The organism is Candidatus Neomicrothrix sp., from assembly GCF_035329545.1.
GTDB lineage: Bacteria > Actinomycetota > Acidimicrobiia > Acidimicrobiales > Microtrichaceae > Microthrix > Microthrix subdominans.
Genome location: NZ_DAOLGP010000006.1, coordinates 1 through 56269 on the forward strand (window position 1 = coordinate 1; position 56269 = coordinate 56269).

Sequence of the window (56269 nt, forward strand, 5' to 3'; positions counted from 1 at the left end):
CGAACCTAAATCGCGAGCCTCAACCCCGACGCGAAAGACACCAGCCACCTAGAGCCTGGGACAGCTGCGCACCACCCTGAACGCGTTCCTCGGCGTCCTGAAGGATGCCAGCGAAACGCTTGTTGGAGCAGTCCTCGCGCAAAGTCGCCAACGCTTCCAGCACCGGCACACCGGCCCGGGTAAAGGTGGCCATCTGGCGGGAGAAGTTCATCACCTCGGTGAGCGGCACGCGGCTCTTGGTGATCTCGATCTCGGAGAAGCTCTTGCGTTCCTTGATCTTGCGAACGCGCATGCCATCGACGGCGAGCTGGTTGCGTGCTGCCGAAACGGACGAGGCCTCGACCTCGCCCTTGACGGACTCGCCGTCCAGCGTTTCGGCCTCGTAGCGGAATTTGGAAACGGTGGCCGTCACAGCGACAACTCCATCAGATTTTGCGCGGAACCGGTGCCGTTGGCGTCGGCATCGTTCAATGAAGTTTCAGACTCCTCATTGTCCGCTGCGGCGGTTGGTGCGTGCACCGAACGCAGCACCTCTTCCACTGTGGTGATCCCTTCAGCCACGAGGCCAAGCGCTTCGCGCTGCATGGTGGACATGCCCTCGGCTACCGCCTGACGGCGGATCTGGCTGTGAGTGGCCTTTTCAACGACGAGGGCCCGGATGGCGTCGGAAACCACCAGCAGTTCGTAGACGCCGATCCGGCCCTGGTAGCCGGTGTGATTGCACAGGTTGCAGCCGGCACCCTTGGACCATTCGGTGGGTGGCTCAATGCCCTCGCGCTCCACCAGTGCGATCTCGCTTGCGGTCGGTGTCATCGTCTCTCGACAGTTGTCGCACGTGCGTCGAAGCAGTCGCTGCCCCACGATGCCGTTGATGGCTGAAGCCACCAGGAAAGGCTCGATGCCCATGTCGGTGAACCGATGCAGCGCTGATGCGGCGTCGACTGCGTGCAACGACGAGAGCACGAAGTGGCCGGTGAGCGCTGCCTGAGTAGCCAGCCGGGCGGTTTCCACGTCACGGATCTCGCCAACGAGGATGACGTCCGGGTCCTGACGGAGGATGCCGCGCAGACCACCGGCGAACGTGATGCCAGCCGACTCGGAGATCTGCATCTGGTTGACACCCGGGAACTCGTACTCGACGGGATCTTCCAGCGTGACGACATTGCGGCGGTCGTCGTTGATCTCGGTGAGGGTGGCGTAGAGGGTGGTCGTCTTACCCGAACCAGTTGGTCCAGTGCACAACATCATCCCCAGCGGAGCTCTCACGATCTCGAGGTAGGGCTTCTCAACCGCTTCGGAGAAGCCAAGGTCGGTCAATCCGATGAGCGAGCGGGTCTTGTCGAGAAGTCGCATCACGACTTTCTCGCCATGCAGGGTGGCTACAACCGACGTACGGATATCGATGGGGCGGCCGTCGACCTCGATCGAGAACTGCCCGTCCTGAGGGCGGCGCCGCTCCACGATGTTGAGCTGCGCCAGCACTTTGATGCGGCTGGTCATGGGCGAACCGAGCGATGCGGGGACCCGGAGGGCTTCCGAGAGTGCACCATCGATACGGAACCGAACGCGAATCTCCTCGCCCATCGGTTCGATGTGGACGTCCGAGGCCCGGGATCTCACTGCCTCGTTGAGCACGCGGCTGACCAGCTGAACCACCGGTGCGTTTTCGTCGACTGTCAGGCTGGTGAGACCAGTGGAGTTCTTCTGCGTGGTGAGCTCAAACGCCTGCACATGTCGAGCAGCGTCAGTCAGCTCGGAATAGCTGCGGGTGAGCACCCGCTCGATATCGTCGGGGACGCCAACCAAGAGGCCAATGGCACCGGCAGCGTCGGTCAGCTCCTGAATCGCAGCGCCGTTGCCGGGTTGAGCCGTGACGATCACCAACTGGTCTCCGTGAGAACGGAACGGCACGATCCCATGGCGGCGAGCGAGATCGCCAGGGACCATCGCAATGGCCTTCGGTTCAGGTTCGCTTGTGCGAAGATCGGCCACTTCAAGACCGAACTGCTTGGCCAAGGCATCGGCGACGTCGTCCTCGGATAGGTGGCCCTGCAAACGCAACAGCTCGCCCAACGGCTTCGGATCGTCGCGTTGCGCTGCCAACGCATCCGTCAGCTGGTCAGGGGTGACCAACTCCATCTCCAGCAGTATCTCGCCGAACAAGGTTCGCTCTGTATCAACCCAGGCCTTAACGTCGGTGGAGAGTTCGACGTGGGAGCTTGCCGGAGCGTCATGCCGAGATGGGGCACTTGCCGAACTTGGCTTTTCGTCTGCTTGATTGCGTGACCGTCGAAGCACGTCACCTCCCTCGGCTTGGCTTGGTTTCGCCGTCAGAATGAATGAGCGGCGAGCCCCACCTTTGAGCGGAAGGGCACCACCGTCTTGTGGGCGCTATGCCACTCTCCAGCCCGGACTATAGAACAAACGTGGCATGAGACAAGGGCACAACCCGACCATTCGCGATGCGAAATCTCACGCGTTTATCCACTGTAAGGTTGTTGATGAGATATCGCACCACCTACATGTGCGTTATCACACGGTTGAGTGGGCGCTTCTCAGCGTCAGCCCTTGGTGTCGACACTTGGTGACGGTTCCGACGGCACCTCGACGCTGCACGATATCGGCTACCTCAAGCGCGGCTACGAGGACATCCCCGGCAAGCTGGGCGCGCTGGGCATCAACGTCGAGGAACTGGACGCACCCGACGCCTGACGGTCCCACCCGGCACCCCTACCCTCCAGCGGTTCTCCCTCCCCGACCGAAGTCGGGAGTTCAAACGACCTCCAAACCGCGCCCTGCGCTCCCCGGTTCGGCCCTCGTGCCGAAGTGGGGAGCTGAAACGACCGCCAGACAGCGGTGTGCACTCCCGAGTTGCTGCTTTCGGTGGTCGTGCGCCGATTGGGCGACGGTCAGAGCCGGGCGTCCGCCAGGTCGACGTCGTAGAGGTGCAGTCGTCGATCTGCGGTGACCAACGTCAGCGAATCGCATTGGCATTGCGCAACGAGCATGCGGTCGAACGGGTCGCGATGGTGCGGCGGCAGGTTGGGCGCCGCTTCGGCGTGGCTCGATGAGATACCGAGCATCTCAAAGCCGTTCGCTTTCACCTCGTCGACCAACCCGTCCGGGAAGGACAGCTTGCCCAACGCCCGCTCGATGCCCAGCTCCCACGGGGTGACCACCGAAACGAGCACCTCGGGCGATGCGGAGATCTGCTCGCGCGTTTGGGTTCCCAACAGCGGGTGGTCATCCAGCCACCACCTGACGACATGACTGTCGAGCAGTAGGTGCGCCACCTACGCCACCTCGGCGGCATCGGCCGATTCGTCGAACCCGGCGACGATGTCGGGATCGGAGGAGATGGCATCCTCCTCGCTTTCGTGCAACTCGAAGCGACCGGCCCACGAGCCCGGCGTCCGGTTCGGCCGGCGCCGTTGATCGAGGTAGGTCCGAATCGCCTCGGCATAGAGCGCGCTGCGGGACGCCCCGGTGGATTCACGCAGCCGTTCCGCCGCCTGGAAGATCTCGTCGGGGATGGAGATGGCCGTCTTCATGGTGCAGAGTATAACCGGTACTACTGTGAAATGGAGACTACAGGCCCAGGCGCTCGATCAACTGAGGCGACATCGCGGCAACTACGAGGGCAGCCGCCAGCAGCGCCGGTCCGAAGGGGACCGCCAAGCTGGTGATGCCGGTTGCCGCCTCGGGTTCGTCGACGGTGGCGGCAGCATCCGTCGACCCAGTGGCCTTGGCCGCGGTCTCGGCGTTGAGATCGGCCGCAGCGGGTTGGTCAAGCCCGGCCATCACCGGGGCAGCGCGGCGGTTGCCCTGCGCCCACAACACTGCGCCGAGCAACAGCCCCATGAAGGCGGCCACGCCCATGGTGAGCACCACCGCGAACACGACCAGGATCATGCCGCCGGTGCCGACCAGCGCACCGATGTGCAGCCCGATCAGCACGGCCAGGCGCACGTCGCCGAAGCCGAGACCCCCCGGCTTGGCGAACCAGATGACGAACAGCGCCCCGCCGAGCACAGCCGCGCCCAGGAGCGCTCCCACCGCCACGGCGGTCTCGCCCAGCCCGACCGCCGAGGCGGCGATCAGCACGACCGAGATGCCCGCGGCCGGCCACACCAACTTGGTGGGCACCATCAGGGTGCGCAGGTCGATCACCCCGACGATGACGGCGACGGGCACGAACCACAGCATCGGCACGAGCGTCCAACCCCAGCCCAGCGCCCACGCCAGCCCCAGCCACAACAGCGGCACGCTCGCCTCGACTATCGGGTGGAACGCCCCGATCGTTGCGTCGCAGTTCTTGCACCGGCCCCGGAGGAACAGCCAGGCGAACACCGGCACGTTGAGGTAGGCGGGAACGTCGGTGCCGCAGGCCGAGCACCGGCTGCGACCCCCGGCCACCTCGGACCAGGGCCGCATCGTGAACCGCTCGCCAAACTCGTTGGGTCCGTCGAGCGGCACGGGCAGCCGATCGATCACCACGCAGCTGAACGACCCGATGGCCAGCCCAAACAGCGTGGCCATCACGATCAACATCACCGTTTCCATCGCACGCCGCCTAGTCCTCACGCATCTGTTGCGGACGGGGTCAAACGCTTGTCGTGCAACGAGGGCGCGTTCGAAAGCCGCTCGGACCTTACCCAAAGGCCGGCGGGCTATCGCCGAACTCCTCCGCCGACCTCAAAAGAGGCTGCCGGCGTGTTGTTGCTCCCCGTCGCACCTACAGCAACGGGCCTCATCCCAGGCCCTACGCCCCAACCACGACATCATGGCCTCCGACGGCCCAAAGTTCGGTCGCACGTGTCGACCCATCACCAATGGACCGACGACGGTGGCGCCTCCCTCTCTCAGTGCCGCGACGGCACTGAACATCGACCCTCCCCGTGTGAAGGTGTCGTCGACTAGAAGCACCCGCTCTCCAGTGACTGCACGTGTGAGGCGGAAGCGATTCAGCCGGAGGTCCGTATGGCCCCTGGAGCCATGGTCGGCGCTAGATCAGCACGTCGTCAGACTCCGTGACCTCAGCCTCAATATCGGCCACGATCTGATCAATATCGTCAATGGCCAAGACGCCGGGGCGATCGGCCATCTCGCGGGCCCAGGGTTGGGCCGAGACAAGTCGCCGCAACAGGTAGAGACGTTTGCCGTGGCGCAGCGCGTGCTCAGCCTGCTGCCTGGCACCGGAGGTTGGGCCGGCCTCGACGACAACTGTGCCAAGCGAAAACCCGGAGGTCACGATATTCCTCACGGGGAAGCTCCATCGCGTCGGCCCCGAATCCGGCCAGAACTGCGAAACGACCGCTCCCGACTTCTCGATGGACCGTGCCAAGCCTCGATTCGCTGCCGGATAGACGCGGTCGAGCCCTGACCCGAGCACAGCGATAGTGCGACCTCCAGCAGCAAGAGCGCCCCGGTGCGCAGCCGTGTCGATCCCAGTCGCCATGCCCGAGACGACCGTGATGTTCAGATGAGCCATCCTGGCGGCGATTTCATCGGCCGCAGCCAGGCCATCCTCCGATGGCTTTCGGGTTCCGACCACAGCCACCGCTCGCTCATCCGATCGTTCGATCGTACCCCGTGCGAATAGGAACGGCGGATGGTCGTGGACCATGCGCAGGTTGGTCGGGTACTCATCGTCAAGCACCGTGACGAGCCGCACATCCGACCCAGCAAGTACCCGGGTCCAGTGCTCGACACGTCGTCGATCGATCTCTTGAATCCCGGCTTGTACGTCTGCAAGGCCTTCGAAATGGTCGAGATCGAGATTCGCATCCAGAGCTTCCAGGGCGGCGGCGAGTCGAAAGGAACTAGGTCCGTTAAGCGATGGACAGACTCGCTCGGCCAAGGCAAGGATGACCTCCGGGTGTGAGATGAGGTCACTCGAATCCATGGTTCCCTCCCTGGGTCGATCGTGCCGGCGTCGCAACTTTGGCCGGCATTGTGGCCTGACACGCTTCAAGGTAGCCCCCGCTGGGGTGCCAATTATACGGTTCTGACTCATCGAACACTAGTTCGTTACTGAGTCTTGGACAATCACTTTATGAAACTCGCTGATGACTGCGCCGCCTCCAAGGCACCCCATCCGGATCTCCGCATCTCGACACCGACGGCTCGGCACTACCCTCAGCACACGCCGACCTTTACTCCAACGCAGAACAGGATGCCCATGAGCGACTCCGCCAAGCCCGACGCCTCGACGATCATCTACACCCTCACCGACGAGGCCCCGGCGCTGGCCACCCGCTCGTTGCTGCCCGTGATCGCCGCGTTCGCCGGTGCGTCGGGAGTGGACGTCGAGACCCGTGACATCTCGCTGGCCAACCGGATCCTGGCCGCGTTCAGCGACCTGCTGCCCGCCGACCAACAGCGCCACGACGATCTGGCCGAGTTGGGCGAGCTGGCCACCCGGCCCGAGGCCAACATCATCAAGCTGCCCAACATCTCGGCGTCGCTGCCCCAGCTGAAGGCGGCGATCGCCGAGCTTCAGGCCGACGGCTACGGGCTGCCCGACTACCCCGACGATGCCGCCGACGGGGACCCGGCCGGCGAGGACGCCGACGTGTTGGCCCGCTACGCCTCGGTGATGGGCTCCGCGGTCAACCCGGTGCTGCGCGAGGGCAACAGCGACCGGCGCGCCCCCGCAGCGGTGAAGAACTTCGCCCGCAACCACCCCCACTCGATGGGCGAATGGTCGGCCGACTCCCGCACCCGGGTGATCACGATGGACTCGGGCGACTTCCGCTCGACCGAACGGTCGGTCACCGTTGACAACGCTGACGATCTGACGATCCGCTTCACGCCCACCGACGGCGAGGCACGCGACCTGCGCTCCCCCGTGAAGGTGGCTGCCGGCACGATCGTCGACGGGTCGGTGATGAGCGCCGCCGCGCTCGACGCCTTCCTCGCCGATGCGATTCGCCAGGCCAAGGCCGACGGCGTCCTGCTCTCGGTGCACCTCAAGGCCACCATGATGAAGGTGTCCGACCCGATCATCTTCGGGCACGCCGTGCGGGCCTTCTTCCCCGACCTGTTCGACCACTACGGCGAGGTGCTCGCTAACGCCGGTTTCAACCCCAACAACGGGTTGGCCACCCTCGACGCCGCGCTGGAGGAGCTGCCCGCCGACACCCGCACCTCGGTCGAAGCCGCCCTCGCTGCCGGCTACGCGTCCGGACCCGAACTGGCGATGGTCAACAGCGACAACGGCATCACCAACCTGCACGTCCCCTCCGACGTGATCATCGACGCGTCGATGCCGGCGATGCTGCGGACCTCCGGGCAGATGTGGGGCCCCGACGGCAACCCGGCCGACACGCTGGCCGTCATCCCCGACCACAGCTACGCCGGTGTCTACGCCGAGGTGATCGAGTTCTCCAAGGCCCACGGCGCCTTCGATCCGACCACGATGGGCTCGGTGCCCAACGTCGGCCTGATGGCCCAGAAGGCCGAGGAGTACGGCAGCCACGACAAGACCTTCGAGCTGGACGCCGACGGCGTCGTCGAGGTGCTCACCAGCGCCGGCGACGTGCTGATCACCCACGAGGTGGGCGCCGGCGACATCTGGCGCATGTGCCTGGCCGCCGACGCCCCGGTGCGTGACTGGATCGGTCTGGCGGTGCGCCGCGCCCGCTCCACCGGTGCCCCGGCCGTGTTCTGGCTGGACGAGACCCGGGCCCACGACGCCCAGCTGATCGCCAAGGTGAACACCTACCTCGCCGACGAAAACACCGACGGGCTCGACATCCACATCATGGCGCCCGAGGAGGCCACCCGCTTCTCGCTCGAGCGCATCGTCAAGGGCGAGGACACGATCTCGGTCACCGGCAACGTGCTGCGCGACTATCTCACCGACCTGTTCCCCATCCTCGAGGTGGGCACGTCGGCCAAGATGCTGTCGATCGTGCCGCTGATGGCTGGTGGCGGCCTGTTCGAGACCGGCGCCGGCGGTTCGGCACCCAAGCACGTGCAACAGTTCATCGCCGAGAACCACCTGCGCTGGGACAGCCTGGGCGAGTTTCTCGCCCTCGGCGCCTCGCTGGAGCACCTGGGCGATACGGCCGACAACGCCCGGGCCCGCCTGCTGAGCACCACGTTGGACACGGCCACCGCCCGCGTGCTCGAGGAGGGCCGCTCGCCGTCTCGCAAGGTGAACGAACTCGACAACCGCGGCAGCCACTTCTATCTGGCCCTGTACTGGGCCGAGGCGCTGGCCGCCCAGGACACCGACGCCGAGCTGGCCACCACCTTCGCTCCCCTGGCCCAGCGGTTGAGCGAGGCCGAGGCGACGATCGTCGAGGAGCTCAACTCGGTGCAGGGCGCCCCGGTCGACCTGGGTGGCTACTACTGGCCCAAGCCGGACGCGGCCACCGCCGCCATGCGGCCCAGCGCTACGTTGAACAGCATCCTCGAGGGCTTCGCCGCCGGATAGGCCGGCGGCCTCGGGGACGACACCACCTCGGGGGGACCGGCCATGGCGTCACTCAGCTCCAACAACCGCGGGGCCTACGACCGTCAATCCACAGATATCGCCATCATCGGCGGTGGCATCGCCGGGGTGTCGGCCGCCTACTGGCTGGCCCGTCACCCCAGCGCACCGTCGGTCACCGTGCTGGAGGCCGAGGAGACCCTCGCCCATCACACCACCGGCCGCTCGGCCGCCCAGCTGATCCCCAACCTGGGCGCCGAACCGCTTCGCCCGCTGACGCTCGCCTCGGTGCCGTTCTTTCATGCCCCGCCCGAGGGCTTTGCCGAGTTTCCGTTGGTCACGCCTCGGGCGGTGATCACCGTGGCGCCGCCCGGCGACGAGGTCGCTCTCGACGAACAACTCTCCGCCGCCCGGGCGGTGGACCCGGGCGCTCGCGAGATCGACATCGACGAGGCATGCGCGCTGTTTCCCGGGCTGCGACCGGAAGCGTGTGGTCGGGCGATGCTCGAGCCCTCCGGCGACGACATCGACGTGGCGGCACTGCACCAGGCGTTCACCGTCGGCGCCCGGCGCGCCGGGGCGACGATCGAACGCTCCTGGCGCCTCGAGACGGCCGAACGATCTGTTCTCGAGGGTGACGCGTCCTCGAACGGGACGTTCGAGCGACAGGCCGGTGGGGGCTGGGCCGACCGCTGGCTGCTGGGCGCCGACGACGGGCGGACGCTGACCGCCCGCCTGGTGGTGAACGCAGCCGGCGCCTGGGGCGACGTCGTCGCCGGCATCTGTGGGGTGGCCGGCGTCGGCCTACAACCGCGCCGCCGCACGGCATTCATGACGCCCAGCACGTTCGATGGGTCGTCGGCGTGGCCGATGGTGGTCGACGTGGCCCACCGCTGGTACGCCAAGCCCGACGGCACCCAATTTCTGTGCTCGCCCGCGGATGAAACCCTGTCGCCGCCCTGCGATTCCAAGCCGGAGGAGCTCGACGTCGCCCTCGCCATCGACCTGATCAACCAGGCGACCACCCTGGGCATTCGCACGGTCAGCTCCGCCTGGGCCGGGCTGCGAACCTTCGCTCCGGACGAGTCGATGGTGATCGGCCCCGACCCCGAGGTGCCCAGCTTCGTGTGGTGCGTCGGCCAGGGCGGCACCGGCATCCAAACCGCGCCGGCGGCCGGACGTCTGCTGGCCGACCTGACGCTCGACGGGGCTCCGTCGCCGTTCTTCGACCCCCGTCCCGAGACGAACCTGGCCGTCCTCGACCTGGCCGCACTGACCCCGGAGCGACTGGTCCGTAGGCCGGTCGTGACCGCTTGAGCCCAACCTCGCATGCGAAGCCACCCCTCCACATGCGGATGCCAGACTGGTGGGCATGGCCGACAGCACGCAGGACAGCCCCACCACGCGCACCCCGCACAACCCGTTCGTCGAACGATCCCCCGAGGATGAGCAACTGCACCGCAAGCAGCGCCTGGCCATGGCGTTCCGCATCTTCGGTCGCCTGGGCTTCGACGAGGGCGTCGCCGGGCACATCACCGCCCGCGACCCACTGCGCGAGGACTGCTTTTGGGTCAACCCCTTCGGTATGTCGTTCAAGCAGATCCGGGTGGCCGACCTGATCCTGGTCGACCACGACGGCCGGGTCGTCGAGGGCCACTGGCCGGTCAACCAGGCGGCCTTCGCCATCCACTCCCAGGTGCACGCCGCCCGTCCCGATGTGATCGCCGCCGCCCACTCCCACTCGGTACACGGCAAGGCGTTCTCCAGCCTGCACCGGCCGCTGCGGCCCCTCACCCAGGATGCCTGCATCTTCTTCGAGGACCACGTGTTCGACCCCGACTACGGCGGGGTGGCCAACGACATCGAGGAGGGCAAGCGCATCGCCACCGCCCTCGGCGGCAACAAGGCGGCGATCCTGGCCAACCACGGACCGCTCACCGTCGGCGAGTCGGTCGACGAGGCCACGTTCTGGTTCGTCACCCTGGAACGCACCTGCCAGGCCGAACTCCTGGCGATGGCCGCCGGCGAGCCTGTCCCGATCCCCGACGAGGTCGCACGCGGCGTCAAGGACCAGGTCGGCTCGTCGCTGGCCGGCTGGTTCTCCGCCCAACCGTTGTTCGACTGGATCGCCGCCGAGCAGCCCGACTGCCTCGAGGGATCCTGACCGGTCCGAGGACGATCAACCACGGCTCGGGACGACCGGCCGTTCAGCCGACGGTCCCGTGATGAAGAACGCCGTCGCCTAACCGATCGAGATGCCGCAGGTCTTCTTGGCGTAGGCCTCCACGCGGTCGCCGGCCCGTTCGTACTCCTCGTCCTCGAGCAGGGCCGGGTCCTCATCGTTGGCCTCCTCCTCACCGCTCGCCTGGTCGGACATGCGCTTGGCGCCCTCCAACAGGGTCGCCGCATCGGCGCCGACCTCGCTCGGTGCGACTGCGGCAAAGTCCTCGAGGGCGGCGAGCAGTGCGTCGAACGATTCGGTCGGATCCGTCGTCTCGCTTTCGTCGATGGCCGTCGCCACCGCCCTGAGCGAGTCGCAGACCTCATCGGTGGAGGCCTGGTTGTCTCCCCCGCAGGCACCGAGAGAGATGACGGTGACGAGAGCCGCTATCGAGACGACGCCAGGCTTCGTGATCCGCATCGCATCAACCTAGACAAGCCGCTCCACGGCCTGGCCACCGCTCCGGGGAGTGCGCCCCGGAGACCAGAATCCGTTGCCAAATGAATCGAACAGGTGTACGATTACTCTATGCTTTCTGGGGGCCACTTCCTCGCTTCGCACGACCTGACGACCGAAGGGTCACCTGCGCTGACCGAGCTGATCGACCTCGAGGCACAGCGTCGGCGGATCGATCACCGACAGGCGGTACTGCTCACCGAGGTGGCCGCGTCGGGTGTCTGCGACATCGAACACGGCCACACCACCCCGATGTGGCTGGCCGACCGCACCCAGCAGAGCCCGCACGCCTGCCGAAGCCGGATGAACACCGCAGCCCGCCTGCACCGTCGCTACCCACAACTCGCAGAGGCCCTCAAGACCGGTCGGGTCGGCTGGCAACACGTCAAGGTGATCGACTCGGCAGGAAACGATCGCAACTGGCAGGACCTGGCCGACCTGCTGCCGGGGCTGATCGACCTGGCCCAGGTGGCCACCTTCGAGCGCTGGGCCCGCGAGGTCCGCGGCATCGCTCAACGTTTGGATCAGGACGGCGGCTACGACCCGGCCTCCGATCCGGCCAACAACCACCTCCACCTGGTGCCCACCACCGACGGCATCACGTACGTCTCCGGGCAACTGGTCGGAGAGTTGGCCCTCACGATCAAGAAACTGATCGACGGAGAAACCGAACGCGTGCTGAAGCGCTACCGCGCCGACGCCGAAGCCACTGGCGGCGAAACACCGGTCCCCAGCCGGGCGCAAGCATGCGCCGAAGCGCTCGGCGAGCTTGTGGATCGGGGCTCGGGTGTGCCCGAAGGATCCGGCAAACTCCCCGAGCCCGAAATCGTCGTGATCCTCAACGACACTGGCGACACCGAGGACGGCGGCGAACTCACCGACGACGACGGCAACCACCTCTCACCGCACATCCTCCGGTTCATCATCGCCGCCGCCATGATTCGACCGCTGGAAGTGTCTGGCTCCGGCGACCCGCTCCGCATGGGCCGCACCCTCCGCTACGCCAACCGCCACCAACGCCGCGCCCTCCTCGCCCGCGACGGTGGCTGCATCTTCCCCGGCTGCGACCGGCCAGCCAGCTGGTGCGACGTCCACCACGTCGACGAATGGGACGCCAACGGCCCAACCGACATCGACAACATCGGCCTCTTGTGCCGACACCACCACCGGGTCACCCACCGACCCGGCTGGACGATGACCCCAACCGCACTACCCAGCGACCCCAACACCACCCACAGCAACGGAGTCAGATTTCGATGGCGAACGCCCACCGGCCGCCTCATCGACTCCCAACGACACCACCAGCGCAGTCATCCGTCCGCTGCGTGAACCCGTGATCGCCCGGTCAGCCCGGAAACTCATCGCCGGGGAGCGTTACGCGGCATCGGGTTCGCCAAAGCGAGCGATGCTGACACCTCGGCGAGCCAGGGCATCGAGCATCGTGAGCGGCGGTGCGAGCTGGCCGGCGGTGACTGCACCCGTCGGTGGTTGGTCCAACTGCTCACCGCAGGTGGCGATCAGCGCGGCGGCCGCACCATCGAGGCGGTCGACCACGCCCAACACCACCGCAGCGGTCGTGGTCCCTCGTCGGCCTCGCGCTTCAACGACCGCTGCACCCGTTCCCGACGGCTTCTGCGCACTGGGAAGCGGCGGGAGCCCGATCGCAACGGACATGCGTTCCCGTCGGGTCATCGAAATGCGAGCGGTGAGCCGCTCCAACTGCGGATGGGCTGCGTGCAGGGTCTGCACCTCGGCCAGATCCGCCCGATAGGTGTCGCGCCCACCGACCGGCTCCGGGAAGAACCACAGCTCCCGCCCCGAACCCGCTGACCGCTCCACCCAGGCGCCGTCGCGCCACACGCGACCGGCGCGTCGAAGCGCCTGCGCACGAGCCTCCGCGCAGGCCGGTCCCCCAACCCCGTGCCGAGCCACGTGCAGTTCGGTGGCCTCCTCCAACAGCGTGGCGGCATGGGCGGCCATTACGTCGGTCAGCCCGGGCGACAGTGCCGCACCGACCACAACCGGCGTACTGGAAAGCTCGCCATCGAGCAGCTCGGCGATGAGCTCGGGATCATCACAGCACGACACCGCCGGAACATCGGCCTCGGCGGTACGGCGCAACGCCGTCCGTTGTGCCGATGCCTCCACAGTGATCGCCGCCCAGTCGGCGTGCACCGGCTGCCCCGGCCGCACGATCTCCACCCGTTCGAGGCCACCCACCTGAGCGGCGGCCACCTCGTGACGCCGGCTGCGAACCCGCACCAACTCCACCGAGGGCGTGGACAACAACTCGGTGAGCAGTCGACGCCCCACTGCGCCCAGGCCGACGACCTCGACGATCATCGCTTGGCTCGTCTCATCAACCCATCCCGCATCTCAGCGGTACTCGGGCCCCGCCAGCTCACGCCAGCCACCCTCCTGGGGCGGAAGGCCGCCGATGCCCCGAAGCCGCAGCACGAGGGTGACCATCCCAGCGATAGCCATGGCGATGACTCCTCGTCTCAGTGCGCTGATGATCGCTTCCTGTTCACGAGCCGTCGGATTGGCATGTCGTGGGGCTAGCTGGATTCGAACCAGCGACCTCACCCTTATCAGGGGTGCGCTCTAACCAACTGAGCTATAGCCCCGATTCACTCGGTCAGACGAAGTTAGTCGCTTCGCTCATGTTCGAGCGAACGCCCAACCCGGATGTGGCCGAGAGCGCCTACAGCGGCTCGGCCGTCTCCTCTTCGATCACCGACACCCACACGCCGCCGATCAGATCGGAGATCAGGTTGAACAGGATGGAGCCGATCACCGCAGCACCGGTGAGGGCGAGCGTGATGATCAGGCCGATCAGCGAGTACACCCGAAACAGCAGATCGGCATCGATCGACACGTCGGTCAGGCTGAAGGACTGGGCGATGAACTTCTCGAAGTTGTCGATCGTGCCCGACGATCGGGCGACCGACCACATCGTCACACCGGCAACCAGGAAGATGAACCACATACAGACGTTGAGGACAAGCGTCAGCTTGAAGACCGACCACGGATCGACGTGGCGCACCAAGCGCCGGACCCTGCGGGCACGAAACCGTTCGCGATGGCCGAAACGGCCTCGCGACTCGACGACCATTGAGTCGTCGGCGTCCGCATCAGCATTGGCATCGTCCGTGCTGGTCGTCTTCAGCGTCGCCGTGCGCGCAACGACCGCAACCGGTGCGGCCACCGTCTTGGGAGCATCCTCGGCCGGTGCCGGGCTGGGCGGTGCCGGGCTGGGCTGTGTCGGCGTGACCACCGGGGCTGCCTTGGCGACGGGGGCCTTGGCCTCTGCAGGTGCAACAGCCTGGGGCTTGGCAGCCGGCGTCGGTTTGACGTCCGGGGTCTTGGCAGGCGGAGTTGCCTTGGCGTCGGGGGCCTTGGCCTCTGCGGGTGCAACAGCCTGGGGCTTGGCAGGCGGAGTGGGCTTCACGTCCGGCGCTGGCGGTGCCACAACCGTCGACGAGTTCGCGTCGGCGTCGGTGCTGGCCGGCGGCTTGGCCGGTGCCGATTTGGGCGAGGCGGTGCGTTTGGTGACCTTCGGGGTGCTCTGCGGCGGGGGGTCGTCGCGTTGCCAGCGAGCTTCTTTGGGCGTCGAATCGGTACCGGGCTCGGGTGCGGGGACAACCGCAGTGCGGGGGCCTGGCGTGGCGGGGGCACCGCCGCTTGGGGCCGCGACGTCAGTGCTGGACCCCTCGTCGGACGATGGTGACATTTGCGAGAGTCTAGGGCGAAGTGGAGCCGGAGGCGTGAACGGGCTCGGGCTCGGCGGCGGCCGTCGCTTCGATGGGACCCTTCGCCACCCAGACCCGCCACCGTCGGCCCCCCGACACCGTCGGTTGCGGGTTGGCCGACCTCAACGAACAGCCGTTGCGGGCGCTGATGACCTCGGCCATCGCCCCGGCCGAGGGGGACCCCGACTCGTCGACGCCCACAGCGGCCAGCGCCGCCAGGTCGGCAACCGCCTGCGCCTGCGCCGCCCGCACCGACCCCTGGGCAACCAGAACCAGACCACTCAACATGACGAGCGCACAGCCGACGACCGCCACCGCCCACCACACGACCGAACCCCGGTCCGACCTTGGTCGCCTGATCATGGTCCCATCGTGCCCGCCAACGTCGGCGGGCACCACGGGGGTCGCTCCCCGGGTTACTCCGCCGGGTCGCCGCCTGCGCCCTCGGCCGCGTCCAGTTCCTCGGCGGGATCGTCACCGTTCTCGGTGTTGACCACGGGCGCCACCGCAGCGACCTTGGTGTCATCATCCAAGCGCATGACCGTGACACCCATCGCGTCCCGGCCGTACTCGCTGATCGACGCCACCGGCGTGCGGATGATCACGCCGGCGTCGGTGATCAGGAAGATCTCGGCGTCGTCATCGACCAGGTTGGCCGCCACCACCCGGCCGCGGTCGTCGCGGATGCGGTGGGCGCGGATGCCCTGCCCGCCCCGGCCCTGACGGGTGAACTCATCGGGGTCGGTGCGCTTGCCGAAGCCGGCATCGGTCACGGTGAGCAGGCGCGTGTCGGGCGTGAGCACCGCCGCGCCGATCACCGTGTCGCCACGCTTCAGGCGCATGCCGCGGACGCCGGCTGCGCTGCGGCCCATCGGCCGAACGTCGGACTCGGCGAAGCGGATGCCCATGCCCGACGAGGAGATCAACATCACCTCGTCGTCATCGTTGACCGGCAGCACCTCGACCAGCTCGTCGCCGTCGCGCAGGTTGACGGCGATCAGCCCGTCCTGGCGCGACGAGTCATAGGCGTTGAAGCGTGTCTTCTTCACCACGCCGAGCGCGGTGGTGAACATCAGGTAGCGGTGCGACTCGTAGTCGCGGGTGTCGATGACCGCCTGCACCCGCTCGTCGGAGGCGAGGCGCAACAGGTTGACGATCGCCGTGCCCTGGGCGCCGCGCTCCACCATCGGGATTCGGTGCACCTTCAGGCGGTACACCTTGCCCCGGTTAGTGAAAAACAACAGGTAGGCGTGGGCGGACGTCTTGATCAACGTCGTGATCATGTCCTCGTCGCGCAGCTTGGCCCCCGCCACGCCGCGTCCGCCGCGGCCCTGGGAACGGAACGCGTCCAGCGACGTGGTCTTGATATAGCCCCGGCTGGTCATGACGACCACCACATCCTCGTCGTCGATCAGGTCCTCGACGTCGAGGTCGCCCGGGTCGTGCACCATCGGGCTTCGCCGGTCAACGGCGAAGCGTTGGCGAATGTCGGCGAGTTCCTCGCGAATCACGGCGTCGAGCCGGCTTTGGTCGGCCAGGATGGCCTCGAGCTCGGCGATGATGCGTCGCAGCTCGGCCAGTTCCTCGTTGAGCTCGGCCCGGCCCAAGCGGGTCAGGCGTCCCAGGGGCAAATCGAGGATGTGGTTGGCCTGGATCTCGGAGAACTCGAAGCCCTCACCCATCAAGGCGGCGCGTGCGCCCGAGCGGTCGGCTGACGCCCGGATCGCTGCGATGATCTGATCGATCAGGTCGAGGGCGCGAACCAGCCCCTCGACGATGTGGGCCCGGCGCTGGGCCCGACCGAGGCGAAACTCGGTGCGACGGCGGACGACCTCGCGTTGGTGATCGAGATAGTGCACCAGGGCATCGCGCAGGTTGAGCGTGCGGGGCACGCCGTCGACCAGCGCCACCATGTTGGCGGCAAAGGTGGTCTGCAGTGGGGTGTACTTGTACAGGTTGTTGAGCACCACCATCGGCGAGGCGTCCCGCTTGAGCTCGAACACCAGCTTGATCTGACCTTTGGCCGAGCTGTTGGTGATCGCCCGGATGCCCTCGAGCTCCCGGTTGTTCACCAGCTCGGCGGCCCGCTCCTCGATCACCTCGGGTGCGGTCTGATAGGGCACCTCGGACACGATGATGCTGTTGCGGCCGTTGGCGTCCTCAACGATCTCGGCCTTGCCCCGCAGCTTGATCGAGCCCCGCCCGGTTCGGTAGGCCGAGTTGAGCCCGGCCCGACCCAGGATCTCGCCTCCGGTGGGAAAATCGGGGCCCAAGACCAGCTCCATCAGCTCGTCGATGGTGGCGTCGGGGTTGTCGATCAGCAAGTCGACGGCGTCGATCACCTCGCCCAGGTTGTGGGGCGGGATGTTGGTGGCCATGCCCACGGCGATGCCCTGAGAGCCGTTGACCAACAGGTTGGGAAACCGCGACGGCAACACGGTGGGCTCTTCGGTCGAGCCGTCGTAGTTGGGGATCCGATCGACCGTGTCCTCGTCGATCTCGGCCAGCATGGACATGGCGAGCGGATCGAGGCGGCACTCGGTGTAGCGGTAGGCGGCGGGACCGTCGGAGAGCGAACCGAAGTTGCCGTGCTTGTCGATCAGCACGTGCGACAGGGAGAAGTCCTGGCCCATGCGCACCAGCGCGTCGTACACCGAGCTGTCGCCATGGGGGTGGTACTTGCCGATGACGTCGCCGACGACGGTGGCGCACTTGCGGTGCTGACGGTCGGGGCGCAGCCCGGCCTCGTGCATGGCCCACAGGATGCGGCGGTGCACCGGCTTGAGGCCGTCACGCACGTCGGGCAGCGCCCGGCTGACGATGACCGACATGGCGTAGTCGAGGAACGACTGCTCCATCTCGGCCTGGATCTCGATGGGCTCGATGCCCTCGCCGCTGAAGTCGATCAGCTCGACCGGCACGATCGGGTCGTCTGCTTCTGGGTCGTCTGCTTCTGGGATAGGCGGCTCGTCAGACATGGAAACTCCGGATCAGATATCGAGAAAGCGGACGTCGTTGGCGTTGGTCTGGATGAAGTGCTTGCGGCTCTCGACGCTCTCGCCCATCAGCACCGAGAACACCTGATCGGCGATGGCCGCCTGCTGTGCGGTCACCTGCAACAGCGTGCGGCGCTCGGGGTCCATCGTCGTTGCCCACAGCTCGTCGGCATCCATCTCGCCCAGGCCCTTCAGCCGGGCAAAGTCCTCGGAGTGCTTTGGGCGCCCGACGAGGAACTGTCGGCGTGCCTCATCGTCCTTGAGGTACACCGTCTCCTTGCCGACCTTGGTCGAGTACAGCGGCGGCTGGGCGATAAACACCCGGCCGGCCTCGACCAGCGGCTTCATTTGACGGAAGAAAAACGTGAGCAGCAGGGTTCGAATGTGGCTGCCGTCGACGTCGGCGTCGGCCATCAGCACGACCTTGCCGTAGCGGATCAGCGAGAGGTCGAACTCCTCGCCCATCCCGGCGCCCACCGCCTGGATCAGCGACGTGACCTCGGCGTTGCGCAGCATGCGATCCGGGCGGGCGCGCTCGACGTTGAGGATCTTGCCGCGAATGGGCAGGATCGCCATCGTCGCGGGGTCGCGGGCGTCCTTGGCCGAACCACCCGCGGAGTTGCCCTCGACGATGTACAGCTCGCACTCATCGGGGTTCTTCGACGAACAGTCGGCCAGCTTGCCGGGCAGCCCGGCGCCGTCGAGTGCCGACTTGCGGCGGGTGGCCTCACGCGCCGAGCGGGCCGCCTCGCGGGCCCGGGACGCTGCGACCGCCTTGGCGACGATACGCCGGGCCTCGTTGGGGTGCTCTTCGAGCCACTCCCCCAGCCGGTCGTTGGTCGCCCGCTCCACCATCGAACGCACCGGCACGTTGCCCAGCTTGGACTTGGTCTGACCCTCAAACTGCGGATCGGCCAGCTTCACCGAGATGATCGCCGTGAGCCCCTCGCGAATGTCCTCGCCCTGAAGGTTGGTGTCCTTGTCCTTCAGGTGACCCTTCTCGCGCGAGTAACGGTTGAGCGTGTTGGTGAGGGCCTTCTTGAAGCCCTCTTCGTGCATGCCGCCTTCGATCGTGTTGATGCCGTTGGCAAAGCTGTGCATGCCATCGGAGTTGTAGCCCGAGTTCCATTGGAACGCGACCTCCAGCTGCATCGGGGCGCCGGCCGCCTCCTCGCTCCAGTTGTAGCTCCCCACTTCCTCGAACAGTGTTTCTTTCGACGAGTTGATGTGAACGATGAAGTCCTGGACGCCGTTCTCATAACAAAAAACGGTGTGTTCGGGCTCGTCACCGCGCTCGTCGGAAAAGGAGATCGTCAAACCGGCGTTGAGAAACGCCATCATCTGCAGACGTTCCATCAGCGTCTGGCTACGAAACGTGACGTCATCGAAGATCGTCGGGTCGGGCCAGAACCGCACCGTGGTGCCGCTCGGCCGGTCGATCCCGTCGGTGCTCGCCGGCGTGGGGCCCACCTGGCGCAATGGCTGATCGGGCGTCCCGCCGTCGCGGTAGCTCATCGACCAGCGCTCGCCCCCCCGGTCGATGTCGACCTCGGTACGCGCCGACAACGCGTTGACCACCGAGATGCCCACGCCGTGAAGGCCACCGGACACCTTGTAGCCGCCGCCGCCGAACTTTCCTCCGGCGTGCAACACGGTGATGGCCACCTCGGCGGCCGACATGCCCGGGTACTTCGGGTGCGGATCGGTGGGGATGCCCCGGCCGTTGTCGACCACCTGGCAGCAGCCGTCGGCCCCAAGGGTGACCTCGATGTGATCGGCATAACCGGCCATCGCCTCGTCGACCGAGTTGTCAACCACCTCGTAGACCAAGTGATGCAAACCACTCGGGCCAGTGGAACCGATGTACATGCCCGGTCGTTTACGGACCGCCTCCAAGCCCTCGAGTACCTGAATCTGATCGGCGCCGTACGTGCTGGTTTCAACTGTCACGTGGGTGACCTCTGTGGGTGCGAAAGAGGGGTATATGGATCGAATGACAACGCTTGCCGTTAAAGAACACACAGGATGTGGATAACCATGTGGAAACAATGTGGCTGTCACACCATCCGGCCGCTGGGGCCGGCGATCATCATAGCCCATCGTGAAGGTCCCGCCGACCGGTTGACCCGCTCAGCGCCCGTCTGGGGCCCCCGGGGCGCCCTCCCCGGGGGCCCCACCAGATCGACCCTCGGAAGTAACACGCACCCGTACGGTGGCGACGACGTCGTCCCCGACCAGTCGATTGAGCGTCCCGGCCAGCTCGCGGCTGATCAGGTTGAGCTCCTCGGCCACCACGGGATCGGTGGTACTCACCACCAGCTCGCCGGACACCAGCTCGCTCGGCCAACACCAGCCGGCGAGGCGAGATCCCACGATGGTGGCCCACTTGGTTCGAATCACCTCGTGGGCGTCGACCGACGGCCGTCCGAGGTGGGCCAGCACCGCATCGAGCGAGTTGGACACGTGGCGCGACGAACGACGGGGACTCATCGCCAGCTCACCTCGCCGGCACCGACCACTTCGAGCACGGCCGACGGCGAGATCTCGTCGGGCAGGTCGGCGGCGGTGGTCAGCAGGGTCTGACCGGCGGGCACCGCCCGCAACAGCGCCGAGCGCCGCTGAGCGTCCAGCTCGGAGAGTACGTCGTCGAGCACGAGGATCGGCGGGGTGCCGTAGCGGTCAGTCAATAACCGGTGAACCGCCAGGCGCAACGACAAGGCCAGGCTGCGCTGCTCACCCTGGGAAGCATGGGTGCGCGCCGCCATCTGCTCCAGATCGATCTGGAGCTCGTCTCGGTGCGGCCCGACGAGCGTGACGCCCCGCCGCAGCTCGTCGCGACGGGCCTCCCCGAGCGCCACCTCCAGCCCGGCTGCGCGCCAGGGCGCTTCGTAGGTGAGCGTGACGTCGCAGGTGACGCCGGCGAGCTCCTCGTAGGCGGCGCTCACCAACGGCGACAGCTCTGCGCACAGGCTGGCCCGCTCGTCGCCCAGCCGGGTGCCGCGATCGACCAACTGGGCGTTCCACACCTCCAGCGTCAGCTTGGCCGCCTCGTCGAGCGAACCCTTGGACTGGCGCAGCAACGCGTTGCGCTGGCGCAGCACCTTGTCGTAGTCCGCCCGAACGGCGTCGAGCCGGGGATCACGAGCGACCAACGCGTCGTCGAGCAGGCCCCGCCGCTCCGAAGGGCCGCCCTTGATCAGCACCAGGTCGTCAGGGGAAAACACGGTGACCCGCCCGACGCCGGCCACGTCCCGACGCCGCGCACCCGACTGCCGGTTGAGCAACACACGACCCCGGCCGCGCGCCGAGATCTCGCTCTCGATCAGTGCCCGACGGGCTTCACCGCTCGCCTGCCAGGCACCATCGGGGCCCGGCTCCTCCAGCTCGGCTCGCACCACCGCTGCCTCGGCCCCCCGGCGCACCAGGGCCTCGTTGGGGACGCCGCGCACGCTGGTCAGCAGCAACGGCCAGGCCACCGCCTCGACCAGGTTGGTCTTGCCGATGCCGTTTGGGCCCACCACGGCGGTCAATCCGATCGGCAGATCGAGCGTCAGCTCCTCGTAGGTGCGGAACTGACGCAGCTCCAGGCGGCGAAGAAACATGTGGCGGCCGGCCCCGCCGGCTCAGGACACGCGTACGGGCATCAGCAGGTACAGGAAGTCGTCGGCCTCCGAGCCGCGCAGCACCGCCGGCTTGTTGTCCCCGATCGTCTCCACCCGAACCTCGTCGCCGCGGGCAGCATCCAGGCCATCGAGCAGGTAGTCCGGGTTGAAGGCGATGGTCAGGCCCTCGCCCTCGAAGCTGACGTCGAGCTGCTCGGAGGCATGACCGACGTCCTGGGTGACCGCCACCAACTCGAGCGCGTTGTGGGTCATCTCCAGCCGAACCGGGGTCGATTCGCGAGCCATCAACTTCACGCGACGGACGGCGTCGATCAGCGCCTGCCGATCGACGGTGAGCGTGTTGGCCTGGGTATCGGGGATCAGGCCGCGGTAGTTGGGGAAATCGCCGGTGATCAGCCGGGTGGTGACCCGCACCCCGCCGATGCGAAACGTGGCGTCCTGGGCGCCGAGCACCAGGGTGACCTCGCTGGCATCGCCAAGCGAGCGGATCACCTCGGCAAGGGCGCGCGACGGCACCAACACCGACTGGCCCTCCTCGAGCACCGACTGGCCGGCCAGGTCCCTCACCGCCAAGCGATAGCTGTCGGTGGCCACCAGGCGCAGCCCGTCGCCCTCGGCGGCCAACTGCACGCCGGTGAGGATCAAGCGGTTGTCGTCGTTGGACGCGGCCGGCACCACCTGACGCAGCCCGTCGGCGAGCGCTGCCGCCGACAGGGTGACCGAATCAGCGGTCGGCTCGGCGATCTGAGGGTACTCCTCGGGGGGAATCACGTTGACCGAGAACTCCGAGCGGCCCCCGGTGATCGTCGCCTCGTCGGCCTCGACGGTGACGTTGACCGCCCCGGGCTCGAGGGCGCGAACGATGTCGGCCAGCAGGCGGGCGGGAATCACGGCCACACCGTCGTCGCCACCGGCCACCTCGATCTCGGCGGTGACGGTGAGGTCGAGATCGGATCCGGTGACCTCGAGATGGTCGCCCTCCAAGCGCAGGCGAAGGCCGGCGAGCACCGGCAGCGCACCGCCGCGTCCTGAGGTTGCTCGACCGGCACTGCCGACCGCGTCTGCCAGCACATCGCGTTCACATCGGAACTTCACGGTTCGCCTACTCCTTCTGCTGTGATGAGATGACTACTCCAGGTAGGTGAAGTAGTAGGGCCTGTGGATTGTGGAGAACCTAGCCCAAAGCCTTGTGTTTGCTGGGGAGACGCGTCCACCGTTCGTCCACTGCGATCCCCAGGCGCGCCGGGGTCGGCGCGGTCGCTGTGGGGACGGTCGGCCGGCTGTCCCCAGGGCGAGGGCGGTGTGCCCACAGCCCTGTCCCCAGGGGTCATAACCCGTTCTTGATCTTCTGGATCAGCGACTGAACGTCCTGATAGATCTGCGGGCGCTCGGCCATCAGCGCCTTGATCTTCTCGAAGGCATGGATGACCGTCGTGTGATCCCGGCCCCCGTAGATCTTGGCGATCTGCGGGTAGGACAGCTCGGTGAGCTCCCGGAACAGGTACATGCCAACCTGCCGGGCGGTCACCAGCGGACGACGACGGCTCTTCGACTTCAGCTCCTCGATGCTGAACCCGTAGAACTCGGCGGTCGCCTCGAGGATGCGGTCAGGGGTGACGATGCGCCCCCCGCCGGCCGAGAGGTCGCCGAGCACCTGCCGGGCGCTCTCCATCGTCACCGGTGTGCGGGTGAGGTTGGCGTACGCGGTGACCCGGTTGAGGGCGCCCTCGAGCTCGCGGATGTTGTTGGTGATGTTGGTGACGATGAACTCGAGCACCTCGGCGGGCAGGGGGAACTCGGACTGCTCGGACTTCTTGCGCACAATGGCCAGGCGGGTTTCGAAGTCCGGCGGCTGAATGTCGGTGATCAGGCCCATCTTGAAGCGGCTGCGGAGGCGGTCCTCCAGCGTGGCGATCGAGTCCGGCGGGCGGTCGGAGCTCAACACGATCTGACGGTTGGCCTCATACAGCGTGTTGAAGGTGTGGAAGAACTCCTCCTGAAGCTGTTCCTTGCCCTCCATGAACTGGATGTCGTCCACCAACAGCACGTCGTTCTCGCGATAGCGGCGCTTGAAGTCGGGTTGCTGGTTGTTGCGGATGGCGTCGACGAACTCGTTGAGCAGCTCCTCGGTTGACAGGTAGCGCACCCGGTAGGAGGGGTAGTTCTCCGACACGTAGTGGGCGATCGCCTGGAGCAGATGGGTTTTGCCCAGCCCGGCCGAGCCGTAGACGAAGAGCGGGTTGTAGGAGCGGGCCGGCGTCTCGGCAACCGAGAGCGCAGCGGCCTGAGCGAAGCGGTTGGATGGGCCGGTGACGAACGAAGCGAAGGTGTATCGGTTGTTCAGCCCACCGGCGCGCAGGTTGCCGGGAGCGCTGTCCACCCCTGCGCCGGGCGTCGGGGAGACGTTCGCTTGGCCGGGCCCTGCCGGTCGGTTCATGCCCGACTGTTGACCGGACCCACCGGTCTCTGGCGGGCCGGGGTGGGGAGGCTCGTGGTGGTTGGAGTCGGGGTCGACCTCGACCGCCAGGTCCACCCCTTCCATGCCCAGGTCGGCGATCACGCCCATCAGAAGCGGACGGAAGCGATTGTCGATGCGATCCCGCAGCACCAGGCTGGGTGCCACGATCGTCAGGGTTACCCCGTCGAAATCGACGGCGCGGACCTCACTGAAGGTGGTACGCCACACCACGTTGGACACCTGGTGTGTCACGCCGCGGGCGACGGCTTCCCAGACCGATGTGGCTTCATCCTCCATGGAGCGGCGTTTCACCTCAGACTTTGTCCACAAGGCAGTCCACATACTGTGGATGAGCCGTCATGGACGACAAACTGGCGAGATTCTCGAGTTGTTCTGCGGCTCGTGACGTGTGACCGCCAAGACGGACTGGCCGCTTCGTGTCAAGGGCGTCCCGTAGCTGCGGACCGGAGGACGACCGTACCATCAGCATGTGAACGGCTCCACCCCCGGTCTGGTATTCCGGCCAATGAAGCCGCGGGTTGCCTAGGTGTGCGGGCGACCCGTAACGTTGAAGGTCCCTGTGTCGTCTCGGCGCAGACGGCCATTCCCATCCCCATACAGGCCGGCCCAGTCGGCACCGCCCCCAGCAAGCTTGTCCGGGGCACCATTCAGGAGGATCCAGGTGAAGCGCACCTACCAACCAAAGACGCGCCGTCGTGCGCGTCGTCACGGCTTTCGTCATCGCATGTCCGAACGTTCGGGTCGCTCCATCGTGAAGGCCCGGCGGCGCAAGGGCCGCGCACGCCTGTCGGCCTGACGTGGCGTCTTACCGGTCGCCAAGCCTTTCGGTCACTGCGTCAGGCGGGGCGGAAGGGTCACAGCGGACCGGTCACGGTGATCGCAGCCCCATCGGACGCAGCGCGTCCACGGGTGGCCTTCGCCCTCGGTCGCAAGCTGGGTCCGGCGGTGACGCGAAACCTGATCCGGCGCCGGCTTCGCCATCTGCTGGCGAGCCTGGAACAGGGTGGAAAGCTGCCGACGATGGACTACCTGATCATCGGATCCCCCGGCATCGCGACGCTGACCTTCGAGCAACTCCGAGCCCACCTGAGTCGGGCGATCGCGGCAGCCACCCGTCGGTGATGGCTCGCCTTCTCGGCCGGATGGTCCACGCCTACCAGGTGATGACCGACGGCCGACCCTCCCCCTGCCGATATGTGCCCAGCTGTTCGTCCTACGCTGCAGAGGCGCTGGAGACCCACGGAGCCCTGCGTGGTGGGTCCATGGCCGTCCGTCGCATCTGTCGCTGTCACCCCTGGAGTTCCAGCGGCTGGGACCCGGTTCCCGACGCTTCGGGACACCAGGCCCCGGAGCCACAGCTCGGTGATTCTCAGCCGTCCGCTATCCCCCGCTCACGAAACGACGTGAAACCAGATGCCTGACCTGCTTGGTCCCTTCTCCCCGCTGTTCGAGTTCTTCGGCTCCATCGTGGCCGCCATCTACAGCGTCATCCCCTCGTTTGGGATGTCGATCGTGTTGTTCACCGTGCTCGTGATGCTCATCGTCACGCCGCTCACGGTGAAGAGCACCAAATCGATGCTGCAGATGCAGCGACTCCAGCCCGAACTCAAACAGATTCAGGCCAAGTACAAGGGCGACCGGGAGCGCCTCAACACCGAGTTGATGGTGTTCTACAAGGAAAACAACATCAGCCCGGTCGGTGGCTGCCTCCCCGTGTTGGCCCAGGCGCCCGTGTTCATCGTGATGTACCACCTGATCCGTGGTCTGACGAACCGTTTGGGTGGGCCCTCCGCCGGTGTCGGTCACATCGCCGAGCAGGTAGCCAACAACACGTCGCCCCTGACGTCCTGGGTGTTCACCGACCAGACCTTCAACCCCGAGCACGTCAACACGGCCACGGCGTTCTACAAGACCCTGAGCACTCAGAACACGATGCCGTTCTTCAACCGGGTGTTCACGCTCGACCTGGCGAAGACGCCGGCCGAGGCCTGGGCCCAGGGTTTCGTGTCGTTTGCGCCCTACCTGGTGTTGTTGATTCTGATCCTGGTCATCCAGGTGATCCAGAACCGTCAGATCCAGGCCCGCAACCCGGCGGCAAACGCCAACCCTACCCAGGCGATGATCCTCAAGGTCATGCCGTTCGTGTTGCCGGTGTTCGCCTTCAACTTCGCCGGTGCTCTGGCCGTGTACTGGGGCGTGCAGGGGCTGATGCGGATCGGCACCCAGAGCTACATCACCAAGGAGCTCTACGGGAAGGACGGCCCCGGCGTGCATCATGTGCCGGGCAAGGGCAAGGGACATCTCACCGAGGCCGAAGCCGACGCCAAGGAGAAGAAGAAGGCCCCCAACCCCCGCAGCGAGAGCGCCAAGGCCAAGTCGAACGGCTCCAAGCCCGCTGCGGCGGGCCGGCCTACCAAGTCGGGTACGGCCCCCAAGGGCCGCACGCGTAACACACCCAGCCGAGCGAAGAGCGGTAGCGCTCGACGGACCTCGGCAACCACATCTGGTGGGAAAAGCACAACCGGCGGCACAGGCCGCCGATCAGGAGACCCCCGCTCAGGGGACGAACAAGGGAAGTAGCTATGGAGTGGATCGAACTGACCGGCAAGACGATCGAGGAGGCCCGTGATCAGGCTCTCGACAAGCTGGGTGTGCACGAATCGGAGGCGGAGATCGAGGTGCTCGAGCACCCGAGCGTCTCGATGTTTGGCCGTGTGAAGTCGATGGCCCGCATTCGTGCCCGTGTCGCCCCGGTGGCGGCTCCGGCGAAGGAAGAGCGTCGTCGCAAGGGCGGATCGCGCAACGACGGTGGCGCGAAGGCGCCGGCCAAGCAGGCCCAGGCCAAGCAGAGCCAAACGTCAGCTCCGGCCGAGCAGAGCGACACCGCCGCCGGTCAGACCGGTGGCGGATCCGGCAGCGGCCGCAGCGACAGTGGACGGTCCGGCGGTCAGCGTCGTCAGCGCCCCGCCGGCCGGGACCGCGACACAGTGACCGCGGACGACGGGCCCACGCCCGACCCGATGACGGCCGACGAGGTGGCCTCCACCGTCGAAGAGTTCCTCGGTGGGCTCATGTCCGCCGCAGGGCAGACCGTCACCACCAGCAGCGAGATCGACGGTGACCGTGTCGATGTGACGGTGGCCGGTGATGATCTCGGCGTGATGGTGGGCCATCGCGGCGCCACTGCCGACGCGGTGCTCGAGCTGTCCAAGGCCGTGATGCTGAAGGTGGCCAAGGGTGGCACCGAGGTGCGCCTTGGTGTCGACGTCGCCGGTTACAAGGGCCTGCGACGCGAAGCGCTCGAGGGCTTCGGTGGTGACCTGGCCCGCCAGGTGGCCGAGTCCGGCGATGCCTTGGTGCTGGAGCCGATGGGCTCGATCGACCGCAAGATCGTTCACGACGCCGTCAACGCCGTCGACGGCGTTCGCACCGAGTCCGAGGGCCAGGGGCGTGACCGGCGCGTGGTGATCCGCCCGGCCTGATCGGCACCCACAAGTTCAGAGTACGAAGCGATGCCCCGGTCACCGTGCCGGGGCATCGTCGCGTTTCACGTGAAACATCCCGCGGCAGGGTATTAGGATCCGCTGACGGCCCCGATGGGTGTCCGACAAGGGGGAGCAATCATGCGTGTTCGCTTGTTCGCAGTGGTCCTGGCGACGGCCTTTCTGGTTGTTGGGTGCACCGGTCAACCCCCTGCCGGTCCGGTCGTTGGGATCTCCGCCGGCGGCAACCACACGTGTGTCGTGCGCGGCAATGGCACGGTGGCCTGTTGGGGCGACAACGCCGCCGGCTGGCTCGGCGACGGCACGACGACCGGATCGAGCGTGCCCGTCGGAGTCGTCGGCATCACCGACGCCATCGCCGTCACCAACAGCGACTATCAGTCGTGTGCGCTCCACGCCGATGGGCGGGTGTCCTGTTGGGGTTTCAACGGCCAGGGTCAGCTCGGTAACGGCACGACGACCGCCTCGAGCGTGCCCGTCCCGGTCACCGGCGTCACCAACGCCACCGCCGTGGCCATCGGCAACACCCATTCGTGTGCCCTGCTCGCTGACGGCGGGGTGTCGTGCTGGGGCTATAACGTCAACGGCGAGCTCGGCAACGGCACGACCGTCCCCCTCTCCACCGTTCCCGTCCCGGTCACCGGCATCACCAACGCCACCGCCTTGGCCGCAAACGCCTTTCACTCGTGCGCCGTGCTCGCCGACGGCGGGGTGGAGTGTTGGGGGGGCAACAACTACGGCCAGCTGGGCAACGGCACGAGTCTCCAGTCCAATGTGCCGGTTGCGGTCACCGGTCTCACCGACGCCACCGACCTCGCCGTCGGTTACTACCACTCGTGTGCGATCGTAGGTGGCGGCGGGGCGGCCTGTTGGGGGCAGGGTGGTTACGGCCAACTCGGCGACGGCGTGCGGCCCTCGTTCGCGCTGGTGCCGGTTGCGGTCAGCGGCATCACCGACGCGACCGCCCTGATCGCCGGCGATCGGCACACCTGCGCGATCCTGGGCAATGGTGACATGTCGTGTTGGGGGTCCAACTGGTTCGGGCAGCTGGGCAACGGCACAAACGACGAATCGATCGCGCCCATCGCCGTCCCAGGGATCACCGGAGTCACGGACCTGGCGGCGGGCACGGGCCACACGTGCGTCATTGTCGACGACGAAGCCGTGTCCTGTTGGGGGCACAACGCCTCTGGTCAATTGGGTAACGGCACCACCATGTCATCGAACGTTCCTGTCCCGGTTCCAGGGTTGTCCTGATGGTGTTCACTACGCTGGGTGACGTCTGACAAGGGAAGCAATTATGCGTGTTCGTTGGTTCATGGCGGTCCTGGCGACCGCTCTTGTGGTTGTTGGGTGCACCGGTCCGCCCCCTCCCGAGCCGATCATCGCCGTCGCTGCTGGTGGCGACCATTCGTGCGCACTGCGTGGTGATGGCACCGTGTCGTGTTGGGGCGAGAACTTCACCGGGGCGCTCGGAGACGGTACGACCACCGATTCGAGGGTGCCCGTCGCAGTGGTCGGCATCGCCAATGCCACCGCCATCGCGGCCAGCAACTTCCAGACGTGTGCGCTACTCGCTGATGGTGGGGTGTCGTGTTGGGGTTTCAACGGCCAGGGTCAGCTGGGTAACGGCACGACGACCGATTCGAGCGTGCCCGTCCCGGTCACCGGCATCACCGATGCCACCGCCGTGGCCATCGGCAACTCCCACTCGTGTGCGCTGCTCGCTGACGGCGGGGTCTCCTGCTGGGGGCGCAACGACTACGGCCTTCTCGGCGACGGCACGACCATCGACTCGAGCGTGCCCATCCCGGTCACCGGCATCACCGACGCCACCGCCATCGCCTCACACGGCTATCACTCGTGTGCGCTGCTCGCCGACGGCGGGGTGTCGTGTTGGGGGATCAACCAATGGGGTCAGCTCGGCAACGGCACGGCCTCCTGGTTCTCCAATGTGCCGGTTGAGGTCAGCGGTCTCAGCAATGCCACCGGGCTGGCCGTCGGCTACGCCCACGCGTGCGCGATCGTGGATGGCGGCGGAGCGGTCTGTTGGGGGCAGGGTGGTTACGGCCAACTCGGCGACGGCGTGCGGCCCTCGTACGCATTGGTGCCGGTTGCGGTCGCCGGCATGACCGACGCGACCGCCCTGATCGCCGGCGATCGGCACACCTGCGCGATCCTGGGCAATGGTGACATGTCGTGTTGGGGGTCCAACTGGTTCGGGCAGCTGGGCAACGGCACAAACGACGAATCGATCGCGCCCATCGCCGTCCCAGGGATCACCGGAGTCACGGACCTGGCGGCGGGCACCGGCCACACGTGCGTCATTGTCGACGACGAAGCCGTGTCCTGTTGGGGGTACAACTATTTTGGTCAGTTGGGTAACGGCACCACCATGTCATCGAACGTTCCTGTCCCGGTTCCAGGGTTCTCCTAAGTTGACCGAGGATCGGTTCGGCGACCGATCGTGCGTTTCACGTGAAACCATCAAGACCGGGCTCGCCCGTACGCCCGAGTGGCATCGCCCCAGGAGGCGTTTCGGTTTCACGTGGAACGTTTCGCTGAACGCAGCCCGTCCGCCGTCATTATCTGGGTGGGATGCACCAGCATTCATCAGGGATGCCGTAACCTCAGGAGCGATCGGTTGAACTTGAGGCGGAGACCGGTTCGACCACGACAGGCATTGAGCCGAGAAGGATGGCCAGCGTGAGCGAGGAAGTACTCGACCATCGCCAAGTTGAGGTCAACGCAACGGACGGGCGTGCTGCCGAACCGACGCAGACGCCGCGTGTCATCGCCATCGCCAATCAGAAGGGCGGCGTTGGCAAGACCACGACTACGGTGAACTTGGGAGCGACGCTCGCCGAGTTGGACCTGCGGGTGTTGGTGGTCGACCTCGACCCTCAGGGAAACGCCTCGACCGGACTCGGGCTGGACAGCCGAACGGTCGACGTGTCGATGTACGACGTGCTGTTGCACGACCAGCCGATGGAGGACTGCATCGAGCCCACCTCGGTGAAGGGCCTGTTCGTCGCACCCTCCAACCTCGATCTCGCGGGCGCCGAGATCGAGCTCGTTCCGGCCTTCAGCCGAGAGCAGCGGTTGAAGCGAGCCATCGACTCGGTGGTCGACCGCTTCGACTACGTGCTGATCGACTGCCCACCTTCGCTGGGGCTGCTCACGGTCAACGCCTTCGCCGCCGCTTCGGAGGTGCTGGTGCCGATCCAATGCGAGTACTACGCACTGGAGGGGTTGGGACAGTTGATCCGCAATATCGACCAGGTTCAGCGCAACCTGCACCCCGATCTGAAGCTTGGCAACCTGGTGCTGACGATGTACGACGGGCGTACCCGCCTGTCCGACGAGGTCGCATCTCAGGTGCGCGAGCACTTCGGGGACAAGGTGTGCCGCAATGTCATCCCCCGGAGCGTTCGCCTGTCGGAGGCACCCTCCTACGGCATGCCGATCACGCTGTTCGATACGTCTTCCCGTGCCGCCGTGGCCTATCGGGAACTGGCCAGGGAGGTTCATGAACGTGGGGCGCCGTAGTGCATTGGGACGGGGACTGGATTCCCTGATTCCGCCGATGGAAGAAGCCGAACCCTCAACAGACGCCGAGGTGGTGTCCGATGCTGGTTCCGCTTCCGTTCCGCAGGGGGTGCAGGAGGTACCCCTCGACGACATCCGAGCCAACCCGTACCAACCGCGCGTGGACTTTGATGATGAGGCACTTGGTGGGTTGGCCGCCTCGATCGAGGCGCTTGGCGTGCTCCAACCGCTGCTGGTGCGGCCGGCAGATCACGGGACCTATCACCTCATCGCCGGCGAGCGACGCTGGCGGGCGGCACGCCGCGCCGGACTGAGTACCGTGCCGGTGCTCGTGCGTCACGGTGACGACCAAGCTGCGCTGGAAGAGGCGCTGGTTGAGAACCTGCACAGGGAAGACCTCAACCCGTTGGAGGAAGCGGTCGGCATCCAGCAGTTGATGGATGAGTTTGGGTTGTCACACTCGGCCGCCGCAGCCCGGTTGGGGCGCAGCCGACCGGCGGTCACCAACCTGTTGCGCCTGCTTCAGTTGCCCGCCGAGATCCAGCGGCTCGTCCGGGACGGAGCGCTCAGTGCCGGGGCGGCGCGAGCGGTGCTGTCGCTGCCCGACGAGCCATCGCAGACGTCGGTGGCCCAGCGCGCCGTCGACGAGGAACTGTCGGTGCGGGCGGTTGAGGAACTGGTGCGGGCGCGCCACGATCTGGCCGAGCGGGTCCCAAGCGGTCGGGGGCGTCCACGGCCCAACTCGCCCGCTACCGACCATCGCCAGAACGGGTCGACGACCAACGAGCCCGACCTTGCACCGGAGGATCGTCCCGCCGGCGTGCTCGAGCTGGAACAGTTGCTGTCCGACCGGCTGTCGACGTCGGTGGCGGTCGAACTCTCCGCCAAGAGAGGGCGCATCCTGGTCGAGTTTGCCGACCTGGACGACCTGGAGCGGCTTTACCGGATCGTGATCGGCGACGAGTAACCCAGGTCGTCCTCCACAGCTGTGGATAACCCTGTGGTCTCCTCGGGGACAACGACCGAAACTGTGGGCAAGCCTGTTGGGGTTACAGGTAGCTGGCGAGCTTGTCTTCCAGCTGTGGCTTGCCCATCGCGCCGGTGATGCGCAGGTCGGGCTCGCCGCCGGAGAAGACGATCATGGTGGGGATGCCCTGAATGCCGAAGCGCATGGCCAGGGTCTGCTCGGAGTCGACGTCCACCTTGGCGATGCGGATCTTGCCGGCATGCTCTTGGGCGATCTCCTCAAGCACAGGAGCGATCATCTTGCACGGCCCGCACCATTCGGCCCAGAAGTCCACCAACACAGGCGTGTCGCTACCAGCGACCTCTTCGGTGAAGTTTGCCTGGGTGAGATGAGTGATTCCTGCAGCCATCGGTCCTCTTTCAGATTGGGGGTTTCCAAGATGGGGTCGCCCTGTGTAACCGGCGCGTCACCCTTGGCATTCCCCGGGGGTCACTCTCCCCGGGTCTCCAGCCAGCGCTCGGCGTCGATCGCTGCCATGCAACCGCTTCCTGCGGCGGTGATCGCCTGGCGGTACGTCTCGTCCTGAACGTCGCCGCAGGCAAACACGCCTTCGACCGACGTGCGGGTTCCGTCGGCGACGGTCTCGATGTAGCCGTCGTCGTCGGTGGCCAGCTGGCCGAGGAACAGGTCGGTGTTTGGACGGTGACCGATGGCGACGAAGAATCCGGCCATCGGCACGGTGGAGACAGCGTCGGTGGTGAGGTCACGAAGCTTGACCGCCTCGAGCGTCTCGTCACCGACCAGGTCCTCGACCACCGTGTTCCACATGAACTTGATCTTGGGGTGTTCCATGGCGCGCTCGGCCATGATCTTGGAGGCGCGCAGCTCGTCGCGACGGTGGATCACCGTGACCGAGCCTGCCATGCGTGCGAGGAAGAGGGCCTCCTCCATCGCCGAGTCGCCTCCGCCGACCACAGCGACGTCGCGGCCTCGGAAGAAAAACCCGTCACAGGTGGCACACGTCGACACGCCGCGTCCCATCAGGTCCCATTCGGCGTCGATCCCGAGCATCAACGCCTGTGCTCCGGTGGACACGATGACGGCATCGGCGGTGTAGGTGGGCTCGGGGGCATCGGGGTCGCCGACCCACAGGCGGTGTGGCGGGCCGGACAGGTCGACCCTGGTGATCTTTGCGGTGATGATCTCGGTGCCGAAGTGCTTGGCCTGTTCGCGCATGGCGAGCATCAGCTCCGGGCCCTGCACCTGGTTGGGAAAGCCGGGAAAGTTCTCGACCTCGGTGGTCAGCATCAACTGGCCGCCCGGCTGATCCGAGGTCGAGGACGGCTCACCCTCGACGAGCAGCGGTTGCAGCTGGGCCCGGGAGGTGTAGATGCCTGCGGTGAGACCGGCGGGACCCGAGCCGATGATGAGGACCTTACGATGAATGATGCTCATTTCGACCGTTTCGACCAGAGGAGGGCCCCGGCGATGACGAAGACAGCGCCAAGGATGAGGTAGGGAGCCCAGACGCCACTTGGGATGAAGGCATCCAACACCCGAACCAGCAAAACGAGCGTCAACACGAGGAGGGGCAGCGCGAGGACTGCGACGATCACTCCATAGACGACGTACTTGGCCAACGCCTGCGCCGGGGTGACCGTGCGGTCGCGCACCCGATCGACCCCGTCGACGATCAGGTCGGCGATCTGGTCGGCCCAGTGGGCATCGGTGCCGTCGGCGGACGGCTGAGGGGTGGTAGCACCCGTGGTGACGGGTTTGGATGTGGTGGCAGACGGCTTGGCCATGATCCCAGCCTACGAGGAGTTGGGGACCCGGTGCCTACCGTGGGGCCGAACGGCCCGCCGCTCATCGCGCGCACACGTCCACACCCAGGCGTGCGGTCAGCTCGCACAGCCACTCGGGAAGCGTTGCGAGGGCCTGGGCGGCGGCCTCGGGTGCGGCTTCGGCTGCGGGTTCGGCGCCGCCCGCTTTGGTCTGATCGGCTACGCCGCGTTCCGCCCGGGCAGCCTCGTCGGCGTTGGTGGCGCCCCCTTCGGCCTGGTCGCTGGCCTCGCTGGTCATCTGTTCTCCGGAGCCACCGATCACCTGAGCGGCGAGGGCGCCGCCGGCGCCAAGGACCAGCAGGACCGCCGCTGCGGCCAGCCAGCGCTGCGGAGCGCTCCGACGTCGGCCCTTCGCCCGGCGGCGACGGTCCAGGTCGTCACCACCCTCGACTTCGGCAGCAACGTCGGCCTCGCCTGCGGGTGTGAGAACGCCGTTGACGGTCAGGTCGTCAAAGTGGGCCAAAGCGTCGGCGATGGCCCGCTCTCGGGCGTTGGAGTCGGGTTGCGGCGGGGGCCCGAGCCCGTCGGAGGGCCGTGTTCGATCGGTCATCGCAGCGACTCCCCGTAGAACCCCAGCTGTCGACGGGCCCGGGCGATCCGGCTGCGCACGGTGCCCACCGGGATCTCGAGCGCCTCGGCGATCTCGGCGTATTCCAGGGCGCCGTATTCGGCGAGCACCAGGGGGACCCGGAAGTCGTCGCTCAGGCCGGCCAGGGCGGCCTCGACCACTTGACGATCGACGACCCGCTGCGCCGGGTCGCCATGGTCGAGACTGCCCTCCGGGGCATCGGCACGTGGGTCCATTGGCTGCTTGGACGTTGCGCGCAGGGCTTCGAGTTCCCGCCGATGGGGATGCCGGGCGTCACCGCCACCCTCGATGGGATCGTGGGGTTGGGGCCGGCGTGCGCGCCGCCGCAGCTCGTCGAGTGCGGCGTTGACCGCGATGCGGTGGCTCCAGGTGCTGAAGCGGGCCCGGTGATCAAATCGGGCGAGGCCCCCCACGATCGACATGAGTGTCGCCTGGGTGGCGTCGTCGGCATCGCTTTGTCCGACCACGCCGCAACAGACCGCATGGAGCCGGTCGTGATGGCGGCGCAGCAGTCGCTCCATCGCCGCACGGTCTCCGGCCTGGGCCGATCGGACCAGGCCGGCATCGACCGCATGGTCGTCGGTGCGGCGGTCGGCGGCCGGGCTCACCCCTGGGTGACAAGGATCTCGGCCTCGTTGATCCGGACCGAATACGGCAGATCCTGGCCCGATTCGGCGTCGCCCAGGTCGGTGATCCACAACAGGACAACCTCGCCCTGTCTCGCCTGCAGGTTGAGCTCGACCGTCCCGGTGGTCACCGGACCAATCGAGGTGGCGACCACGTTGGCCTCGGGGTCGAAGTCCACCAGGTCCTGTTGGCGTTCGAGCACGTAGACATCGGCCGACCATCCCGTCGATGTGGTCGTGAGGTTGAGGCGTTCGATCTGAGCGGGCTTGACGACCCAGCCGATGCCGACGCCGGGCTTGTTACCCAGGTTGGCCGACCCGTAGCTCTCGGTGGACCAGAACGTCTCGTCGTTTTGATCGAAGCTGTTGGGGAGTTCGTCTGCGTGCTCGGCGTCGTCGCCGTTGGGATCGACATCCTGGGCTCCGATGATCTTGGCGACAGCGGGCGGCGCGTCGTCAGCGGGACCGATCAGGTCGGCCTGATCGCCGCCTCCGCTGAGCAGCGCATACGCAATCATCAGGGCCGATCCGACCAAGGCGATCACCAAGGCCGGCACCAGCCAGCGGCGCTCGGTGGAGAAGTTCGAGGTCTCGTTGGTCGGGGTCCGGTCGTCGCCACCCGGTTCGGCGACGGGCATCGCCTCCAGCGTGCCCAGATCGCCGGTGCCGGCCTCGAGCAGCGCCCGGCGCATCGACGCGGCGTCCTGGTAGCGGTCGTCGGGCTCCTTGGCCAGGGACTTCGCAATCACGCCGGCGGTCGCCCGAGGAACGGCGCTGCGCACGCGATGTGCGTTGGGTGGCGTCACGCGCAGCCGGGCCAGCGCCACGGCTGCGTCGCTGTCACCGGTGAAGGGCAGCGAGCCGGTCAGCGCCTCGTAGAGCACCAAGCCGAGCGCGTACAGGTCGGTTCGACCGTCCACTCCCAAGCCTTCCACCTGCTCTGGGGCCAGGTAGGCGGCGGTGCCCACCAGCGTGCCCTCCCGGGTCAGGCCGTCGCCGACGGCGGCCTTGGCGATGCCGAAATCGGCGATCTTCACCCTGCCGTCCCGGCACAACAAGATGTTGGCCGGTTTGATGTCGCGATGGACCAGGTGCGACCCATGGGCGGCAGCCAGGGCGTCGCACACCGAGGTGCCAATGTGCAGTGCATCGTCGGGGCTGAGGCGCTCGTGACGGTCGAGGTGACGCCGCAGGGTGGTGCCGTCGACCAGCTCCATGACGATCGCCTCGACCCCGTCGGCGGAGATCGTGTCGAAGATCGAAACGACGTTGGGATGGGCCAGGCGGGCCGCCGCGATCGCCTCGCGCCGGAAGCGGGTGACCGAGGTGTCGGTCGCCAGGTGGGGGTGGAGGATCTTGACCGCCACCCGGCGATCCAGGACCAGATCGGAGGCCTCCCACACCTGGGCCATGCCACCGGTGCCCACCTTGCGCTCCAGGCGATAGCGCTCGCCGAGCATCGTTCCCGCAGGATAATCGGCCGACGGGGACGGCGAGTCGGTGGCGTTCCCGGGCATGGGGGTGAAGGTTACTGGCCGAGCGGTGCTCGGCTGGGCCATCACTGGCCTTCGGCGTGACGCTTTGCTCGTGCGGTGCGGATCCACCACAGGGCCAACACGGCGAGGGACGCCACCGACAGCGTCACACCCACCCCCGAAAAGGCGCGCGAGCGAACCTGAAACTCCTGGCGTTCGATCACGTCGGATCCCGTCGGCGTCAGGACGTCGGCGGTGACGCTGAATACGCCCGAGGTGACGACCTCGACCGAGACCTCCGATGTGGAGGCGCCAGGTGGCAGCGTCAGCTCGATGCGTCCGTCAGGGTCGGCGTCGGTGAACTTCAGGCGGTCGGATTGAACGCGAAGCGAGACGGTGACGGGGTCGGCCAGTTCGTTGCGGAACCGAAAGGGAACCTTGCTTCGGCGGGCTGCGAGCGTGATCGTGGACAGGTCGCCCAGCGACACCGAGTCGAGCACCGCCTGGGCCCCGCCGCGGCCGGCCAACGCGTAGGCCTCGGACTCGTCGGGGGACAGGCCGAGGTGGGGCGCCACCAGCAGCTGGCGCTGTGCCAGCTCGGCCGCCTCGTTGCCCGGGTCGAGCGTTGACGCCGCGTTGACCGCCTGCTGACCCCGGTAGGTGGCGAACTCCAAGGCCCCGAACTGGGTGACGGTGGCGTTGCGCAGGACGACCTCCGACTCCTTGGGTGGCCCCCCGTTTGATCTCGAAGCGGAGCTGGCTCGACCGACCGCCTTGACGAGCCCGTCGGCGTCGACCGGGGCGAGCACGCCCGTCGCCTCGCTCAACGAGGCGACGAGCGCTCCGAGCTGCCCGTCGGCCAAGGAGTCGGGCACGCGCAGCGCCACGACGTCGAAGGGGCCGGTGGGCCGGTCGGCGTCGGACCCGTCGGTCGGGTCGCCGAGCCGTTCCTCGTTGGCCAGGGGCGCGGCGCTGAGCAGCGCCAGCTGCCGGGCCACCCCGACGGCATCCACCGTGGGGTTCGTGTCGGGGTCGGCATCCGATCGATCAGTCTCGGTTGTGAGGTCGAAGTCGCTCACCGTCAGCGCCGGCAGCGACGCCTTGACGCTGCCCGTGTTGGTGTCCTCGGGTTGCTCGGTCTGGCGCGTCCGACGGTCGGCGGCGTTCACCGTCGTGCCTTCCACCGACGTCGCAGCGCCGGGTTGGTCTCCAGAACGGACGACGTTGGGATCGAGGAGCACGGTCGTGGCGCCCCGGTCGGCGAGGAACCCGACTGTGGGCGCGGCCAGCGTCCAGTCCGGCGGAACGAGGGCATCGTTCACCTCGACGTCGAGCAGGTCGGACAGCCGCCGCTGCGCCACGTCGTAGCTGATCGTCAGCGCCGGATTCTGGGCGACGTCGGCGGCTGCCCACACCCCCAGGTTGAGGGGCACATACGGGGAGGACAACCAGGTGGCACGATCGGCCACTTTCGCCAGCCCGTCGACGACCTGTGCCTCCTCGGGGGACCCGGCGATGGCCAGGGTGTCGAGCAGTTCGGCCGGCAACGACACCGACAGCGCCGATGTGTCGGCATCGGCGGGCACGGTGGCGAGCTGTTCGGTCAGCGCTCTCAGCTCGGTCAGGTCGCCGGTCGAGGGCTTGGCGGCGCCGTCGAGTTGTAGCGAGGGTCCACCGGAGATCGTGCGAATCAGATGAACCAGGCGGGGACGATCGGTGGGGGAGCGACCGAGACGAATGAGTGGCAGCGTGACGGTGTCGAGCTCGTCGCCGTCCTGGAGCAGTCGGACGCTGACCGGATAGATGCCGGCGTCGGGCAGGAAGACCCGGTCGCTGTCGCCGGCCTTCGAGCGCACCGGGATGGTGACGGTGGCGTTGCGGCGACCGTCCCCCGGGGTGGAATCGGGCACTTGACCGCCGACCAGTCCGAGCTCGGCGATGGTGGCTCGTTGTTCGGATCGGAGTGGCGGGCCGGGCTCGCCGTCGAGCGCCGACTCGATCGCTTCGGTCGTGTTGGGGATGAGGCTGTGCACCGTCCAGGCCAGCTCGTCGGTGAGGCGGAGGTCGGCGGTATCGACGCCGAAGCTGAACGTCCCGTCGGCGGGGACGAAGGTCGACGTGTCGACGATGCGCAGCGGTGGCGCGGAGGGGGCGCGCCCGGCTACCCCGGTACCGGCCTGCGCCGCGGGGAGGGGGCCGGCGAGCAGGCCGAGGCCTAACCCCACTGCGAGGCCGACGCCCACCTTCAGACGCGCCATCAGGGGGCGTCGGCCGCATGGCCGGGGCACCGCCGGGCCGAGGTTCATCGGCCCGCCGCAGCGTCGTCGGGGCGATCGTCGAGCCACAGGCCCATCACGGTCAACGGCCGCGACCGGCGCTGGAACCCCAGCTTGTCGTACAGCTCGAGGGCGGCGGAGTTCGAGCGCTGAGTGTTGACGAAGGCCACCCCGGCCATGTGCGACTTGGCCCAGGCCAGGCCGTCGACGGTCAGCGCCCGGCCCAGGCCCACTCCCTGGTGGTCCGGGTCGACCGCCAGACGCTGGATGAAGGCTTCGGACCCGGACAGTCCGACCACGCTGTAGGCGATGACCGAGTGGTGATCCCTCACCAGCCGCCCGCGGGCCCGGGGCGTCGCCCCGAAGGCCTCATCGAGGCCGGCCGAGTCCAGCTGCCAGAATTGCTGGAAGGCGCGCTCGTCGACGGCGAGTACCTCGCTGCGGTAGCGGAGACGAAACGAGCGCACCCGGTAGGTCGGCGCAGTCGGCAGGGTGGCCAGGTCGTGGGCGAGCACGATCAGCTCCTCGACCGGCTCGAACCCATGCTGAACGAACGGATGGAGATCGTCGTCGTGGAGGGCGGCGGTCAAGATGCGCTCGAAGCCTCGTTCGGTTGCCTCGGCGACGCATCGACCCACGCCCGTGGTGGTGGGGTGTGCACCGCGGGCATCGATCGACAGGTGGGCGACAACACCCTCGCCACGCCAGGGGGTCACCCGAAAGCGTTCGCCGCGCCAGGCGAGTGTGGAGGATCGAGCCATGGCAGTCGCGAGGTTAGTGCTGGCTCCGCTACGGTGACCGCACCCGAACCCGGGAGGATCGACATGCCATCGCCGAGGCACCTGCGACGCAACCGATGGTTCATGCCGTGACGGTGCTGGTCGTCACCAGCGATCGCTTCGCCGCACACGACACCGGTCGTTGGCACCCGGAGCGTGCCGCCCGCCTGACGGCCACCGCTGCGGCGCTCCGCGATCCGGAGTTTGAGGGCGCCCTGAGGGTGATCGAGCCACGACCGGCGACCGACGCCGAGCTGATGCTGGTTCATAGTGCCGAGCACGTCGGACGCATCCGCGTGCTGGCCAACTCGGGAGGCGGCTCGATCGACGCCGACACGCCGCTGGTGGCGGCGTCGCTGCCAGCAGCGCTCGCCGCAGCGGGCTCTGGGCTGAGCGCGATCGAGACGCTGTCGGCCCAGCCTGCCGGGCCGCCCTCCCCCGAGCTGGACACCGCCTTCTGCGTGGTCCGGCCCCCAGGCCATCACGCCACCGCCACGACGGCGATGGGCTTCTGTCTGTTCAACAACGTGGCCGTGAGTGCAGCGGCGTTGGCAGCGCGCGGCGAGCGGGTGCTGATCGCCGACTTCGATGCCCATCACGGCAACGGCACCCAAGACATCTTCTACGGGCGCGACGACGTGATGATGGTGAGTTGGCACGAGTTCCCTCAGTATCCGGGATCCGGCAGGATCGAGGAGATGGGGGCGGGCCGGGGGCTGGGCACCACGCTCAACATCCCTCTGCCAAGCGGTGCCACCGTCGAGCATTACCTGGCGTCGCTCGAGGGCCCGGTCGGCGCAGCGATCGAGGCGTTTGCCCCCACGTGGGTGCTGATCTCGGCGGGCTACGACGGCCACCGGCGCGACCCCCTTTGCGGGCTGGCGTTGACCGACGCCGACTTCGGGGCACTCACCGGCGCATTGCTCGGCTGGTCGACGCCCGGCAGGCGCATGCTGTTCCTCGAGGGGGGCTACGACCTCGAGGCCCTGCGGGATTCGTTGCGCGCCACGCTCTCGACGATCACCGACGCCGGGCTCCCCCCGGTCGACCGGCCCTCCTGGGGCGGCCCGGGTGCCGAGGTCATCGCCAGCCTCGACGCGGCGCGCCGCCGCCTCGACCTGCCGGCCTGAGGCCCTGCGGCCCCGCCTGTCTGCAGCCCCGACAGCCTCTTGTAGCCTCGCTGCGGTGATCCCGACCCGACTGGCGTCCTTACTGGACAGCCTGCGCCCCCTGGCCGAGCGCTTCAGCGCCCGCGATCATCGCCTGTACCTCGTCGGCGGCTCGGTGCGCGACCTGCTCTTGGGCGGCGACCGCCTGCCCGAGGACCTCGACTTCACGACCGACGCCTCGCCCGAGCAGATCAAGGCGACGCTCGGCGGGTGGGCCGACGCCCTGTGGACCCAGGGCGAACGCTTCGGCACCATCGGGGCGATGGCCGCCGGGGTGACCGTGGAGATCACCACCCACCGGGCCGAGGTGTACCACCCGGAGAGCCGCAAGCCCGAGGTGACCTTCTCGGCCGACGTCGTCGACGATCTGGCCCGGCGCGACTTCACGGTCAACGCGATGGCACTCGAGGTCACCGGCACGGCGCCCGAGCTGATCGACCCCTTCGACGGTGCGGCCGACCTGGCCGCCTCGCGGCTGCGCACCCCGTCCGGGCCTCAGGTGTCCTTCGGGGAGGATCCGCTGCGCATGATGCGGGCGGCGCGCTTCATCGCCTCCCACCACCTGGTGCCCGATGACGACGTCGTCCAGGCGGTGCGCGACATGGCCGAGCGACTGTCGATCGTGTCCCCCGAACGCATCCGCGACGAGCTGAACAAGCTGGTGGTCGTTCCGGACCCCTCGCCCGGCCTGTGGTTTCTTCACGACACCGGTCTGGCCGCCCAGTTCTTTCCCGAGCTGCCGGCGCTGCGCGTCGAGCAGGACCCGATCCACCGCCACAAGGACGTGCTCGCCCACTCGATCGCGGTCGTCGCCAAGACTCAGCCCGAGCTGGTCGTGCGCCTGGCGGCGCTGTTTCACGACGTGGGCAAGCCGGACACCCGATCGTTCTCCTCGGGCAAGGTGAGCTTTCATCACCACGAGGTGGTCGGGGCCCGCATGACCAAGGCCCGCATGCGGTCCTTGAAGTACTCCAACGAGCTGGTGTCCGACGTCAGCCGGCTTGTCTACCTGCACCTGCGGTTCCACACCTACCAGATGGGCTGGACCGATTCGGCGGTGCGTCGCTTCGTGCGCGACGCCGGCCCGCTGCTCGACCGGCTGGTCGATCTCACCCGCTCGGACTGCACAACCCGCAACCAGCGCAAGGCCCAGGAGCTGTCGCGCCGCATGGACGCGCTCGAGGAGCGGATCGAGGTGCTGGCGGTCGAGGAGGAGCTGGCCGCCATCCGTCCGGATCTCGACGGCAAGGCGGTGATCGAGTTGCTCGGCATCGAACCGGGTCCGGTGGTCGGTCGTGCACTCAACCACCTGCTGGAGCTGCGCCTCGACGAGGGTCCCCTCGAACCCGAGCGGGCCGAGGCCGAGCTGCTCAAGTGGTGGGCCGACCAGAACGCCTGACGCCAGGCCCGATACTTCCGTAGTGGGGAGCCCAGAGCGCGCTCTGGCGGTCGTGCGGGCTCCCGAGTTCGGGGTTTGGCGTTATCCGCCGTCCTTGCGGCCCCGGAAGATCACGGTTTCGGGCAGCCAGCGGCGGGCGGGATGAAAGTGCTGGGAGTTGGCCGACCCGGGGACGGGGAAGGGCTCGGCGAGCGTATCGACCCGAAAGTTGGTGCGGGCCAGGGTGGTGAACACTTCGGAGATCGGGTGCAACAGCACCTCGCCCACCTCGCCGGCCACCCGCCAGTTGATCGTGTCCGCCGACGGATACGGGGTGGCGAGGACCGGCCGTTCGTAGTCGTCGGGCTCGGTGAGGTGCGCCACCGGATGAGGCAGCGACACCAGAAACACGCCGTCGGGCCGCAGCACCCGGTGCACCTGGCGAAACACCCGGCTGAGGTCGTGCTCCCGGGCCATCGCGTAGATCGACACGCACAGGTCGACGCTGTCCGCCCGGATGAACGCCAGGTCGGCGAGATCCGCCTGATGGAGTTCCACCCGAACCTCGGCCTCGTCGGCCAGCGCTCGCGTGCGCCGCAGCCGGGCGGTGGAGGGCTCGACCGCAATCACCCGGGCGCCGGCGCGGGCCATGGCGACGGTGCCGGCGCCACCGCCGATGCCCAGCTCGAGCACCCGGCGACCCTTGAGGTTGCCGAGCAGGCGTTGGTGGTTGGCGTGGTCGAGGTCGGGGCCGAGCTCGACCAGGTCGGTCTGCTGGCTCAGGCCGTGGGGAAAGCTGGTCGGCGGTAGCCCGGGGGCGGGCGCGTCAGGGGTCAGCAGCAACGGGCGGGGTCCAAGATTGCCGGCGGAGGGATGGCGGCGGGAGCGACGCAAGGCCGGGCGATTTTCGAGGCTGGACACGCTGCCAGTCTGACCCGCGCACCCCGGTGGTGTGGGCGATGGTGGGGGTCGCCACGGGTAGGTTGTCGGCCCATGGAGCAACTTTGGGCTCAGCTACCCGGGCGCACGACGCCCTCGGGTGAGGTGGATTACCGCATCTCGCGGCAGTCCACCCTGCGGAGCCTGGCCGCTGGTGAAGTCGAGCGCTCCGAGGTGTGCGACGCCCAGCGCGAGCTGATGCGGGTGGCCCTCGGCTGCTCGGAATCGGCCGACGGGGTCTGCCCGGTGTGCTCCTCATCCGACGGCCTGCGCCTGGTGCGCTACGTCTTCGGTCCACGGCTCGGGCCGGGTGGGCGGGCGGTGGCGTCGGCCAGGGAACTCAAGGCGATCGGACGTCGCAAGGGCGAGTTCCGGTGCTACGTCATCGAAGTGTGCACCGCCTGTGCGTGGAACCACCTGCTGCGCACCTTTCTCGTGCCGCAGCTGAGCTGACGGCGTGAACCTGTTGGGTTCACGCCGTCGGCAACCGTCTGCGGGAGGGTGACCGGGCCCGGTTTCTGAGTGTCCGACGGCACATTGATGACGGGTCGGTCCCCGTCGGCCCTGCGCACGGGGCAAAATGGTCCGGTCATGCCCGAAACGCCCCCCACCAAGCGCAGCCTGTTCTGGCGTAGCCGCCGACTCTGGTACTCCGCTGTGGTCGTCATCGTGCTGGGCGCTGGGGGCGTGTGGCGCCTGCTCGACCAGCTGGAACTGCCCGAAACGACGCTGAACCCGCTGGCGAGCACCTCGTTGATCTGCGATGCGTCGGTGCCGGTCGGCGAGTGCGACGCCGACAATGCCGCCGGCCAGATCTTCTCGGGCACCGAGAGCCTTCCGTTGGCCTACGACGACATCCCGCTGGTGGTCAAACAGGCGGTGGTTGCGTCGGAGGATCGGAAGTTCTTCGAGCACCAGGGCCTCGACCCGTTCGGTATCGCCCGCGGCCTGTACCAGAACTCCAAGGGCGGCGGCAGCTTGCAGGGTGGCTCGACGATCACCCAGCAGTACGTGAAGCTGGCCTACCTCGAGAACAAGCGCTCGCTGGTGCGCAAGGTGCAGGAGTCGGTGCTGGCGCTGAAGCTCGAGCGCTCCATGCCCAAGGAGAAGATCCTCGAGAACTACCTCAACAAGGCGTTCTACGGGCGTTCGGCGACCGGAATCGAGGCGGCGGCCCGGGTGTACTTCGACAAGCCGGCGGCCGACCTGTCCGCCTCGGAGGCAGCGTTTCTGGTCGGCCTGGTGCGCAACCCGGCGCGGGCGGAACCGACCGAGCATCAAGAGACAGCGGTGAACGTGCGCAACTCGGTGTTGGCCGCCATGGTCGAGGAGGGCTACCTCCCGCAGTCGACCTACGACACCGAATCCAAGCTGCTCGTCGTCACGACCGACCCCTCGGCAGGGGAGTCCAACGGCAACTCGCCGCGCAACTTCACTATCCCCGACGATCTCAAAGCGGTGGGGTACGAGTACATCCTGGCGCAGGCCCGCACCCAGGCGAAACAGTTGCTCGGCGGCGACGACGCCGCGGCCGACCTGGTCAACGAGGGTGGCGTCCGCATCTACACGACGATCAACCCCGACTGGCAGAAGAAGGCCTACGCGGCGATCTATGGCCGTCTGCCCGACCCTGCGGGCGACCCGGACGGCGCGATGGTGACCCTCGACAAGCTCGGAGCGGTGCGGGTGATGGTCGGTGGTCGCGACTACGCCCGCAGCAACGTCAACCTGGCGATGGGCACCGAGGGCGGCGGTTCGGGCCGTCAGCCGGGATCGACGTTCAAACCAATCGTGCTCGCCGAGTTCATCAAGCAGGGCTACAACCTGGACAGCACCTTCGACGGACCGCCGCGCATCATCGTCCCCGAGGCCAACATCGACGGCACCGACTGGCGCGTGGACAACTACGGCTACGTCGACGCAGGCCGGGTGACGGTGCGGGAGGCCACGAAGAAGTCGATCAACACGATCTACGCCCAGATGATGGAGCAGGTCACCCCCGAGAAGGTGGTCGAGCTGGCCGCCAACCTGGGCCTGGGCGACTTCAACCCCGACCCGTCGCTGGTGCTGGGCACCAGCGAGGTGTCACCGGAGGCCCTGGCGGCCGCCTACCTCACCTTCGACAACGACGGCACCTTCACCGAACCGTTCCTGGTGTCGCACATCGATGGCGCCGACGGAACCGCACTGTGGGATGCGAGCGGGGAAGGCAACATCACCCGGCGATCGGTGATGGACCCGGCGGTGGCCAAGTCGGTGTCGTCGGCACTTCGCGGCGTGGTCGCCCAAGGCTCCGGTCAGAACGCGGCGCTCGCCAACACCCAGGCTGCGGGCAAGACCGGTACGACCCAGGACAGCCGCGACGCATGGTTTGCCGGGTTCACCTGCAACGTCGCCAACGTCGTGTGGATGGGCTACCCCGAGGGTCAGCAGCGCATGACCAACGTCGACGGGGAAAAGTCGGTGACCGGCTCCAACGTGCCCGCCAGGATCTGGCACGACCTGATGAGCCAGATTGCCGACGACGACCCCGGCTGCGACTTTCCGGCGGCCAACGGAGGCCCGAACGTCGTGGTCGGGCCCACCCTCGAGCGGATCCCGATCACCGACGAGAAGGGCGAGTTGGTGCTCGACGACGAGGGTGTCCCTGTGTTCAACCCGGTCCCGTCGGTTCCCGACCGAGACAAGGGCACCTCCGGCACCGGGTCGGCATCGACAGGCGGCGGCACCAGGACCGGCACGAGGACCGGCACTCAAACCGGCAACAAGACCGGCGGCGGAACCTCGACGGGCACCGGTGGATCGAGTGGTACCACCGGGGGCGGGTCGACCGGTTCTTCAGGGTCGGGCCCGACCGCCCCGCCGTCGACAGCGGCACCACCCGAGGGGACCGAGCAGCCTCCGACCGATGGCGGGGCCGGCGATGGCGGTGCCACCACCGGCACCGATGGTGCCGAGTCCCCCGACGTCGGTTAGTTCCCTCTACCTCTGGCCAAGGTGGGGATAGTTGGCCACGCACGAGGCGCACCACGCCTCGATGTCGTCGTCCACACTCGCCGCCTCGAGGTCGTCGGGTGCGTCGGGATCGAGGTACACGCGCCGCACCGGCTCGGTGTCCACGTCGGTCGAGGCGCAGTTCTCGCACTCGGTGATGGGGGCAGGCGTCGTGCTCATCGGGGGGAGGGTACCCCCGAGGTCGCACCCGCACTAGGGTGGGGTATCCGGCCGGCAGCCTTCGGGCGCTGGACCAAAGGAGGAAACATGAGTGATCGTCCGACCGTTCCTCAGATCCGCGCCCGTAAGGTGCGCGACGGCGCCGAACCGTTGGTCATGGTGACCGCCTACGACGCGCCCTCGGCCCGCATCGCCGACGCTGGAGGGGTCGATCTGATCCTCGTCGGCGACTCCCTGGCGATGGTGGCCCTTGGCTACGACGACACCCTGACGGTGACGATCGACGACATGGCCCATCACACCGCAGCGGTCGCACGGGCCAAGCCCGGCGCGCTGATCGTTGGCGACCTGCCCTGGATGAGCTATCACACCGGGCCCCACGATGCCGTCCGCAACGCCGCCACGCTGGTGCGCGCCGGTGCCCAGGCGATCAAGCTGGAAGGTGGTGCCAAGCGGGTACCGGTGATCGATGCCATCGTCGACGCCGAGATCCCGGTGATGGGGCACCTCGGCCTGACACCCCAATCGATGCACGCCATGGGCGGCTTTCGGGTGCAGGCCAAGACCTCCGACGCCGCCATGGCGCTGGTCGAGGAGGCCAAGGCGCTCGAACACGCCGGCTGCTTCTCGATCGTGTTGGAGGGGATCCCCGATGTCGTCGCCAACCTGGTGACCGAATCGGTCAGCGTTCCCACGATCGGTATCGGCGCCGGTGCGGGCACCGACGGCCAGGTGTTGGTGTTCACCGACCTGCTCGGCCTCGACCCCTCGCGCCCACCGAAGTTTGTGCGGCGCTACGCCGAGGGCTACGACCACCTGACCGGTGCCGTCGCCGGGTACGTGGCCGACGTGCGCTCGGGGGCGTTCCCCGCCGACGCGGAGACCTATCACGCCTCGGCTGAGACGACGGAAACGCTGGCGATCTACGGCGGCACCCCCGGGGACTCCTGAGGCGAGCCATCCGAGGGTCGGTCCCCGGTGACCGCGACCCAATGACAGGGCCACCGTCGGCGGTCATGCTGTGTCGATGAGGAACCTGACCTGCGCCCGGTCTACGCTCGTTCGCTTGCGTGATCCCCTGGCCCCGGAGATTCCGGGGTCCGATCGGCCCGATGGGCCGTGGTCCACAGGGAGGTATGAGATGAACCGCGCCTACGAAATGATGGTCATCATCGACACCGATGTTGCCGACGCCGATAACAAGGTGATCGTCGACCGGGTCGAGGCCCTGATCAACGATGCTGGTGGTGAACTGACCAAGACCGACCGGTGGGGTCGGCGTAAGTTCGCCTACCTGATCAACCACAAGGCCGAGGGTTATTATGTCGTCTTCGACTTCACGGCCGATCCGGCCAAGCTCGAGCCGATGGAACGCTACCTTCGACTGCACGACGACGTCGTCCGACACAAGATCTTCCGCCTGCCCGACGCCGAGGCCGAACGCCGGACCTTGGCCGCCGTGGCCGCCGACGACTGAGGAGCACCCCTATGGCGACGAACACCGTCACGATCATCGGAAACATCACGCGCGACCCCGAGTTGCGCTTCACCCCGAGCGGCCAAGCGGTCGCCAACTTCGGGGTGGCCGTCAACCGGCGCTGGCAGAATCGCCAGACCAACGAGTGGGAAGAGGCGACGTCGTTCTTTGACATCGTCGCCTGGGCCCAACTCGGCGAGAACGTCTCGGAGTCCTGCCCGAAGGGCACGCGTGTGATCGTCACCGGTCGCCTGGACCAGCGCAGCTGGGACGGCCCCGAAGGCGATCGCCGCTCCAAGGTGGAGATCGTGGCCGATGAGGTGGCACCCAGCCTGCGCTGGGCATCCGCCGAGATCACCAAGAACGAAAAGCGTAATCCCGGCGACGGTGGGTTCAGCGGAGGAGGAGGCGGCGGCGGTAGCGCTGCGGCCCCGCCCCCTGCAGCACCCCCAGCTGGATACAACTACGACGAGGAGCCCTTCTAATGGCACGCCCACGCCGCCCCAAGCCCAAAGAGTCCACCCGACGCACCAAGAAGAAGGTGTCGATCCTCAACACCGAGAGCATCGACTACGTCGATTGGAAGGACGTCAACCTGCTGCGTCGCTTCCAGTCCGATCGGGCCAAGATCCGTGCCCGTCGGGTCACCGGTAACAATACCCAGCAGCAGCGTCAGATAGCGGTCGCCATCCGCAATGCCCGCGAGATGGCCCTCCTGCCCTACACCAACCGCGTGACCACCCATCGCGGTGGCGGCGGTGGACGCGGCGGCGGTCGCGATCGTGGCGAGCGCGGTGATCGTGGCGACCGCGGTGACCGAGGTGATCGTGGCGAGAGCAGCGATCGCGGTGGCCGGGACGAAGGGTCGTCGGAGGACCGGGACACCGGCACCGGCGACACCGAGGCCCCAGTGGTGGAGACGAGCACCGAGGAAGTGACGTCATGAAGCTGATCCTTCGTGCCGATCTGGCCGACCTGGGCAAGCGCGGCGACCTGGTCGAGGTCGCCGACGGCTACGCCCGCAACTACCTCATTCCCAAGCACCTGGCCATGCCGTCCACCCCCGGCGCGTCGGCTCAGGCCGACTCGATGCGGCGAGCCCGGGACCAGCGCGACGCTGCGGCCCGCGAGCAGGCCGAGGAGATGGCGACCAAGCTGGTCACCGCAGCGATCACGATCACGGCCAAGGCCGGTGCGTCGGGCAAGCTGTTCGGTTCGGTCACCAACGCCGACGTGGCCGACGCGATCGCCGAGCAGACCGGTTACGAGGTCGATCGCAAGGTCATCCACCTCGAGGACCAGCACCTGCGCTCGCTGGGCAGCCACACGGTCACGTTGCAGCCGCACAGCGATGTGTCGTTCCCGGTCAACGTCGAGGTTGTCTCGGCCTGACCGGCAGCCGCCGGTGGCGGGTGGGCCCCGACGGGTCTATCCACACGGCATCCACAGCTGTGATCAACCCGATCATCCACCCATGATTTGGGCAGGTGATCGGGTTGTCGCGTCCACAGGTGATGTGGACAACCGAGCCGACCCTGTGGGCTTCGTTCGTTGTCGGTGGGTGGCACCATGATGGAACGATGACCGCGACCGCTTCGCACTACACGGACGCTCGACCCGGAAACGGGGCGGAGCGCTCCGGACCCTCCGCCGGGCGCGGTGGGCGCCAACCCCCCCACAACCTGGCGGCCGAACGGTCCCTGCTGGGTTCCATGTTGCTCAGCCCGGCGGCGATCGGCGACGCACTGCAGCGCTTGGACGCGTCCGACTTTTACCAGCCAGCGCACAGCCACGTGTTCGACGCCATCGCCGGCCTGTATGCGGCTGGGTCGCCGGTCGACTCGGTGCTGGTCGCCGACCAGCTGACCCGCAACTCGCTGCTGGACAGCATCGGAGGGGTCGGCACGATCATCGAGCTGCAGGGCTCGGCCGCCGCCGTCTCCAACGCCGCCTACTACGCCAAGGTGGTGGAGGAGAACGCCCTGTTGCGGCGCTTGATCGCCACCGCCTCGGAGATCTCCGAGCTGGGCTTCCAGCCGGCCGACGACGTGTCGCAGACGATGGACCGGGCCGAGTCGCTGATCTACCAGGTGGCCCAACGCCGGGTGACCGACACGCTGGTGCCCCTGCGCGACCTGCTCGGCGACACGCTCGACCGCTTCGAGCAGATGTACGAGCAGGCCGGCGCGGTCACCGGCACGCCGACCGGCTTCACCGACCTCGATACCAAGCTCTATGGCCTCCAGCCCGGCGCACTCGTCGTGCTGGGCGCTCGTCCCGCCATGGGCAAGACCGCGCTGGCGTTGGCGATCGCTCGCAACGCTGCGATGTCGGCGGGCAAGTCGGCGGTGTACTTCAGCCTGGAGATGAGCCACCTCGAGCTCACCCAGCGGCTGGTCTCGATGGATGCCCGGGTCGACTCGAGTCACCTGCGCAACGGCAAGGTGTCCGACTCGGACTGGACGCGCATTACCCGGTCGCTGGGACGCCTCGGCGACGCGGACCTGTGGATCGACGACAACGCCAACCTGACCGTCATGGAGCTGCGGGCCAAGGCCCGCCGCCTGAAGTCGGAGCTGGGCGGCTCGCTCGGGCTGATCGTCGTCGACTACCTCCAGCTGATGAGCGGGCCCGGTCGGGCGGAGAACCGCCAGACCGAGATCGCCGAGATCAGCCGTGGGCTGAAGGTGCTGGCCCGCGAGATCGATACGCCGGTGTTGGCGCTGTCCCAGCTATCGCGTTCGCTCGAGCAGCGGGCGGACAAGCGGCCGATGCTGTCCGACCTGCGCGAGTCCGGCTCGATCGAGCAGGACGCCGACGTCGTCTTGTTCCTATACCGCGACGAGGTTTACAACCCCGACACGCCCGATGCCGGGCTGGCCGAGGTGAACATCTCCAAGCACCGCGCCGGGCCCACCGGCACCTGCCGACTGGTCTTCCTGCCCCACCACACGCTGTTTGAGAACGAGGCTCGCGAGGAGCACTGAGCTCACTCCCGCTGAGCCCAGCAGCTGAGCAACTACTCTCACCCCCAGTCGATTCGGGGCGCTGGCGCCTCGCAAAGGGGACAGCGTGAGCACACCGGAAACCGCCGCAACGATCTGGGAGCTCGTCGAGGCCAGGGCGGTGGCGTCGCCCGACGCCATCGCCCTGATCGACGAATCCGACACCCGGATCAGCTGTGCCGAGCTGCGCGATGAGGCGCTGCGCACGGCCGCCGGGCTGGCCGAGATGGGCGTCGGCGAGAACACGCCGGTCACCTGGCAGCTGCCGACGACGATCGACGCCATCGTCATCTCGCTGGCGCTCGCCCGGCTGGGTGCGCTGCAGAACCCGATCCTGCATATCTATCGGGAGCGGGAGCTGGGCGTGGCGATCCGTCGCACGCGGCCCGAGCTGGTGATCGTGCCCGGCGAATGGATGGGCACCGACTTCGCCGCCATGGCCGCAGGCGTCATCGACTCGCTCGACGGCGCCGTTCCGGAGGTGCTCAACCTCGCCGATGGCCGCCCCAGCGGCGACCCGGCCACCCTCAGCCCGTTCGTGGCCCCGGCCGATCCGGCGACCACCGTGCGCTGGATCTACTACACCTCGGGCACCACGTCGGAGCCCAAGGGCGTGCGCCACACCGATGCCACGCTGCTCGCCGGCGGTCGTGGCCTGGCCGCAGCGGTCGACCTCGGCCCCGATGACGTTGGGTCGATGGCCTTTCCCTATGCCCACATCGCCGGGCCCGACTACCTGATCATGTGCCTGCACTCCGGGTTTCCGGTCGTGCTCATCGAGGCCTTCAACCCGCCGAAGGCGGTCGAGACCTACAACCGCTTCGGCGTGACGATGATCGGCGGATCGACCGCGTTCTACCAGATGTTCCTGGCCGAGCAGGCCAAGACCCCGGGCGAGAAGTTCATCCCCACGCTCAAGTTGATCTCGGGCGGCGGGGCGCCCAAGCCGCCCGAGCTCGCCGCCCGCATCCGCGACGAGATCGGCGTGCCGGTGTGCCACGGCTACGGCATGACCGAGGTGCCGATGATCTCCCAGGGGTCACCACGCGACACCGAGGAGCAGCTGGCCAACACCGAGGGGGCGCCGGTGCCCGGCTGCGAGGTCCGCATCGTGACCGAGGGCGGCGACGTGGCGCCCGCCGGCGCCGAGGGCGAGGTTCGCCTGAAGGGCCCGATGGTGTGCCTCGGCTACACCGACGACGAGGCCACCGCAGCCGCGTTCGACGACGATGGCTGGTTCCGTACCGGCGACCTGGGTGTGCTGCGACCCGACGGACATCTGGCCCTCACCGGCCGCCTCAAGGACGTGATCATCCGCAAAGGTGAGAACATTTCGGCCAAGGAGGTTGAGGACCTGCTGTTCACCCATCCCAAGGTGGGCGACGTCGCCGTGATCGGGCTGCCCGACGAGGATCGGGGGGAGCGGGTGGCGGCGATCGTCGAGCGGGCCGACGGCACCGACGACCTCACCTTTGCCGAGATGTCGGCACATTTGAACGCCGCCGGGCTGATGACCCGCAAGATCCCCGAGCAACTCGAGGTGATCGACGCGCTGCCCCGCAACGAGACCCTGCGCAAGGTGCTGAAGTTCAAGCTGCGTGAGGCGTACGCCAAGGAGCCCTGGACCCCCGCACGTCGCCAGTAGTTGCGAGTTGGCGAGGGTCGCGCTCCCCGTTGCCGCCCCGAGACGCGCTTTCTACCCTGGCCATGAGCAGGCGATGGATGGCGGGAAGACATGGCGTTGACAGAACCAAATCGCTCGGTAGTGTTTCGAGGGCTGAGCAATCTGCTGGAGAGTGAGGAGGCGGCGGTCGAGATGATGTCATGTCTTCCTTCAACCGCAGCGTCCGAACCGGCGACGAAGGCGGACCTCGACGAGCAGTCGGTCGAGGTGGAGAAGCGGTTTGTCGAGGTGGACAAGCGGTTTGTCGAGGTCGATAAGCGGTTTGTCGAGCTGACCGCGGCGATGCAGGTGGGGTTCGCAGATCAGAACCTGAAGCTCGCCAACATGGAGACTCGGTTGATGGCGCACGTACACGCCGAGGTTCAAAGCTCGATGCACTGGACCATCGGGGTCGTGATCAGCTTCGCCGTCGTTCTTGTGGGGGCTTTGGCGTTGTTCGTCTGACGACGCCGATTCCTCGGGTTGTCCGGTCACACTCGACGCACGTGCCGGTGTCGTCCCTGGGTTCAGACGAACCCCATGGGAATCAGCCAGCGGGAGGCGCGTCGGCGGCGGGGCGCAGCGTCGGTAGTTTCGCGATGTGCTCTGCGACATCACTGGATCGGTCGATACTGCGTCGGTCACCGACGACGAACTGGTCGCGCAGGCGATCGCCGCCGATCCGACCGACGAACTGCCCGACGACGCGGTCAGCTTTGACGAGCTGACCGGCGTCGTTGACCACGAGCTACTGCCCGATTGGTACATGCCCCGGCCCGGGCCCAGAGCCCGGATCATCGACGGGTGGCGCCGTCGGCTGGTGGTGGCGGTGGTCGGCAGCATCGTGCTGGTCGACGCCGCCGGGTTCTGTGTGATCTACGGTCGCATCACGATCGGCTGACCGCGTCGATCGCCGAGTGGGATGGATCATGCGATGAGTTCTCGTTGGAACGACACCGACGCGCCGCGGGGGGCCGAGTACGACGCTCGCTTCGCCGTCCTGGCCGCAGCCGGCGAGGACGTCCATGGCGAAGCGACCTTCGTGGCCGGGTTCCAGCCGCGCAGCGTGCTCGATGCCGGGTGTGGAACCGGCCGGGTGGCGATCGAGCTGCGCCGTCGCGGCATCGAGACGGTGGGCGTGGACGCCGACAGCGGAATGCTGACGGCTGCTCTCGAGGGCGACCCCGATGGCGAGTGGCACCTGGGCGATGTGTCAACGATGAGCTTCGATGACGGCTTCGGGGCCCTGCGGCGCTTCGACGTGGTGGTGGCCGCCGGCAACGTGATGATCTTCCTCGCCCCGGGCACCGAGGCGGCCACCGTCGCCAACCTGGCGGCGCACCTCACGCCCGGCGGGGCACTGATCTGTGGCTTCCAGCTCAAGCCCGACCGCTACTCGCTCAACCGCTTCGAGGCCGATTGTGAGGCGGCCGGTCTGGAGCCGGTCGAACGCTGGAGCACCTGGGACCGCCAGAGCTTCGACCCGGGCGGCGACTACGTGGTCGCCGTGCACCGCCAACCCCGCTGAGGGCTCAGCCCACCGTGGCCGGGTCGGCCGCCGAATAGCTCACCAGGTCGGGCAGCGCGTCGAACTCGGGCTGCTCGGCCAGACGGTCGGCCTCTGCCCGGGTGGCCTCCTCGTCGGTGAAGGAGCGCACGTCGAGGCACCACTCGACCAGGATGCCGTTGGGATCGTGGGCGTACACGCTGCGACAGAACTCGTGGTCGAGTTCGACCACTTCGAGGCCTGCGGCGACCATCGCATCGCGCCTGGCGGCGAAGCGGGCCTCGTCGATGGCGTCGAAGGCCAGGTGGTTCACCCAGTCGGGCAGGCCCAGGTCGGTCGACACGGCCGTCTTGGGCGGGTCCATGCCGGGGACGTGCAGGTCCCAAAAGGCGATCATGCCCGGACTGCCCGGGTGGCTGTCGCGGGCGGTTGCGTAGAACAGGTGCTTGGCCCAGCCGCCAACCGGCGTCGGCGCCGAGACCGTCTTCACCAGGGAGAACCCCATCACCTCGGTGTAGAAGCGGTGGGTGGCGTCCAGGTCGGCGGTGGCGTAGGCGACGTGGTGTACTCCCATCGGTCCAGCCTACCGATGACGACCTCGCTTGGCTCGGGAACGAGCCAACTCGGTGAATCCGGCGGGGTCGCCCGCCCAGCGGGCGAAGTCCGGACCGGTGGCGCCGATCAGGTCGGGAAGGCCGTCGAGGTAGCGCTCACGATCCCACTCCTCGATGCCCAGGGAGGCCAGATGCGGCGTGACCCACTGGGTGTCGATCAGGGTGGTGCCCGGCTCGCTGTCGGCCATGAGGAGGGCCGTCAGCCCGACCAGCGCCACCTTGGAGCCGTCCCTGGCGGTGTGGAACATCGATTCGCCGGCGAACAGCGCCCCCAGCGAGAGGCCGTAGACGCCGCCGACCAGCTCGTCGTCGCCGTTCCGCACTTCGACGCTGTGGGCCAGACCCGACCGGTGCAGGCGAACGTAGGCCTCGAGGATCTCGTCGCTGATCCAGCGGCCGCGCCGCGCCGGATCGGCACACCCTGCGATCACCGCCTCGAAGTCGGCGTCGACGCTCAGGTGGTAGCGGCGGGTCGATTTGGCCAACGAGTGGGAGATGTCCAGCGCCTCGGGCCTCAACACGCCGCGTTGCTGCGGTGAGAACCACCCGATTCGGGGCCCACCGTTGGCGCGGCGCAGGCGCACGCGCTCGAGTGGGCCGCTCATCGGCATGGGGAAGTACCCGGCGGCGTAGGCGGCGATCAGCGTCTGGGGCGCCAGGTCGGCGCCGAACGCCACCAGGTCGTCCGCGTCGGGGTCGGGTCGGGGGAAGCTCCAGGTGGTCTCCACTCCGGCCCGCCGCCCGTCGCTCGCTACTTGCTGTAGTCGTAGAAGCCCTGGCCGGACTTCCGACCCAGGTAGCCGGCGGTCACCATGCGGCGCAGCAGCGGCACCGCCCGGTAGTGGTGGTCGCCGAACTCGTCGTAGAGGGCGTCGAGGATGGCCACCGAGGTGTCGAGGCCGACCAGGTCGAGCAGGGCGAGGGGACCCATCGGGAAGTTGCAGCCGCCCATCATCGCCTGGTCGATGTGCTCGCGGCTGGCGGTGCCGTTCTCCAGCATGCGAACGGCGTTGTTGAGATACGGGAACAACAGGTGGTTGACGATGAACCCGGCCCGGTCGGCCACCTTCACCGGATCCTTGCCACACTTGGTGGCGAAGGCAACGGCGGCCTCGATCGTCTCGTCGCTGGCCGTCATCGGCGTCACGATCTCGACCAGCTTCATCGCCGAGGCCGGGTTGAAGAAATGGATGCCGCACACCTTGTCGGGGCGCCCGGTGGCCACCGCCATCTCGGTGACCGCCAGGGTGGAGGTGTTGGTGGCGAGGATCGTGTCCGGTCCGCACACCTGATCGAGCTCGGCGAACAGGGCGGTCTTGGTGGCGAGGTCCTCGACGACCGATTCGATCACCAGTCCGCAGTCGGCGACCTGGGACAGGTCGTCGGTGGCGGTCACGCGGGCCAGGATGGCTGCGTGCTCCTCCTCTGAGAGGCGGCCCTTGCTGACCGCCCGGGCCAGGCTGGAGTCCATCTTGGCCAGCGTGGCGTCGGCGCTCTCCTGCTTCCGGGAGCGCAGCACCACCTCGTAGCCGGCCCGGCTCGCCACCTCGGCGATGCCCGAGCCCATGATTCCCGATCCGATAATGCCCACGCGTGTCGTCATGGCGCCGGAGGGTACAGACCAAACGCCATCGCGTGCCACGCTGGGCGATGTGGGACCATCTCGGTCCATGGTGAAGGAGCTGACATGAGCGGAACGCTGGCGCTGTTGGGCGGGGCCGAATGGACCGAGGGGGTCACCCTGGATGCCCGGCTGGCCGCGGAATCC

The 56269-nt window shown here is 67.6% G+C and carries 57 protein-coding genes, 1 tRNA gene and 1 pseudogene (1 of these 59 cut by a window edge); 29 read left to right on the plus strand and 30 right to left on the minus strand.

Features of this window, described 5'->3' with window-relative positions:
* Positions 1-19: 19 nt before the first annotated feature.
* Positions 20-412 (minus strand): type II secretion system F family protein, encoded by a 393-nt coding sequence (locus PKD89_RS04935; RefSeq protein ID WP_289012081.1) that lies wholly within the window; start codon positions 410-412, stop codon positions 20-22.
* Positions 409-2163: a GspE/PulE family protein gene (locus PKD89_RS04940; protein WP_289012079.1), complete on the minus strand. Its 1755-nt coding sequence runs from the start codon at positions 2161-2163 to the stop codon at positions 409-411. Before PKD89_RS04940 ends, PKD89_RS04935 begins: the two co-directional genes overlap by 4 nt.
* A 408-nt stretch (positions 2164-2571) precedes the next feature.
* Between PKD89_RS04940 and PKD89_RS04945 the strand changes: the two genes are divergently transcribed.
* The gene (locus PKD89_RS04945) at positions 2572-2712 is read left to right on the plus strand and encodes a hypothetical protein (RefSeq protein WP_287394235.1); all 141 of its coding nucleotides are present in this window, start codon (positions 2572-2574) and stop codon (positions 2710-2712) included.
* 197 nt (positions 2713-2909) lie between these two features.
* On the opposite strand, the gene PKD89_RS04950 is transcribed toward PKD89_RS04945, so the two are convergent.
* The 4 genes from PKD89_RS04950 to PKD89_RS04965 all read right to left on the minus strand — a co-directional run bounded on the left by PKD89_RS04950 (position 2910) and on the right by PKD89_RS04965 (position 5905).
* Positions 2910-3293 carry a type II toxin-antitoxin system VapC family toxin gene (locus tag PKD89_RS04950; protein WP_289012078.1) on the minus strand — a complete coding sequence of 128 codons (384 nt, stop codon included), beginning with the start codon at positions 3291-3293 and terminating at the stop codon, positions 2910-2912.
* Positions 3294-3551: a hypothetical protein gene (locus PKD89_RS04955; protein WP_287394239.1), complete on the minus strand. Its 258-nt coding sequence runs from the start codon at positions 3549-3551 to the stop codon at positions 3294-3296.
* A 37-nt stretch (positions 3552-3588) separates the two neighbouring features.
* Entirely contained in the window at positions 3589-4563 is a 975-nt protein-coding gene (locus tag PKD89_RS04960; RefSeq protein WP_289012077.1) for a prepilin peptidase, read from the minus strand.
* Between the two features lie 442 nt (positions 4564-5005).
* Positions 5006-5905, minus strand: coding sequence for a DNA-processing protein DprA (locus tag PKD89_RS04965; protein ID WP_289012076.1), 900 nt, complete (start codon positions 5903-5905; stop codon positions 5006-5008).
* Positions 5906-6181: 276 nt separating this feature from the next.
* On the opposite strand from PKD89_RS04965, the gene PKD89_RS04970 reads away from it, so the two are divergent.
* Genes PKD89_RS04970 through PKD89_RS04980 form a run of 3 tightly spaced genes read left to right on the plus strand, consistent with a single transcriptional unit; the run spans position 6182 to position 10604 of the window.
* Positions 6182-8443 (plus strand): NADP-dependent isocitrate dehydrogenase, encoded by a 2262-nt coding sequence (locus PKD89_RS04970; RefSeq protein WP_289012075.1) that lies wholly within the window; start codon positions 6182-6184, stop codon positions 8441-8443.
* Positions 8444-8485: 42 nt separating this feature from the next.
* Complete coding sequence (locus PKD89_RS04975; protein WP_289012074.1) at positions 8486-9757, plus strand: NAD(P)/FAD-dependent oxidoreductase; 1272 nt, start codon at positions 8486-8488, stop codon at positions 9755-9757.
* 55 nt (positions 9758-9812) lie between these two features.
* A complete protein-coding gene (locus tag PKD89_RS04980; RefSeq protein ID WP_287376176.1) occupies positions 9813-10604 on the plus strand; it encodes a class II aldolase/adducin family protein in 792 nt (263 codons plus the stop codon).
* Positions 10605-10682: 78 nt separating this feature from the next.
* Here PKD89_RS04980 and PKD89_RS04985 read toward each other — a convergent pair whose 3' ends face one another.
* The gene (locus tag PKD89_RS04985) at positions 10683-11081 is read right to left on the minus strand and encodes a hypothetical protein (RefSeq protein ID WP_287376179.1); all 399 of its coding nucleotides are present in this window, start codon (positions 11079-11081) and stop codon (positions 10683-10685) included.
* A 108-nt stretch (positions 11082-11189) separates the two neighbouring features.
* Here PKD89_RS04985 and PKD89_RS04990 point away from each other — a divergent pair, with 108 nt between their 5' ends.
* The gene (locus tag PKD89_RS04990; protein ID WP_287376182.1) at positions 11190-12446 is read left to right on the plus strand and encodes an HNH endonuclease signature motif containing protein; all 1257 of its coding nucleotides are present in this window, start codon (positions 11190-11192) and stop codon (positions 12444-12446) included.
* 45 nt (positions 12447-12491) lie between these two features.
* Here the strand turns inward: PKD89_RS04990 and PKD89_RS04995 are convergent, their stop codons facing one another.
* The 10 genes from PKD89_RS04995 to dnaA all read right to left on the minus strand — a co-directional run bounded on the left by PKD89_RS04995 (position 12492) and on the right by dnaA (position 24258).
* Complete coding sequence (locus tag PKD89_RS04995; RefSeq protein ID WP_287376185.1) at positions 12492-13460, minus strand: hypothetical protein; 969 nt, start codon at positions 13458-13460, stop codon at positions 12492-12494.
* A gap of 210 nt (positions 13461-13670) precedes the next feature.
* Positions 13671-13744: transfer RNA gene (locus tag PKD89_RS05000), tRNA-Ile, on the minus strand.
* Positions 13745-13821: 77 nt separating this feature from the next.
* Positions 13822-14850 (minus strand): DUF3566 domain-containing protein, encoded by a 1029-nt coding sequence (locus PKD89_RS05005; protein WP_287376189.1) that lies wholly within the window; start codon positions 14848-14850, stop codon positions 13822-13824.
* Between the two features lie 10 nt (positions 14851-14860).
* Positions 14861-15232 carry a hypothetical protein gene (locus tag PKD89_RS05010; protein ID WP_287376192.1) on the minus strand — a complete coding sequence of 124 codons (372 nt, stop codon included), beginning with the start codon at positions 15230-15232 and terminating at the stop codon, positions 14861-14863.
* Positions 15233-15285: 53 nt separating this feature from the next.
* Positions 15286-17847 carry a DNA gyrase subunit A gene (gyrA, locus tag PKD89_RS05015; protein ID WP_289012073.1) on the minus strand — a complete coding sequence of 854 codons (2562 nt, stop codon included), beginning with the start codon at positions 17845-17847 and terminating at the stop codon, positions 15286-15288.
* Positions 17848-17859: 12 nt separating this feature from the next.
* A complete protein-coding gene (locus tag PKD89_RS05020) occupies positions 17860-19815 on the minus strand; it encodes a DNA gyrase/topoisomerase IV subunit B (RefSeq protein ID WP_287376199.1) in 1956 nt (651 codons plus the stop codon).
* Between the two features lie 180 nt (positions 19816-19995).
* Positions 19996-20355 carry a DciA family protein gene (locus PKD89_RS05025; RefSeq protein ID WP_287376202.1) on the minus strand — a complete coding sequence of 120 codons (360 nt, stop codon included), beginning with the start codon at positions 20353-20355 and terminating at the stop codon, positions 19996-19998.
* Entirely contained in the window at positions 20352-21467 is a 1116-nt protein-coding gene (gene recF / locus PKD89_RS05030; protein WP_287376206.1) for a DNA replication/repair protein RecF, read from the minus strand. Before recF ends, PKD89_RS05025 begins: the two co-directional genes overlap by 4 nt.
* Before the next feature lie 21 nt (positions 21468-21488).
* Positions 21489-22583 carry a DNA polymerase III subunit beta gene (dnaN, locus tag PKD89_RS05035; RefSeq protein WP_287376208.1) on the minus strand — a complete coding sequence of 365 codons (1095 nt, stop codon included), beginning with the start codon at positions 22581-22583 and terminating at the stop codon, positions 21489-21491.
* A 232-nt stretch (positions 22584-22815) separates the two neighbouring features.
* A complete protein-coding gene (dnaA, locus tag PKD89_RS05040; RefSeq protein WP_287376211.1) occupies positions 22816-24258 on the minus strand; it encodes a chromosomal replication initiator protein DnaA in 1443 nt (480 codons plus the stop codon).
* Between the two features lie 370 nt (positions 24259-24628).
* Here dnaA and rpmH point away from each other — a divergent pair, with 370 nt between their 5' ends.
* The 9 genes from rpmH (at position 24629) to PKD89_RS05085 (ending at position 31986) form a co-directional block, all read left to right on the plus strand.
* Positions 24629-24763 (plus strand): 50S ribosomal protein L34, encoded by a 135-nt coding sequence (gene rpmH, locus PKD89_RS05045; RefSeq protein ID WP_287376213.1) that lies wholly within the window; start codon positions 24629-24631, stop codon positions 24761-24763.
* Positions 24760-25089 carry a ribonuclease P protein component gene (gene rnpA / locus PKD89_RS05050; protein WP_287376603.1) on the plus strand — a complete coding sequence of 110 codons (330 nt, stop codon included), beginning with the start codon at positions 24760-24762 and terminating at the stop codon, positions 25087-25089. The genes rpmH and rnpA overlap by 4 nt, the downstream gene beginning before the upstream one ends.
* On the plus strand, positions 25089-25388 hold the full coding sequence (yidD, locus tag PKD89_RS05055) for a membrane protein insertion efficiency factor YidD (protein WP_320412786.1): 300 nt from the start codon (positions 25089-25091) through the stop codon (positions 25386-25388). The genes rnpA and yidD overlap by 1 nt, the downstream gene beginning before the upstream one ends.
* Positions 25381-26547, plus strand: coding sequence for a YidC/Oxa1 family membrane protein insertase (locus PKD89_RS05060; RefSeq protein WP_289012072.1), 1167 nt, complete (start codon positions 25381-25383; stop codon positions 26545-26547). Before yidD ends, PKD89_RS05060 begins: the two co-directional genes overlap by 8 nt.
* A 2-nt stretch (positions 26548-26549) precedes the next feature.
* Positions 26550-27449, plus strand: a complete 900-nt coding sequence (locus PKD89_RS05065) for a protein jag (protein WP_287376219.1) — start codon at positions 26550-26552, stop codon at positions 27447-27449.
* A 141-nt stretch (positions 27450-27590) separates the two neighbouring features.
* Positions 27591-28727 carry a hypothetical protein gene (locus PKD89_RS05070; RefSeq protein ID WP_324332297.1) on the plus strand — a complete coding sequence of 379 codons (1137 nt, stop codon included), beginning with the start codon at positions 27591-27593 and terminating at the stop codon, positions 28725-28727.
* A gap of 43 nt (positions 28728-28770) precedes the next feature.
* A complete protein-coding gene (locus tag PKD89_RS05075) occupies positions 28771-29907 on the plus strand; it encodes an RCC1 domain-containing protein (RefSeq protein WP_289012070.1) in 1137 nt (378 codons plus the stop codon).
* 269 nt (positions 29908-30176) lie between these two features.
* The gene (locus PKD89_RS05080) at positions 30177-31019 is read left to right on the plus strand and encodes a ParA family protein (protein WP_425591231.1); all 843 of its coding nucleotides are present in this window, start codon (positions 30177-30179) and stop codon (positions 31017-31019) included.
* A 37-nt stretch (positions 31020-31056) separates the two neighbouring features.
* Entirely contained in the window at positions 31057-31986 is a 930-nt protein-coding gene (locus PKD89_RS05085; RefSeq protein ID WP_287376229.1) for a ParB/RepB/Spo0J family partition protein, read from the plus strand.
* 82 nt (positions 31987-32068) lie between these two features.
* On the opposite strand, the gene trxA is transcribed toward PKD89_RS05085, so the two are convergent.
* The 8 genes from trxA to PKD89_RS05125 form a co-directional block, all read right to left on the minus strand.
* Positions 32069-32395 (minus strand): thioredoxin, encoded by a 327-nt coding sequence (gene trxA, locus PKD89_RS05090; RefSeq protein WP_287376232.1) that lies wholly within the window; start codon positions 32393-32395, stop codon positions 32069-32071.
* 80 nt (positions 32396-32475) lie between these two features.
* On the minus strand, positions 32476-33441 hold the full coding sequence (gene trxB / locus PKD89_RS05095) for a thioredoxin-disulfide reductase (RefSeq protein WP_287376234.1): 966 nt from the start codon (positions 33439-33441) through the stop codon (positions 32476-32478).
* Positions 33438-33791: a hypothetical protein gene (locus PKD89_RS05100; protein WP_287376235.1), complete on the minus strand. Its 354-nt coding sequence runs from the start codon at positions 33789-33791 to the stop codon at positions 33438-33440. The genes trxB and PKD89_RS05100 overlap by 4 nt, the downstream gene beginning before the upstream one ends.
* A gap of 61 nt (positions 33792-33852) precedes the next feature.
* Positions 33853-34380 carry a hypothetical protein gene (locus PKD89_RS05105; protein ID WP_287376237.1) on the minus strand — a complete coding sequence of 176 codons (528 nt, stop codon included), beginning with the start codon at positions 34378-34380 and terminating at the stop codon, positions 33853-33855.
* Positions 34377-35027, minus strand: coding sequence for a sigma-70 family RNA polymerase sigma factor (locus PKD89_RS05110; RefSeq protein WP_287376238.1), 651 nt, complete (start codon positions 35025-35027; stop codon positions 34377-34379). Before PKD89_RS05110 ends, PKD89_RS05105 begins: the two co-directional genes overlap by 4 nt.
* Positions 35024-36562, minus strand: coding sequence for a protein kinase domain-containing protein (locus PKD89_RS05115; protein ID WP_287394271.1), 1539 nt, complete (start codon positions 36560-36562; stop codon positions 35024-35026). The genes PKD89_RS05110 and PKD89_RS05115 overlap by 4 nt, the downstream gene beginning before the upstream one ends.
* Positions 36563-36603: 41 nt before the next feature.
* A complete protein-coding gene (locus PKD89_RS05120; protein ID WP_287376242.1) occupies positions 36604-38778 on the minus strand; it encodes a DUF6049 family protein in 2175 nt (724 codons plus the stop codon).
* 44 nt (positions 38779-38822) lie between these two features.
* Positions 38823-39557 carry a GNAT family N-acetyltransferase gene (locus PKD89_RS05125; protein ID WP_287376244.1) on the minus strand — a complete coding sequence of 245 codons (735 nt, stop codon included), beginning with the start codon at positions 39555-39557 and terminating at the stop codon, positions 38823-38825.
* Positions 39558-39664: 107 nt separating this feature from the next.
* Here PKD89_RS05125 and PKD89_RS05130 point away from each other — a divergent pair, with 107 nt between their 5' ends.
* Both PKD89_RS05130 and PKD89_RS05135 read left to right on the plus strand, forming a co-directional pair.
* Positions 39665-40705 carry a histone deacetylase gene (locus PKD89_RS05130; RefSeq protein ID WP_287376246.1) on the plus strand — a complete coding sequence of 347 codons (1041 nt, stop codon included), beginning with the start codon at positions 39665-39667 and terminating at the stop codon, positions 40703-40705.
* Positions 40706-40760: 55 nt separating this feature from the next.
* Positions 40761-42143: a CCA tRNA nucleotidyltransferase gene (locus PKD89_RS05135; RefSeq protein ID WP_287376248.1), complete on the plus strand. Its 1383-nt coding sequence runs from the start codon at positions 40761-40763 to the stop codon at positions 42141-42143.
* A gap of 81 nt (positions 42144-42224) precedes the next feature.
* Here the strand turns inward: PKD89_RS05135 and PKD89_RS05140 are convergent, their stop codons facing one another.
* Positions 42225-43043 carry a class I SAM-dependent methyltransferase gene (locus tag PKD89_RS05140; RefSeq protein WP_287376250.1) on the minus strand — a complete coding sequence of 273 codons (819 nt, stop codon included), beginning with the start codon at positions 43041-43043 and terminating at the stop codon, positions 42225-42227.
* A gap of 72 nt (positions 43044-43115) precedes the next feature.
* Here PKD89_RS05140 and PKD89_RS05145 point away from each other — a divergent pair, with 72 nt between their 5' ends.
* Both PKD89_RS05145 and PKD89_RS05150 read left to right on the plus strand, forming a co-directional pair.
* On the plus strand, positions 43116-43514 hold the full coding sequence (locus PKD89_RS05145) for a DUF5318 family protein (protein WP_287376252.1): 399 nt from the start codon (positions 43116-43118) through the stop codon (positions 43512-43514).
* Positions 43515-43652: 138 nt separating this feature from the next.
* On the plus strand, positions 43653-46037 hold the full coding sequence (locus PKD89_RS05150) for a transglycosylase domain-containing protein (protein ID WP_287394272.1): 2385 nt from the start codon (positions 43653-43655) through the stop codon (positions 46035-46037).
* A 6-nt stretch (positions 46038-46043) separates the two neighbouring features.
* On the opposite strand, the gene PKD89_RS05155 is transcribed toward PKD89_RS05150, so the two are convergent.
* Positions 46044-46235: a hypothetical protein gene (locus PKD89_RS05155; RefSeq protein WP_287376257.1), complete on the minus strand. Its 192-nt coding sequence runs from the start codon at positions 46233-46235 to the stop codon at positions 46044-46046.
* Between the two features lie 87 nt (positions 46236-46322).
* On the opposite strand from PKD89_RS05155, the gene panB reads away from it, so the two are divergent.
* The 10 genes and pseudogenes from panB to PKD89_RS05205 all read left to right on the plus strand — a co-directional run bounded on the left by panB (position 46323) and on the right by PKD89_RS05205 (position 53908).
* Positions 46323-47186 carry a 3-methyl-2-oxobutanoate hydroxymethyltransferase gene (gene panB / locus PKD89_RS05160; RefSeq protein WP_287376260.1) on the plus strand — a complete coding sequence of 288 codons (864 nt, stop codon included), beginning with the start codon at positions 46323-46325 and terminating at the stop codon, positions 47184-47186.
* Positions 47187-47376: 190 nt separating this feature from the next.
* Positions 47377-47712, plus strand: coding sequence for a 30S ribosomal protein S6 (gene rpsF, locus PKD89_RS05165; RefSeq protein ID WP_287376263.1), 336 nt, complete (start codon positions 47377-47379; stop codon positions 47710-47712).
* 11 nt (positions 47713-47723) lie between these two features.
* Complete coding sequence (gene ssb, locus PKD89_RS05170) at positions 47724-48197, plus strand: single-stranded DNA-binding protein (RefSeq protein WP_287376265.1); 474 nt, start codon at positions 47724-47726, stop codon at positions 48195-48197.
* A pseudogene (gene rpsR, locus PKD89_RS05175) lies at positions 48197-48442 on the plus strand (30S ribosomal protein S18); the annotation flags it as partial. The gene ssb and the pseudogene rpsR, both read left to right, overlap by 1 nt.
* A 212-nt stretch (positions 48443-48654) precedes the next feature.
* Positions 48655-49104 carry a 50S ribosomal protein L9 gene (gene rplI / locus PKD89_RS05180; RefSeq protein WP_287376270.1) on the plus strand — a complete coding sequence of 150 codons (450 nt, stop codon included), beginning with the start codon at positions 48655-48657 and terminating at the stop codon, positions 49102-49104.
* A 188-nt stretch (positions 49105-49292) separates the two neighbouring features.
* Complete coding sequence (dnaB, locus tag PKD89_RS05185) at positions 49293-50699, plus strand: replicative DNA helicase (RefSeq protein ID WP_287376273.1); 1407 nt, start codon at positions 49293-49295, stop codon at positions 50697-50699.
* A gap of 85 nt (positions 50700-50784) precedes the next feature.
* Positions 50785-52362 carry a class I adenylate-forming enzyme family protein gene (locus tag PKD89_RS05190; protein ID WP_287376276.1) on the plus strand — a complete coding sequence of 526 codons (1578 nt, stop codon included), beginning with the start codon at positions 50785-50787 and terminating at the stop codon, positions 52360-52362.
* A 90-nt stretch (positions 52363-52452) separates the two neighbouring features.
* Entirely contained in the window at positions 52453-52845 is a 393-nt protein-coding gene (locus tag PKD89_RS05195) for a hypothetical protein (protein ID WP_287376278.1), read from the plus strand.
* 136 nt (positions 52846-52981) lie between these two features.
* Positions 52982-53281, plus strand: a complete 300-nt coding sequence (locus PKD89_RS05200; RefSeq protein ID WP_287376281.1) for a hypothetical protein — start codon at positions 52982-52984, stop codon at positions 53279-53281.
* A 33-nt stretch (positions 53282-53314) separates the two neighbouring features.
* A complete protein-coding gene (locus PKD89_RS05205) occupies positions 53315-53908 on the plus strand; it encodes a class I SAM-dependent methyltransferase (RefSeq protein WP_287376283.1) in 594 nt (197 codons plus the stop codon).
* Positions 53909-53912: 4 nt separating this feature from the next.
* Here PKD89_RS05205 and PKD89_RS05210 read toward each other — a convergent pair whose 3' ends face one another.
* The 3 genes from PKD89_RS05210 to PKD89_RS05220 are packed head-to-tail and all read right to left on the minus strand — an operon-like array spanning position 53913 to position 56104.
* Entirely contained in the window at positions 53913-54461 is a 549-nt protein-coding gene (locus tag PKD89_RS05210; RefSeq protein ID WP_287376286.1) for a VOC family protein, read from the minus strand.
* A 9-nt stretch (positions 54462-54470) separates the two neighbouring features.
* On the minus strand, positions 54471-55229 hold the full coding sequence (gene aat / locus PKD89_RS05215; protein WP_287394276.1) for a leucyl/phenylalanyl-tRNA--protein transferase: 759 nt from the start codon (positions 55227-55229) through the stop codon (positions 54471-54473).
* 23 nt (positions 55230-55252) lie between these two features.
* Positions 55253-56104 (minus strand): 3-hydroxyacyl-CoA dehydrogenase family protein, encoded by an 852-nt coding sequence (locus PKD89_RS05220; RefSeq protein WP_289012068.1) that lies wholly within the window; start codon positions 56102-56104, stop codon positions 55253-55255.
* 84 nt (positions 56105-56188) lie between these two features.
* On the opposite strand from PKD89_RS05220, the gene PKD89_RS05225 reads away from it, so the two are divergent.
* A protein-coding gene (locus PKD89_RS05225) for a Type 1 glutamine amidotransferase-like domain-containing protein (protein WP_287376292.1) crosses the window boundary here: on the plus strand, positions 56189-56269 show its 5' portion. The gene runs 603 nt beyond the window's last position; only the first 81 of its 684 coding nucleotides appear in the window; the start codon lies at positions 56189-56191; its stop codon lies beyond the right edge, outside the window.

Coding starts and splice junctions, on each gene's coding strand:
- PKD89_RS04955 (WP_287394239.1), bottom strand. CDS start 3,551: ATGAAGACGGCCATCTCCATCCCCGACGAGATCTTCCAGGCGGCGGAA.
- PKD89_RS04960 (WP_289012077.1), bottom strand. CDS start 4,563: ATGGAAACGGTGATGTTGATCGTGATGGCCACGCTGTTTGGGCTGGCC.
- PKD89_RS04965 (WP_289012076.1), bottom strand. CDS start 5,905: ATGGATTCGAGTGACCTCATCTCACACCCGGAGGTCATCCTTGCCTTG.
- PKD89_RS04970 (WP_289012075.1), top strand. CDS start 6,182: ATGAGCGACTCCGCCAAGCCCGACGCCTCGACGATCATCTACACCCTC.
- PKD89_RS04975 (WP_289012074.1), top strand. CDS start 8,486: ATGGCGTCACTCAGCTCCAACAACCGCGGGGCCTACGACCGTCAATCC.
- PKD89_RS04980 (WP_287376176.1), top strand. CDS start 9,813: ATGGCCGACAGCACGCAGGACAGCCCCACCACGCGCACCCCGCACAAC.
- PKD89_RS04985 (WP_287376179.1), bottom strand. CDS start 11,081: ATGCGGATCACGAAGCCTGGCGTCGTCTCGATAGCGGCTCTCGTCACC.
- PKD89_RS04990 (WP_287376182.1), top strand. CDS start 11,190: ATGCTTTCTGGGGGCCACTTCCTCGCTTCGCACGACCTGACGACCGAA.
- PKD89_RS04995 (WP_287376185.1), bottom strand. CDS start 13,460: ATGATCGTCGAGGTCGTCGGCCTGGGCGCAGTGGGGCGTCGACTGCTC.
- PKD89_RS05005 (WP_287376189.1), bottom strand. CDS start 14,850: ATGTCACCATCGTCCGACGAGGGGTCCAGCACTGACGTCGCGGCCCCA.
- PKD89_RS05010 (WP_287376192.1), bottom strand. CDS start 15,232: ATGATCAGGCGACCAAGGTCGGACCGGGGTTCGGTCGTGTGGTGGGCG.
- gyrA (WP_289012073.1), bottom strand. CDS start 17,847: ATGTCTGACGAGCCGCCTATCCCAGAAGCAGACGACCCAGAAGCAGAC.
- PKD89_RS05025 (WP_287376202.1), bottom strand. CDS start 20,355: ATGAGTCCCCGTCGTTCGTCGCGCCACGTGTCCAACTCGCTCGATGCG.
- recF (WP_287376206.1), bottom strand. CDS start 21,467: ATGTTTCTTCGCCGCCTGGAGCTGCGTCAGTTCCGCACCTACGAGGAG.
- yidD (WP_320412786.1), top strand. CDS start 25,089: ATGGCTCGCCTTCTCGGCCGGATGGTCCACGCCTACCAGGTGATGACC.
- PKD89_RS05060 (WP_289012072.1), top strand. CDS start 25,381: ATGCCTGACCTGCTTGGTCCCTTCTCCCCGCTGTTCGAGTTCTTCGGC.
- PKD89_RS05065 (WP_287376219.1), top strand. CDS start 26,550: ATGGAGTGGATCGAACTGACCGGCAAGACGATCGAGGAGGCCCGTGAT.
- PKD89_RS05070 (WP_324332297.1), top strand. CDS start 27,591: ATGCGTGTTCGCTTGTTCGCAGTGGTCCTGGCGACGGCCTTTCTGGTT.
- PKD89_RS05075 (WP_289012070.1), top strand. CDS start 28,771: ATGCGTGTTCGTTGGTTCATGGCGGTCCTGGCGACCGCTCTTGTGGTT.
- PKD89_RS05085 (WP_287376229.1), top strand. CDS start 31,057: ATGGAAGAAGCCGAACCCTCAACAGACGCCGAGGTGGTGTCCGATGCT.
- trxA (WP_287376232.1), bottom strand. CDS start 32,395: ATGGCTGCAGGAATCACTCATCTCACCCAGGCAAACTTCACCGAAGAG.
- trxB (WP_287376234.1), bottom strand. CDS start 33,441: ATGAGCATCATTCATCGTAAGGTCCTCATCATCGGCTCGGGTCCCGCC.
- PKD89_RS05100 (WP_287376235.1), bottom strand. CDS start 33,791: ATGGCCAAGCCGTCTGCCACCACATCCAAACCCGTCACCACGGGTGCT.
- PKD89_RS05105 (WP_287376237.1), bottom strand. CDS start 34,380: ATGACCGATCGAACACGGCCCTCCGACGGGCTCGGGCCCCCGCCGCAA.
- PKD89_RS05115 (WP_287394271.1), bottom strand. CDS start 36,562: ATGCCCGGGAACGCCACCGACTCGCCGTCCCCGTCGGCCGATTATCCT.
- PKD89_RS05120 (WP_287376242.1), bottom strand. CDS start 38,778: ATGGCGCGTCTGAAGGTGGGCGTCGGCCTCGCAGTGGGGTTAGGCCTC.
- PKD89_RS05125 (WP_287376244.1), bottom strand. CDS start 39,557: ATGGCTCGATCCTCCACACTCGCCTGGCGCGGCGAACGCTTTCGGGTG.
- PKD89_RS05145 (WP_287376252.1), top strand. CDS start 43,116: ATGGAGCAACTTTGGGCTCAGCTACCCGGGCGCACGACGCCCTCGGGT.
- PKD89_RS05150 (WP_287394272.1), top strand. CDS start 43,653: ATGCCCGAAACGCCCCCCACCAAGCGCAGCCTGTTCTGGCGTAGCCGC.
- PKD89_RS05155 (WP_287376257.1), bottom strand. CDS start 46,235: ATGAGCACGACGCCTGCCCCCATCACCGAGTGCGAGAACTGCGCCTCG.
- panB (WP_287376260.1), top strand. CDS start 46,323: ATGAGTGATCGTCCGACCGTTCCTCAGATCCGCGCCCGTAAGGTGCGC.
- rpsF (WP_287376263.1), top strand. CDS start 47,377: ATGAACCGCGCCTACGAAATGATGGTCATCATCGACACCGATGTTGCC.
- ssb (WP_287376265.1), top strand. CDS start 47,724: ATGGCGACGAACACCGTCACGATCATCGGAAACATCACGCGCGACCCC.
- rplI (WP_287376270.1), top strand. CDS start 48,655: ATGAAGCTGATCCTTCGTGCCGATCTGGCCGACCTGGGCAAGCGCGGC.
- dnaB (WP_287376273.1), top strand. CDS start 49,293: ATGACCGCGACCGCTTCGCACTACACGGACGCTCGACCCGGAAACGGG.
- PKD89_RS05195 (WP_287376278.1), top strand. CDS start 52,453: ATGGCGTTGACAGAACCAAATCGCTCGGTAGTGTTTCGAGGGCTGAGC.
- PKD89_RS05205 (WP_287376283.1), top strand. CDS start 53,315: ATGAGTTCTCGTTGGAACGACACCGACGCGCCGCGGGGGGCCGAGTAC.
- PKD89_RS05210 (WP_287376286.1), bottom strand. CDS start 54,461: ATGGGAGTACACCACGTCGCCTACGCCACCGCCGACCTGGACGCCACC.
- PKD89_RS05220 (WP_289012068.1), bottom strand. CDS start 56,104: ATGACGACACGCGTGGGCATTATCGGATCGGGAATCATGGGCTCGGGC.